Source organism: Enterobacter cloacae complex sp. P2B, from assembly GCF_014895985.1.
Classification (GTDB): domain Bacteria; phylum Pseudomonadota; class Gammaproteobacteria; order Enterobacterales; family Enterobacteriaceae; genus Enterobacter; species Enterobacter bugandensis.
Map to the genome: position 1 here is coordinate 57,133 of NZ_JADBQQ010000015.1, position 57,071 is coordinate 114,203.

At 56.2% G+C, this 57,071-nt stretch carries 55 protein-coding genes and 1 tRNA gene (2 of these 56 only partly in view); 20 read left to right on the forward strand and 36 right to left on the reverse strand.

Translation table 11 applies throughout. The features are described from left to right. A protein-coding gene (gene tamA / locus IM313_RS14120; protein WP_047366992.1) for an autotransporter assembly complex protein TamA crosses the window boundary here: on the reverse strand, nt 1-1,524 show its 5' portion. 210 nt of this gene lie to the left of the window's left edge; only the first 1,524 of its 1,734 coding nucleotides appear in the window; it begins with the start codon at nt 1,522-1,524; its stop codon lies off the left edge, out of view. A gap of 223 nt (nt 1,525-1,747) precedes the next feature. Here tamA and msrA point away from each other — a divergent pair, with 223 nt between their 5' ends. Both msrA and IM313_RS14130 read left to right on the forward strand, forming a co-directional pair. Further along, complete coding sequence (gene msrA / locus IM313_RS14125; protein ID WP_028015284.1) at nt 1,748-2,389, forward strand: peptide-methionine (S)-S-oxide reductase MsrA; 642 nt, start codon at nt 1,748-1,750, stop codon at nt 2,387-2,389. Nucleotides 2,390-2,600: 211 nt separating this feature from the next. Continuing rightward, nucleotides 2,601-3,938 carry a hemolysin family protein gene (locus tag IM313_RS14130; protein WP_028015283.1) on the forward strand — a complete coding sequence of 446 codons (1,338 nt, stop codon included), beginning with the start codon at nt 2,601-2,603 and terminating at the stop codon, nt 3,936-3,938. A 75-nt stretch (nt 3,939-4,013) separates the two neighbouring features. Here IM313_RS14130 and IM313_RS14135 read toward each other — a convergent pair whose 3' ends face one another. Next, nucleotides 4,014-4,220 carry a DUF1107 domain-containing protein gene (locus IM313_RS14135; protein WP_008501430.1) on the reverse strand — a complete coding sequence of 69 codons (207 nt, stop codon included), beginning with the start codon at nt 4,218-4,220 and terminating at the stop codon, nt 4,014-4,016. A gap of 324 nt (nt 4,221-4,544) precedes the next feature. Here IM313_RS14135 and IM313_RS14140 point away from each other — a divergent pair, with 324 nt between their 5' ends. Then, nucleotides 4,545-5,102, forward strand: a complete 558-nt coding sequence (locus IM313_RS14140; protein ID WP_063154911.1) for a YtfJ family protein — start codon at nt 4,545-4,547, stop codon at nt 5,100-5,102. Here the strand turns inward: IM313_RS14140 and cysQ are convergent. Then, the gene (gene cysQ / locus IM313_RS14145) at nt 5,096-5,836 is read right to left on the reverse strand and encodes a 3'(2'),5'-bisphosphate nucleotidase CysQ (RefSeq protein WP_028015281.1); all 741 of its coding nucleotides are present in this window, start codon (nt 5,834-5,836) and stop codon (nt 5,096-5,098) included. The genes IM313_RS14140 and cysQ overlap by 7 nt on opposite strands. Nucleotides 5,837-6,026: 190 nt before the next feature. Here cysQ and IM313_RS14150 point away from each other — a divergent pair, with 190 nt between their 5' ends. Continuing rightward, entirely contained in the window at nt 6,027-7,970 is a 1,944-nt protein-coding gene (locus IM313_RS14150) for a bifunctional 2',3'-cyclic-nucleotide 2'-phosphodiesterase/3'-nucleotidase (RefSeq protein WP_192972018.1), read from the forward strand. A 40-nt stretch (nt 7,971-8,010) separates the two neighbouring features. Here the strand turns inward: IM313_RS14150 and IM313_RS14155 are convergent, their stop codons facing one another. After that, a complete protein-coding gene (locus IM313_RS14155; protein ID WP_028015279.1) occupies nt 8,011-8,397 on the reverse strand; it encodes a helix-turn-helix domain-containing protein in 387 nt (128 codons plus the stop codon). Nucleotides 8,398-8,481: 84 nt separating this feature from the next. On the opposite strand from IM313_RS14155, the gene IM313_RS14160 reads away from it, so the two are divergent. The 3 genes from IM313_RS14160 (at nt 8,482) to IM313_RS14170 (ending at nt 11,277) form a co-directional block, all read left to right on the forward strand. Further along, complete coding sequence (locus IM313_RS14160) at nt 8,482-9,330, forward strand: SDR family oxidoreductase (RefSeq protein ID WP_192972017.1); 849 nt, start codon at nt 8,482-8,484, stop codon at nt 9,328-9,330. Nucleotides 9,331-9,411: 81 nt separating this feature from the next. Further along, a complete protein-coding gene (locus IM313_RS14165) occupies nt 9,412-10,236 on the forward strand; it encodes an AraC family transcriptional regulator (protein WP_028015277.1) in 825 nt (274 codons plus the stop codon). 75 nt (nt 10,237-10,311) lie between these two features. Beyond that, nucleotides 10,312-11,277, forward strand: coding sequence for a DMT family transporter (locus IM313_RS14170; RefSeq protein ID WP_041911471.1), 966 nt, complete (start codon nt 10,312-10,314; stop codon nt 11,275-11,277). A gap of 38 nt (nt 11,278-11,315) precedes the next feature. Here the strand turns inward: IM313_RS14170 and IM313_RS14175 are convergent, their stop codons facing one another. Beyond that, a complete protein-coding gene (locus IM313_RS14175) occupies nt 11,316-12,965 on the reverse strand; it encodes a methyl-accepting chemotaxis protein (RefSeq protein WP_047366986.1) in 1,650 nt (549 codons plus the stop codon). Nucleotides 12,966-13,220: 255 nt separating this feature from the next. Between IM313_RS14175 and ytfE the strand changes: the two genes are divergently transcribed. Beyond that, nucleotides 13,221-13,883, forward strand: a complete 663-nt coding sequence (ytfE, locus tag IM313_RS14180) for an iron-sulfur cluster repair protein YtfE (protein ID WP_045631260.1) — start codon at nt 13,221-13,223, stop codon at nt 13,881-13,883. 86 nt (nt 13,884-13,969) lie between these two features. Here ytfE and cycA read toward each other — a convergent pair whose 3' ends face one another. Together cycA and fklB are read right to left on the reverse strand one after the other, a co-directional pair. Continuing rightward, a complete protein-coding gene (cycA, locus tag IM313_RS14185) occupies nt 13,970-15,379 on the reverse strand; it encodes a D-serine/D-alanine/glycine transporter (protein ID WP_041911474.1) in 1,410 nt (469 codons plus the stop codon). Between the two features lie 312 nt (nt 15,380-15,691). Beyond that, nucleotides 15,692-16,312, reverse strand: a complete 621-nt coding sequence (fklB, locus tag IM313_RS14190; RefSeq protein WP_008502892.1) for an FKBP-type peptidyl-prolyl cis-trans isomerase — start codon at nt 16,310-16,312, stop codon at nt 15,692-15,694. A 233-nt stretch (nt 16,313-16,545) separates the two neighbouring features. Here fklB and IM313_RS14195 point away from each other — a divergent pair, with 233 nt between their 5' ends. Further along, on the forward strand, nt 16,546-17,184 hold the full coding sequence (locus IM313_RS14195) for an OapA family protein (RefSeq protein WP_192972016.1): 639 nt from the start codon (nt 16,546-16,548) through the stop codon (nt 17,182-17,184). A 46-nt stretch (nt 17,185-17,230) separates the two neighbouring features. Here the strand turns inward: IM313_RS14195 and IM313_RS14200 are convergent, their stop codons facing one another. The 5 genes from IM313_RS14200 to rpsF form a co-directional block, all read right to left on the reverse strand. Continuing rightward, complete coding sequence (locus tag IM313_RS14200) at nt 17,231-18,160, reverse strand: DMT family transporter (RefSeq protein ID WP_192972015.1); 930 nt, start codon at nt 18,158-18,160, stop codon at nt 17,231-17,233. A gap of 152 nt (nt 18,161-18,312) precedes the next feature. Continuing rightward, nucleotides 18,313-18,762: a 50S ribosomal protein L9 gene (rplI, locus tag IM313_RS14205; protein ID WP_006810372.1), complete on the reverse strand. Its 450-nt coding sequence runs from the start codon at nt 18,760-18,762 to the stop codon at nt 18,313-18,315. Between the two features lie 41 nt (nt 18,763-18,803). Further along, nucleotides 18,804-19,031, reverse strand: a complete 228-nt coding sequence (rpsR, locus tag IM313_RS14210; protein ID WP_000135199.1) for a 30S ribosomal protein S18 — start codon at nt 19,029-19,031, stop codon at nt 18,804-18,806. A gap of 4 nt (nt 19,032-19,035) precedes the next feature. Beyond that, nucleotides 19,036-19,350: a primosomal replication protein N gene (gene priB, locus IM313_RS14215; protein ID WP_028015270.1), complete on the reverse strand. Its 315-nt coding sequence runs from the start codon at nt 19,348-19,350 to the stop codon at nt 19,036-19,038. Nucleotides 19,351-19,356: 6 nt separating this feature from the next. After that, entirely contained in the window at nt 19,357-19,752 is a 396-nt protein-coding gene (rpsF, locus tag IM313_RS14220) for a 30S ribosomal protein S6 (RefSeq protein ID WP_192972014.1), read from the reverse strand. Between the two features lie 339 nt (nt 19,753-20,091). On the opposite strand from rpsF, the gene yjfY reads away from it, so the two are divergent. Next, on the forward strand, nt 20,092-20,367 hold the full coding sequence (gene yjfY / locus IM313_RS14225) for a DUF1471 family protein YjfY (protein WP_028015269.1): 276 nt from the start codon (nt 20,092-20,094) through the stop codon (nt 20,365-20,367). Nucleotides 20,368-20,506: 139 nt separating this feature from the next. Here yjfY and IM313_RS14230 read toward each other — a convergent pair whose 3' ends face one another. Genes IM313_RS14230 through ulaA form a run of 6 tightly spaced genes read right to left on the reverse strand, consistent with a single transcriptional unit; the run spans nt 20,507 to nt 24,914 of the window. After that, complete coding sequence (locus tag IM313_RS14230; protein ID WP_192972013.1) at nt 20,507-21,193, reverse strand: L-ribulose-5-phosphate 4-epimerase; 687 nt, start codon at nt 21,191-21,193, stop codon at nt 20,507-20,509. Next, a complete protein-coding gene (locus IM313_RS14235; RefSeq protein ID WP_192972012.1) occupies nt 21,186-22,046 on the reverse strand; it encodes an L-ribulose-5-phosphate 3-epimerase in 861 nt (286 codons plus the stop codon). Before IM313_RS14235 ends, IM313_RS14230 begins: the two co-directional genes overlap by 8 nt. Before the next feature lie 9 nt (nt 22,047-22,055). After that, nucleotides 22,056-22,706 (reverse strand): 3-keto-L-gulonate-6-phosphate decarboxylase UlaD, encoded by a 651-nt coding sequence (ulaD, locus tag IM313_RS14240; protein WP_023334265.1) that lies wholly within the window; start codon nt 22,704-22,706, stop codon nt 22,056-22,058. A 12-nt stretch (nt 22,707-22,718) separates the two neighbouring features. After that, nucleotides 22,719-23,186, reverse strand: a complete 468-nt coding sequence (ulaC, locus tag IM313_RS14245) for a PTS ascorbate transporter subunit IIA (RefSeq protein WP_045259633.1) — start codon at nt 23,184-23,186, stop codon at nt 22,719-22,721. Between the two features lie 9 nt (nt 23,187-23,195). Then, entirely contained in the window at nt 23,196-23,501 is a 306-nt protein-coding gene (ulaB, locus tag IM313_RS14250; RefSeq protein WP_003856022.1) for a PTS ascorbate transporter subunit IIB, read from the reverse strand. A 12-nt stretch (nt 23,502-23,513) separates the two neighbouring features. After that, entirely contained in the window at nt 23,514-24,914 is a 1,401-nt protein-coding gene (gene ulaA, locus IM313_RS14255) for a PTS ascorbate transporter subunit IIC (RefSeq protein ID WP_028015265.1), read from the reverse strand. A gap of 358 nt (nt 24,915-25,272) precedes the next feature. Between ulaA and ulaG the strand changes: the two genes are divergently transcribed. Then, the gene (ulaG, locus tag IM313_RS14260) at nt 25,273-26,337 is read left to right on the forward strand and encodes an L-ascorbate 6-phosphate lactonase (RefSeq protein ID WP_006810379.1); all 1,065 of its coding nucleotides are present in this window, start codon (nt 25,273-25,275) and stop codon (nt 26,335-26,337) included. Between the two features lie 110 nt (nt 26,338-26,447). Then, a complete protein-coding gene (gene ulaR / locus IM313_RS14265; RefSeq protein WP_024907324.1) occupies nt 26,448-27,203 on the forward strand; it encodes an HTH-type transcriptional regulator UlaR in 756 nt (251 codons plus the stop codon). On the opposite strand, the gene yjfP is transcribed toward ulaR, so the two are convergent. Continuing rightward, nucleotides 27,200-27,922, reverse strand: coding sequence for an esterase (gene yjfP, locus IM313_RS14270; protein ID WP_041911482.1), 723 nt, complete (start codon nt 27,920-27,922; stop codon nt 27,200-27,202). The genes ulaR and yjfP overlap by 4 nt on opposite strands. Nucleotides 27,923-28,059: 137 nt before the next feature. On the opposite strand from yjfP, the gene bsmA reads away from it, so the two are divergent. The 3 genes from bsmA to IM313_RS14285 all read left to right on the forward strand — a co-directional run bounded on the left by bsmA (nt 28,060) and on the right by IM313_RS14285 (nt 30,916). Continuing rightward, nucleotides 28,060-28,389, forward strand: coding sequence for a biofilm peroxide resistance protein BsmA (gene bsmA, locus IM313_RS14275; RefSeq protein ID WP_028015263.1), 330 nt, complete (start codon nt 28,060-28,062; stop codon nt 28,387-28,389). 136 nt (nt 28,390-28,525) lie between these two features. Then, a complete protein-coding gene (yjfN, locus tag IM313_RS14280; protein ID WP_032644956.1) occupies nt 28,526-28,813 on the forward strand; it encodes a DUF1471 family protease activator YjfN in 288 nt (95 codons plus the stop codon). A 171-nt stretch (nt 28,814-28,984) separates the two neighbouring features. Next, complete coding sequence (locus IM313_RS14285; protein WP_126300231.1) at nt 28,985-30,916, forward strand: methyl-accepting chemotaxis protein; 1,932 nt, start codon at nt 28,985-28,987, stop codon at nt 30,914-30,916. Here the strand turns inward: IM313_RS14285 and IM313_RS14290 are convergent. Beyond that, entirely contained in the window at nt 30,913-32,535 is a 1,623-nt protein-coding gene (locus IM313_RS14290; RefSeq protein ID WP_047366978.1) for an isovaleryl-CoA dehydrogenase, read from the reverse strand. The genes IM313_RS14285 and IM313_RS14290 overlap by 4 nt on opposite strands. Before the next feature lie 194 nt (nt 32,536-32,729). On the opposite strand from IM313_RS14290, the gene IM313_RS14295 reads away from it, so the two are divergent. Further along, the gene (locus IM313_RS14295) at nt 32,730-34,004 is read left to right on the forward strand and encodes an MFS transporter (RefSeq protein WP_063154919.1); all 1,275 of its coding nucleotides are present in this window, start codon (nt 32,730-32,732) and stop codon (nt 34,002-34,004) included. Between the two features lie 90 nt (nt 34,005-34,094). Here IM313_RS14295 and rlmB read toward each other — a convergent pair whose 3' ends face one another. The 14 genes from rlmB to nnr form a co-directional block, all read right to left on the reverse strand. Continuing rightward, nucleotides 34,095-34,829, reverse strand: coding sequence for a 23S rRNA (guanosine(2251)-2'-O)-methyltransferase RlmB (rlmB, locus tag IM313_RS14300; RefSeq protein ID WP_041911487.1), 735 nt, complete (start codon nt 34,827-34,829; stop codon nt 34,095-34,097). A gap of 65 nt (nt 34,830-34,894) precedes the next feature. Continuing rightward, entirely contained in the window at nt 34,895-37,336 is a 2,442-nt protein-coding gene (rnr, locus tag IM313_RS14305; RefSeq protein WP_028015257.1) for a ribonuclease R, read from the reverse strand. Nucleotides 37,337-37,374: 38 nt separating this feature from the next. Continuing rightward, nucleotides 37,375-37,800 (reverse strand): nitric oxide-sensing transcriptional repressor NsrR, encoded by a 426-nt coding sequence (gene nsrR, locus IM313_RS14310; protein WP_028015256.1) that lies wholly within the window; start codon nt 37,798-37,800, stop codon nt 37,375-37,377. A 192-nt stretch (nt 37,801-37,992) separates the two neighbouring features. Then, on the reverse strand, nt 37,993-39,291 hold the full coding sequence (locus tag IM313_RS14315; protein ID WP_006178975.1) for an adenylosuccinate synthase: 1,299 nt from the start codon (nt 39,289-39,291) through the stop codon (nt 37,993-37,995). A gap of 104 nt (nt 39,292-39,395) precedes the next feature. Next, nucleotides 39,396-39,593, reverse strand: coding sequence for a DUF2065 domain-containing protein (locus IM313_RS14320; RefSeq protein WP_003855996.1), 198 nt, complete (start codon nt 39,591-39,593; stop codon nt 39,396-39,398). Nucleotides 39,594-39,664: 71 nt separating this feature from the next. Further along, nucleotides 39,665-40,669, reverse strand: a complete 1,005-nt coding sequence (hflC, locus tag IM313_RS14325) for a protease modulator HflC (protein WP_028015255.1) — start codon at nt 40,667-40,669, stop codon at nt 39,665-39,667. 2 nt (nt 40,670-40,671) lie between these two features. Next, nucleotides 40,672-41,931 carry an FtsH protease activity modulator HflK gene (hflK, locus tag IM313_RS14330; protein ID WP_028015254.1) on the reverse strand — a complete coding sequence of 420 codons (1,260 nt, stop codon included), beginning with the start codon at nt 41,929-41,931 and terminating at the stop codon, nt 40,672-40,674. Between the two features lie 56 nt (nt 41,932-41,987). Further along, entirely contained in the window at nt 41,988-43,268 is a 1,281-nt protein-coding gene (gene hflX, locus IM313_RS14335) for a ribosome rescue GTPase HflX (protein ID WP_023331851.1), read from the reverse strand. 73 nt (nt 43,269-43,341) lie between these two features. Then, on the reverse strand, nt 43,342-43,653 hold the full coding sequence (hfq, locus tag IM313_RS14340; RefSeq protein ID WP_013095287.1) for an RNA chaperone Hfq: 312 nt from the start codon (nt 43,651-43,653) through the stop codon (nt 43,342-43,344). A gap of 85 nt (nt 43,654-43,738) precedes the next feature. Next, nucleotides 43,739-44,689: a tRNA (adenosine(37)-N6)-dimethylallyltransferase MiaA gene (gene miaA / locus IM313_RS14345; protein WP_028015253.1), complete on the reverse strand. Its 951-nt coding sequence runs from the start codon at nt 44,687-44,689 to the stop codon at nt 43,739-43,741. After that, nucleotides 44,682-46,526: a DNA mismatch repair endonuclease MutL gene (mutL, locus tag IM313_RS14350; RefSeq protein ID WP_048998719.1), complete on the reverse strand. Its 1,845-nt coding sequence runs from the start codon at nt 46,524-46,526 to the stop codon at nt 44,682-44,684. The genes miaA and mutL overlap by 8 nt, the downstream gene beginning before the upstream one ends. A 9-nt stretch (nt 46,527-46,535) precedes the next feature. Beyond that, nucleotides 46,536-47,870 carry an N-acetylmuramoyl-L-alanine amidase AmiB gene (amiB, locus tag IM313_RS14355; protein ID WP_048960999.1) on the reverse strand — a complete coding sequence of 445 codons (1,335 nt, stop codon included), beginning with the start codon at nt 47,868-47,870 and terminating at the stop codon, nt 46,536-46,538. 16 nt (nt 47,871-47,886) lie between these two features. Next, nucleotides 47,887-48,348, reverse strand: a complete 462-nt coding sequence (gene tsaE / locus IM313_RS14360) for a tRNA (adenosine(37)-N6)-threonylcarbamoyltransferase complex ATPase subunit type 1 TsaE (RefSeq protein WP_028015250.1) — start codon at nt 48,346-48,348, stop codon at nt 47,887-47,889. Then, nucleotides 48,341-49,864 carry a bifunctional ADP-dependent NAD(P)H-hydrate dehydratase/NAD(P)H-hydrate epimerase gene (nnr, locus tag IM313_RS14365; protein ID WP_192972011.1) on the reverse strand — a complete coding sequence of 508 codons (1,524 nt, stop codon included), beginning with the start codon at nt 49,862-49,864 and terminating at the stop codon, nt 48,341-48,343. Before nnr ends, tsaE begins: the two co-directional genes overlap by 8 nt. On the opposite strand from nnr, the gene queG reads away from it, so the two are divergent. After that, nucleotides 49,863-51,002, forward strand: coding sequence for a tRNA epoxyqueuosine(34) reductase QueG (gene queG / locus IM313_RS14370; protein ID WP_028015248.1), 1,140 nt, complete (start codon nt 49,863-49,865; stop codon nt 51,000-51,002). The genes nnr and queG overlap by 2 nt on opposite strands. Nucleotides 51,003-51,272: 270 nt before the next feature. Here queG and IM313_RS14375 read toward each other — a convergent pair. Together IM313_RS14375 and orn are read right to left on the reverse strand one after the other, a co-directional pair. Further along, nucleotides 51,273-51,348 (reverse strand) — tRNA-Gly (locus tag IM313_RS14375). A gap of 196 nt (nt 51,349-51,544) precedes the next feature. Further along, nucleotides 51,545-52,090 (reverse strand): oligoribonuclease, encoded by a 546-nt coding sequence (gene orn, locus IM313_RS14380; RefSeq protein ID WP_028015247.1) that lies wholly within the window; start codon nt 52,088-52,090, stop codon nt 51,545-51,547. Between the two features lie 107 nt (nt 52,091-52,197). Between orn and rsgA the strand changes: the two genes are divergently transcribed. The 3 genes from rsgA to mscM all read left to right on the forward strand — a co-directional run. After that, nucleotides 52,198-53,250, forward strand: a complete 1,053-nt coding sequence (gene rsgA / locus IM313_RS14385) for a small ribosomal subunit biogenesis GTPase RsgA (RefSeq protein ID WP_032644955.1) — start codon at nt 52,198-52,200, stop codon at nt 53,248-53,250. Between the two features lie 97 nt (nt 53,251-53,347). Further along, nucleotides 53,348-54,316 (forward strand): archaetidylserine decarboxylase, encoded by a 969-nt coding sequence (gene asd, locus IM313_RS14390; RefSeq protein ID WP_028015245.1) that lies wholly within the window; start codon nt 53,348-53,350, stop codon nt 54,314-54,316. A 19-nt stretch (nt 54,317-54,335) separates the two neighbouring features. Further along, nucleotides 54,336-57,071, forward strand: the 5' portion of a protein-coding gene (mscM, locus tag IM313_RS14395; RefSeq protein ID WP_192972010.1) for a miniconductance mechanosensitive channel MscM. It continues 588 nt past the right edge of the window; the window shows 2,736 of its 3,324 coding nt (coding positions 1-2,736); its start codon is at nt 54,336-54,338; the stop codon falls past the right edge of the window.

A 57,071-nucleotide genomic window follows, 5' to 3' on the forward strand; every position in this document is an offset into this window, starting at 1 on the left:
GTACTGATACTCCAGCGATCCGGTCGCCAGTTTGGATGCCCCGGTCAGCTGGCCTTTTTCGTTTTCAGGTGAGATCGATTTGTACTTATACCCGCGAATGCTGCGGTCGCCCCCGGCGAAGAAGCGCAGGTCCGGCGGAACGCGCTCGAAATCACCCGTCTCAATCCAGCCGAGATTGCCGCGCATCACAAAGCGGTGTTTGTCATACAGCGTGCGGATCCAGACGTTTTGCGCCTGCACCACCGTGAAGTCGACGTCAGAGCCCCACATCGTATTGGAGTAGTCGATAGAGTAACGCTGTGAATCACCCCAGGTTGGCATCAGGCCGCCGCGCGAACGGGTGCGGCTGATCATCACGCCCGGATAAAGCAGCATAGTAGTGTTGGTGACGTTTGCCTGGGTAAAGTGATCAAGGCTCCAGCGCAGGTTAATGGCGCGCTGCCAGCCGCTGGAGAGATCCCAGAAGCGTGAAACCGCAAGCGTTGTCGAGTCCTGCTCGGTATCGTTCAAATCGGTACGCTTAAAGCCGCCCTGCACCAGGTAATATTGCTCAAGCGGGTTTTTCAGCAGCGGAATTTTATAGCTGAAATCAAGCTGCTGTTCCGGTGCGGAAATGCTGGCGCTGGTGGTCAGGCTGTGGCCGTAGGAGTTCATCCACGGCTTTTTCCAGGAGGTCTTCACGCGCGGACCGACGTCTGTCGAGTAGCCAACACCGGTCTCAATGGTGTTCTCGGTGCGCGGCGAGACAACGCCATGCAGCGGCAACACCTTGGTTTTGCGAGACTTATCAAATTCCGGTGCGACAACCACGGAGTTAAACCAGCCGGTAGCGGAGAGGCGACGGTTCAGCTCCGCCAGATCGCTCGACTGGTAGTAATCGCCTTTTTTAAACGGCACGAGGTTTTGCAGATACTCTTCACGAATTTGCGAACCTTCAAACGTTACATCGCCAAAGCGGTAGCGTTCGCCGCTGTCGTAGTCAATATCCCAGAAGGCCTGACGTCGCTCCAGCGCGATGCCCAGCTGGCTTTTATTGAACTGGCTGTCGAAGTAGCCCTTGCGCAGGGAGACACTCGTCAGCTCTTTTTTGAAGTGGTCGTAGTCACCGTGGTTGAGCACGGTGCCGATTTTCGGCCGCGTGCTGAGCAGGTCCAGGTAGTCGCGGTCGGTACGCGCGCCGCCGCGCAGGATGACGTTCGTGCCGCCAATCAGCACCGGCTCGCCCGGCGAGACGCGGGCAATAAGCACCTGACGCCCCTTCTTTGGCGGCGGGCGGAGATCGAAATCAATGGTGGGTTCGTAATACCCCAGCGCTTTTAGCCCTTCACGGATCGCGTCATCCACGCGCGCGCGAAAACGCCGGTCCGGCGTCACCTCATCGCTCTGGATGGTCGACAGCTGCGCACGCACGTTTTTTTCCAGCGTCCCGGATAACCCCTCAACCTGCAAACGGACATTCGCCGCGCTGGCAACCCCGCTTGTCAGCAATACACTGACTAAACATAACTGGCGGATTTTTGTCACGTTTTCTCCTGAATATCCCTTTTCCACCCTGGAAGCAAATGAAGTGCCGCCGTGCGGCAAAATACGGCCCGGAAGCCAAAAACCCAAATCGTGGGTTGAAAACGGGTGTAACACCCAAATATTTCTTATGATTAAATCTAGTCTCATTCAGCGCATTTATTGTGTTCAATTAAACGCTTCGTGACAACCTTAACCGAAACATCGCACCCCGGGAGGCCCCATCGTGAGTTTATTCGACAAGAAGCATCTGGTTTCACAAGCTGATGCATTACCGGGACGCAACACCCCTATGCCTGTGGCGACCTTACACGCCGTCAATAACCATTCAATGACCAACGTTCCTGATGGAATGGAAATCGCCCTGTTCGCCATGGGCTGCTTCTGGGGCGTTGAGCGCCTCTTCTGGCAGTTGCCCGGCGTTTACAGCACCGCGGCCGGCTACACGGGCGGTTATACGCCGAATCCAACCTACCGCGAAGTCTGCTCCGGCGAAACCGGTCATGCGGAAGCGGTCCGCGTGGTATATGACCCGACGGTCATCAGCTACGAACAGCTCCTGCAGGTCTTCTGGGAGAATCATGACCCGGCGCAGGGCATGCGTCAGGGCAACGACCACGGCACACAGTATCGCTCGGCCATTTATCCGCTCACGCCTGAGCAGGACGCCGCCGCGCGCGCCAGCCTTGAGCGTTTCCAGCAGGCCATGCGTGAAGCAGGCGATACGCGCGAGGTGACCACGGAAATCGCCACCGCGAAGCCGTTTTACTATGCCGAGGACGATCATCAGCAGTATCTGCACAAAAACCCGTACGGCTACTGCGGCATCGGGGGCATCGGCGTCTGCCTGCCGCCACAGCTGGCCTGATTATTAACCGTTAAATCGTCACCCGTACCGGACAGCGCACGCTGTCCGGTCTGTTTTATGCCAAAAATGTGACCTCTGGCAGATTTACATCTCTTTACGCTATACTACCGCTGAAATAATCGGCTCAACGCTACGAGCTGACGTTCTACGTGTTTTCACACAAATGGTATCAACTCCCCTTCTGAGGATCTGGCGAGAAGCCGGATAAACTATGTTAAACAGTATTTTAGTAATACTTTGTCTTATTGCCGTCAGTGCATTTTTCTCGATATCTGAGATCTCGCTGGCCGCGTCCCGTAAAATCAAACTGAAGCTGCTTGCCGACGAGGGCAACATCAATGCCACCCGCATCCTGAAAATGCAGGAAAACCCCGGCATGTTCTTCACCGTGGTGCAGATTGGCCTTAACGCGGTCGCCATTCTCGGCGGTATCGTGGGCGATGCGGCCTTTTCTCCAGCGTTTTATAGCCTCTTTGTCAAATACATGTCCGCTGAGCTTGCCGAACAGCTGAGCTTTATTCTCTCCTTCTCGCTGGTAACCGGCCTGTTCATCCTCTTTGCAGACCTGACCCCGAAACGCATCGGTATGATTGCGCCAGAAGCTGTAGCTTTGCGTATCATCAACCCGATGCGCTTCTGTCTGTACGTGTTTCGTCCGCTGGTGTGGTTCTTCAACGGCCTGGCGAACGTGATTTTCCGCATCTTTAAGCTGCCAATGGTGCGTAAAGACGACATCACCTCTGATGACATTTATGCGGTGGTGGAAGCCGGCGCGCTGGCCGGGGTGCTGCGTAAGCAGGAACACGAGCTGATTGAGAACGTATTTGAACTGGAATCCCGTACCGTGCCCTCTTCCATGACGGGCCGTGAAAACATTATCTGGTTCGATTTACATGAAGATGAGCAGAGCCTGAAGAACAAAGTGGCGCAGCATCCTCACTCCAAGTTCCTGGTCTGTAATGAAGATATCGACCACATCATCGGTTACGTCGACTCCAAAGACCTGCTGAACCGCGTGCTGGCAAACCAGAGCCTGGCGCTCAACAGCGGCGTGCAGATCCGCAATACCCTGATTGTGCCGGACACCCTGACGCTCTCCGAAGCGCTGGAAAGTTTCAAAACCGCCGGGGAAGACTTCGCGGTGATCATGAATGAATACGCGCTGGTGGTGGGTATCATCACGCTGAACGACGTGATGACCACGCTGATGGGAGACCTGGTTGGCCAGGGACTGGAAGAGCAGATTGTTCAGCGTGACGATAATTCATGGCTGATCGACGGCGGTACGCCGATTGAAGACGTCATGCGCGTGCTGGATATCGACGAGTTCCCGCAGTCCGGTAACTACGAAACCATCGGCGGCTTTATGATGTTTATGCTGCGTAAAATCCCGAAACGCACCGACTCGGTGAAGTTCTCCGGCTACAAGTTTGAGGTGGTGGATATTGATAACTACCGCATCGACCAGCTGCTGGTGACGCGTATTGACAACAAGCCGACCGTACTGGTGCCGAAGCTGCCGGACGCGGAAGAGAAGGTGTCGGCGTAACGTTCCTGCCCCCACAAACATCAACGGCTCCCATCGGGAGCCGTCTTTTTAACTACCTACTGCATAGCACGTTGGTTAAGCCATCTCAGTTTGCAGACGCATAACCTGACGGTTGACTTCGGACATCACAGACAGGTGCTGTTTGTCCTTCACTTTTGGGACAAGGATCTTGCCCTTATCAAACTCAAAAGCGCCAACATCCTTGATGTACAACCGTCCACGGAACAGGATCTTCACGTACTTCGCCACCTGAAGCGGGTTGTAGCGTTGGAAAATTTTCATTCTTGTATCTCCTGCGAATCATACGCTCTTGCGGTGCCACAATCGGCCCGACTGTCCTGAGCGCAAATTTTGATGCCCAATGACTATAGACCAGAACTACGGTGTTACCCAGTGTGCATAAGTTTATTTACCGTTTGATTACAATTATTCAGAATAATCTTTGCAAAGCGTGATAGAGAGCAGTATAAGCCGTCGTTTTTTCATGGATATGTGCGTTCACCCGCAAACTGGCACTGGGATTGCGGGAAAACCACATTGATCGCACTTATGATTAAAAGCGTATGACCAAGTGGTCGGATCACCTGCAAACAATAAGGAAACGCCATGACCCTACGTAACATCCTTGCGGCAGCCTGCCTGCTGCTGCCCCTGTGGGCTTCCGCTCACAGCATTGAAAAAGGACAACGTGTACCGCCAGTCGGCATTGCTGACCGGGGAGAATTGATTCTCGACAATGATAAGTTTAGCTATAAAGCCTGGAATAGCGCGCAGCTCGCGGGCAAAGTGAGAGTTGTACAACATATTGCCGGTCGTACATCCGCAAAAGAGAAGAATGCCAACCTCGTGGAGGCGATCAAGGCCGCAAAATTCCCTCATGACCGCTACCAGACCACCACGATTGTGAACACCGATGATGCCATTCCTGGCTCCGGGATGTTTGTGCGCTCAAGCCTTGAGAGCAATAAAAAGCTCTACCCGTGGTCGCAGTTTATCGTCGACAGCAACGGCGTGACGCGTAAGGCCTGGCAGCTTGAGGAAGAGAGCTCCGCGATTGTCGTGCTGGATAAGGACGGCCGCGTGCAGTGGGTGAAAGACGGCGCGTTAACTCAGGAAGAGGTGCAGCAGGTTGTCGCCCTGCTGCACAAACTGCTGGCTCAGTAAAGAGAGACGCGGAAGCCGGGGTTGAGGAATGATTCGCGCGGGGTATAGTCCAGCGGCTTGCCCTGCCAGTCATGGACATGCGCCCCGGCGGCCGCGGCAACGGCATGGCCTGCCGCGGTATCCCAGACGTTGGTTGGCCCAAAGCGCGGATACAGCTGCGCCTGACCTTCCGCTACCAGGCAGAATTTCAGCGACGAGCCAATCGAGGTGGTCTGGTGTTCACCCAGCTGTTGCAGGTATTCCTCCAGCTCGCTGTCGCTGTGCGAGCGGCTAATCACCACCAGCGGTGGACGGGCATCGCGCACCTGGATCTGCTTGCGTACGCCGCACTCCTCCTTCCAGGCCTTCCCTTCTGCGGCGCTGTACATCACCTTCATTACCGGCGCGTAGACCACGCCGAGCACCGCTTTACCCTTCTCAATCAGGGCAATATTGACGGTGAACTCACCGTTGCGCTTGATGAACTCTTTTGTCCCGTCCAGCGGATCGACCAGCCAGTAGCGCTGCCAGTGCTGGCGCTCGTCCCAGCTTTGCGGCGCTTCTTCAGACAGAACGGGGATATCCGGCGTTAAGGCCTGCAGACCTTGCAGGATCACCTTATGCGCCGCGATATCGGCCGCCGTGACCGGGGAGTCGTCCGCCTTGCTGACGACCTCCATCGGTTTTACACCGTCATACACCTGCATGATGGCATCTCCCGCATCCCGTGCGAGCTGACAAATCTTATCTAGCATTTTCCACCTCTTTGTTAACGCAGTGAGGTTAACTCTTTGTTTTAGTTATATCGTAATGTGAACAATTCCGCTATCTGTGAAGCAATTCCGGTTTCAGGTCGCTTTTTTCTGTCAGGATTCACATTTCTGTAAGCAACAAACGATAGATACATACTCTTTTGTGGAACGGATCGAAAAAAGGACTCCTCTGATGATTAAGTTTAGTGCAACGCTTCTGGCGACGCTGATTGCAGCGAGCGTGCAGGCGGCGACGGTAGATCTGCGTATTCTGGAAACGACCGATCTGCACAGCAATATGATGGACTTCGATTACTACAAAGATACCCCTACGGAAAAATTCGGACTGGTACGTACAGCAAGTTTGATCAACGCCGCGCGGGGTGAAGTCAAAAATAGCGTGCTGGTGGACAACGGCGATCTCATTCAGGGCAGCCCGCTCGGCGACTACATGGCGGCAAAAGGTCTGAAGAAAGGCGAGATCCATCCCGTTTATAAAGCGATGAACACGCTGGACTATGCCGTCGGCAACCTGGGCAACCACGAATTCAATTACGGCCTGAAATACCTGCACGATGCGCTGGCCGGCGCGAAGTTCCCGTACGTTAACGCCAATATCATCGACGTTAAGACGCAAAAGCCGCTCTTTACCCCTTACCTGATTAAAGAGAGTGAAGTTGTCGATCGGGACGGTAAAAAGCAGACGCTGAAAATCGGCTATATCGGCTTCGTACCGCCGCAGATCATGACCTGGGATAAAGCCAACCTCGACGGCAAAGTGACCGTTAATGACATTACCGAAACCGCGCGCAAGTACGTGCCGGAAATGCGTGCGAAAGGTGCGGATGTCGTTATCGTGGTGGCTCACTCAGGCCTGTCAGCCGACCCGTACCAGGCCATGGCTGAAAACTCCGTTTATTATCTGAGCGAAGTCCCGGGCGTTGACGCGATCCTGTTCGGCCACGCTCACGCTGTTTTCCCGGGCAAAGATTTTGCCAGCATTAAAGGGGCGGATATCGAGAAAGGGACGCTCAACGGCGTGCCGTCGGTGATGCCGGGCATGTGGGGCGACCACCTTGGCGTGGTGGATCTGGTGCTAAATAACGACAGCGGCAGCTGGAAGGTGACGCAGTCAAAAGCCGAAGCGCGCCCAATTTACGACGCAGCCGCTAAAAAATCCCTGGCTGGTGAAGATAAAAAGCTGGTCGACGTGCTGAAGCACGACCACGACGCCACCCGCGAATTCGTCAGCAAGCCGATCGGCAAATCCGCCGACAACATGTATAGCTTCCTGGCACTGGTGCAGGATGACCCGACCGTTCAGGTGGTCAACATGGCCCAGAAAGCCTATGCCGAACACTTTGTTCAGGGCGATCCGGATCTGGCAAAACTGCCGGTGCTGTCTGCCGCTGCACCATTCAAAGTGGGCGGACGCAAGAACGACCCGGCAAGCTATGTTGAGGTCGAAAAAGGCCAACTGACCTTCCGTAACGCCGCCGATCTCTATCTATACCCGAATACCCTGGTGGTGGTTAAAGCCACGGGGAAAGAGGTGAAGGAGTGGCTGGAGTGCTCCGCCGGGCAGTTTAACCAGATCGATCCGAAGAGCAGTAAACCACAGCCGCTGATTAACTGGGACGGCTTCCGTACCTACAACTTCGACGTGATCGACGGCGTAAATTACCAGATTGACGTCACCCAGCCGGCGAAATATGACGGCGAGTGCCAGGCAATTAACCCGCAGGCCGAACGCATCAAAAACCTGACGTTCAACGGCAAGGCGATCGATCCGGATGCCACCTTCCTGGTGGTAACCAATAACTACCGTGCCTACGGCGGTAAGTTTGCCGGTACGGGCGATAGCCACATCGCTTTTGCATCACCGGACGAAAACCGCTCGGTGCTGGCGGCGTGGATCGGCGCGGAGTCGAAGAAGGCGGGCGAAATTCACCCGGCGGTGGATAACAACTGGCGTCTTGCGCCAATCCACAGCGATGCGAAACTGGATATCCGCTTTGAAACATCACCGTCCGATAAGGCCGCCGCGTTTATCAAGGATAAGGCACAGTATCCGATGAAGAAGGTAGCAACGGATGATATCGGGTTCGCGATTTATCAGGTGGATTTGAGCAGGTAGCGGTGATTGTGCCGGGTAAGGCGAAACCGCCACCCGGCTTTTACGCCGCACGCTCATCCCGATTCGCCATCACCTTCGGCGTATTGACTTCAATCCAGTCCGCCAGCGCGGCGACTTTCTCGCTCACCTCGATGCCCATCGGTGTCAGGCTATACTCGACGTGCGGCGGCACGACCGGATACGACACGCGATCGACAAACCCGTCCTGCTCCAGCGCCTGAAGCGACTGGGACAGCATCTTTTCGCTCACCCCGCCCATTTTATGGCGCAGCTCGCTAAAACGGTGCGTTCCTCCGCGCAGAGCCAGCAGGATCAGCACGCCCCAGCGGCTGGTAACGTGTTTAAGCACCTCCCGTGAAGGGCACTGTTCCGCGAAGAGATTGCCATCGCGCATTTGCTCGCTAAGCGTTGGGATCGTCTTTTTCATACTTACCTTTTTGTACGTACTTACTAAAAGTTAGCTATGGTGATAGTGTGCCACAACACCAGACAAACACGAAGGAGATTTATCATGATCGCGATTACCGGCGCTACCGGCCAGCTTGGCCAGCACGTTATTGAAGAACTGCTGAAAACCGTTCCAGCAAACCAGATTGTTGCCATTGTTCGTAACCCGGCGAAAGCTGAAGCGTTAAGCAAACAGGGTATTGTGGTTCGTCAGGCGGATTACACCGATGAGGCCGCCTTTACTGCCGCGCTGAGCGGCGTGGAAAAGCTGCTGCTCATCTCCTCCAGCGAAGTGGGCCAGCGCGCGACCCAGCACCAGAACGTTATCAACGCCGCCAAATCGGCAGGCGTGAAATTTATCGCCTACACCAGCCTGCTGCACGCGGATAAATCACCGTTGGGTCTGCACGTTGAACATGTCGCCACTGAAAAAGCGCTGGCGGCGTCCGGCATTCCTTATGCCCTCCTGCGCAACGGCTGGTACACCGAAAACTACCTGGCGAGCGCGCCGCCTGCGCTGGAACACGGCGTATTCCTTGGTGCCGCAGGCGAAGGCAAAATTGCCTCTGCCACCCGCGCAGACTATGCCGCGGCGGCAGCCAAAGTGATCGCTGAAGAGGGTCATGCGGGCAAGGTATACGAACTGGCAGGCGACCACGGCTGGACATTGAGCGAGCTGGCGGCGGAACTGAGCAAGCAGAGCGGTAAACCTGTGGCGTATCAAAACCTGAGCGAAGCGGACTTTGCAGCCGCATTGAAGAGCGTGGGTTTACCCGCCGGGCTGGCGGATATGCTGGCGGACTCCGACGTGGGCGCGTCCAAAGGCGGCCTGTTTGACGACAGCCGTACCCTGAGCAAGCTGATCGGCCGCCCGACCACACCGCTGGCGGAGAGCGTCAAAGCCATTCTGTAATTGTTACGGATTGGTTATTTTTTGTGGCATCCCCTCGGGTCATCTCTGATAATGTAGTGATGACCCATGAGGAGGCTCATCGTGCAAGGCGTACCGGAACAGTTTACTGACGAGAGAGACAGCGCGCGCTTTCGCCATCTGGCGCAGCTGCCGGGCCTTGAACTCTATCACGCGCATATCTCTGACTACGCCTTTGAGCCCCACACCCATGAAGCCTTCGGCATCGGCACCATCGAAACCGGCGCCGAACGCTTTCGCTATCGCGGCACCCAGCATCTCGCACCTGAAAAATCCGTTGTTACCATGAACCCGGACGAGATCCATACCGGGGAGTCCGCGACCGAAGACGGCTGGCGCTACCGGATGGTCTACATCGAACCCGATCTTCTGGAAGAGGTAACCGGCCTGCGCCACTGGTGGTTCAGCGACGTAACCCGTTACGACCCGCAGCGCTCTCAGCAGATCGGCAGGCTAATTTACGGCCTGTGGCATACGGACGATCCGCTGGCGCAAAAAGGCTTATTGCTGGATCTGATCGAGACCTTTCAGCCGCTAGCCCATCACGCGCCGGTGGTTCAGGAAGGCGCACACCGTTTCGAGCGCGTGCGCGAGTATTTGCACGACAACTATATGCACGCCCTGACGCTGGACGAACTGGCGAACGTTGTCTCGCTCAGCCCGTACCATTTCCAGCGCCAGTTCAAAGCCCATTTTCACGTTACGCCGCACCAGATGTTAATGGCCATCCGCCTGTGGCGCGCCAAGGCGTTTCTCACCCACGGTATGCCCGCCGCCGAAGTCGCCGCCGCAACGGGGCTGACCGACCAGTCGCATTTAACCCGCGCCTTCACCCGCCGCTACGGCATTACGCCCGTGCGCTACCAGAAACAGGTCGCCCGGCGCTAATGCGCAATCTCATACAATACGCGCGCGTTTCCCCCTTCTAGACTGAGTGCAGAGTAAATCAATGTGGATGGAAAAATGATTAGCGGCGTGTTGTATGCCCTGCTTGCAGGTCTGATGTGGGGGCTGATCTTTGTCGGCCCTCTGATCGTGCCGGAATACCCGGCGATATTGCAGTCTACCGGACGTTATCTGGCGCTCGGGCTGATTGCCCTTCCTCTGGCATGGCTGGGGCGTACGCGCTTGCGACAGCTCAGCCGTCAGGACTGGGGCACCGCGCTGGCGCTGACCATGATGGGCAATCTCATCTATTACGTCTGCCTGGCAAGCGCCATTCAGCGAACCGGAGCGCCGGTGTCGACCATGATTATCGGCACGCTGCCGGTGGTCATCCCCATCTTCGCGAATCTGCTCTATAGTCATCGGGACGGCAAGCTGGCGTGGTCGAAAATGATACCCGCCCTGGCCTGCACCGCCGTGGGGCTGGTGTGCGTCAATATCGCCGAGCTGCGCCACGGCCTGGCAGACTTCAGCTTATGGCGTTACGGTTCGGGGATCGTTTTAGCGTTCATCTCGGTCGCGTGCTGGGCCTGGTACGCCCTGCGCAATGCGCGCTGGCTGCGGGAGAACCCGGATAAACACCCGATGATGTGGGCAACGGCGCAGGCGCTGGTCACGCTCCCCGTCTCGTTAGTGGGGTATGCCGGCGCATGCCTCTGGCTGGGTCATCAGCAGCCGGAATTTGCCCAGCCCTTCGGGCCAAGACCCTGGGTCTTTATTGGCTTAATGGTTGCGATTGCGGTGCTGTGCTCCTGGGTGGGCGCGCTGTGCTGGAACATTGCCAGCCAGAAGCTGCCGACGGTGATCTTAGGGCCGCTGATTGTGTTCGAAACCCTGGCCGGGCTGCTGTACACCTTCCTGATGCGCCAGAGCGTGCCGCCGCTGTTAACGGCCTGCGGGATCGCGCTGCTGGTGGTGGGGGTGGTGATGGCGGTAAGAGCGAAGCCGGAAAAACCGAGGGTCGTTCCGGCTTCGGAGATGTGATTTTGCCGGGTGGCGGCTACGCCTTACCCGGCATGATGTTAAAACGTTTCCCAGTTCGCTTCAGACGCCGTCGCTGCTGGCTGCGTTTTTGGCACATAGGTTTTCACCGGTGCCGCTTTGACCGCCTGATTACGCGTTATTTTGAACACCGCTACCGCTTCGTTCAGGCGTGCGGCCTGATCTTCCAGCGCCGCCGCTGCCGCCGCAGACTCCTCCACCAGCGAGGCGTTCTGCTGGGTCACGCGGTCCATCTCGGCTACCGCCTGACCAACCTGGTCGATACCGCGGCTCTGCTCGTCAGAGGCAGAGGCAATTTCGCCCATGATGTCGGTCACGCGGGTAACCGCGTTAACGATTTCCGCCATCGTCGCGCCCGCTTCGTTCACCAGCTGAGAACCCGCGTTCACGCGCTCGCCGGAATCATCGATCAGCGCCTTAATCTCTTTCGCCGCCTGGGCGCTGCGCTGGGCAAGCGTGCGTACTTCTCCTGCAACCACCGCAAAGCCACGGCCCTGCTCACCCGCACGCGCCGCTTCCACCGCCGCGTTCAGCGCCAGAATGTTGGTCTGGAAGGCAATCCCGTCGATAACGTTAGTAATTTGCGCGATTTTGCTGGAGCTGGTGGCGATCTCGTCCATGGTGCGCACCACGCCTTCCACCACGTTACCGCCCTTCTTCGCGGTTGAGGAGGCATCCAGCGCCAGACGAGACGCCTGACGCGCGTTATCCGCGTTCTGCTTCACGGTGGCGGTCAGCTGTTCCATGCTGGCTGCCGTCTCTTCCAGAGACGCGGCCTGCTGCTCGGTACGAGAAGAAAGGTCGTTGCTGCCCGCCGAGATTTCACCCGCACCGGTATAGATGGTGTCTGCGCCTTCACGCACCACGCCCACGGTGTTCGCCAGCGAGGTTTGCATCTCCTGCACGTTGCGCGCCAGGATAGCCATTTCGTTTTTGCCTTCAGCCTGAATCGGCTGGGTTAAATCCCCTGCCGCGATGGCGCGGATATGGTTGATCACCTCTTCCAGCGGCAGCAGCAGCACCCGGCGCATGGCGATCCAACTGGAGATAATCACCGCAATGACGAGGATCATGACGGCAGAAAGGATCCACAGGATGCGCTTGTAGTCGCTTTCGTTATCCTGAATGCCTTTACTGGTGAGCGCAGCCTGCGCCTCGCGCCACTCGCGATAGACCTTTTGCATTGCCGTCTGCTTCTGTTCGGCATTCTGTTTGAACATATCTTCCAGGTTGCCCTGGCCCAGCAGAACGTTCATTTGCGTCAACGTGGCGGAGTAGATGCGGTACTGCTCTTCCAGCCGATCGGCCAGGTTCTCATCCAGACCCGGGGTATTCGGCAGGGCGTAGTATTTGTCGTAATGGACCTGTGCATTGGCCAGCAGATTTTTCGCGGTGTTAACAAGCTCGTTCAGCTGTCCGCCGTTAATCTGAGAGGCCATGCTGCTTTGCAGACGCAGCATCCCGCGGTTTAGCGTGACGCGCGCCTGGTTCAGGCTGATCCAGGCGTCGGTAAATTCCGCCACGTTCTGGCTGGAAAGCTGCGACACGGTGAAGTTGTCTTTATCGTTATTCAGCGCGTTGATAAAGATACCCGCGGAAATCACTTGCATGATGCCGAGCACAAGCAGCACCGAAATAAGAAGAGTAATGACTTTTATACGTTTAAACATGCGTTGCCTTTGTTATATGCAGGTTTGTCTGACGTGTATCTATCGGCACGCGCGGCGGGTTGTTTACTGTTTCTCCACCTTTAAAAACTTTCTAAACCACTTTCCTAAATCCATTCAGAGAGTTAAACGGGACATTTTTTTGTGATCCGCATCGCACTTTACCCCTTCCCTCTAAAGGGTTATAGCGCCGCCTTAAAGATGCATTTAAGATGCATTTAATATGCATCTTATATTCTTGATGACGAGGTAACTGATATGGCCTTTCGCGACCAACCCCTCGGCGAGCTGGCGCTCTCCATCCCTCGCGCTTCCGCGCTGTTCCGTAAATACGATATGGATTACTGCTGCGGCGGTAAGCAAACGCTGGCGCGAGCGGCCTCGCGCAAGGAACTGGACGTGGAGGCTATCGAAGCGGAGCTGGCGCTGCTGGCTGAACAGCCTGTTGAAAAAGACTGGCGCACCGCCCCGCTCACGGAAATCATCGACCATATCATCGTGCGTTACCACGACCGCCACCGTGAACAGCTGCCTGAGCTGATCCTGCAGGCAACGAAAGTTGAGCGCGTACATGCCGACAAGCCTTCCGTGCCGCGCGGTCTGGCAAAATACCTGACCATGCTGCATGAAGAGCTTTCCAGCCACATGATGAAAGAAGAGCAGATCCTCTTCCCGATGATTAAACAGGGAATGGGAAGCCAGGCGATGGGACCTATCAGCGTAATGGAAAGCGAGCACGATGACGCGGGCGAACTGCTGGACGTGATCAAACACACCACTAACAACGTCACACCGCCGCCGGAAGCGTGCACCACCTGGAAAGCGATGTACAACGGCATTAACGAGATGATTGACGACCTGATGGAGCACATCAGCCTTGAGAATAACGTGCTGTTCCCGCGGGCATTGGCGGGGGAATAAAAAAGCCCGGTGGCGCTAGCGCTTACCGGGCCTACAACGTCCTCGAACATAGGCCGGGTAAGCGTCAGCGCCACCCGGCAACATGCTTAACGCATGCCTGCCATCCGTTTCTTACCGATAAACAGCCAGCCCAGCCCCAGCGCGATAAACCACAGCGGCGTGACGATCAGCGCCTGACGGGTGTCATCTTCGAGCGTCAGCAGCACCAGCACGAACACGAAGAACGCCATGCACACCCAGCACATCAGCTTGCCCAGCGGCATCTTGTAGATCGACTTCTCATGCAGGTGCGGACGCTGTTTGCGGTACACGAGGTACGAGCACAGGATAATGGTCCAGACGAACATGAACAGGATCGCCGACACGGTGGTGATCATGGTAAACGCGCCAATTACGCTTGGGTTCACATAGAGCATCACCACACCACCCAGCAGGCACATGCAGGAGAAGGTCAGCCCTTTTGCCGGTACGGCACGCTTAGAGAGCTTGGCGAACGCGCTCGGCGCTACGCCCTCCTGCGCCAGACCAAACAGCATACGGCTGGTTGAGAACACGCCGCTGTTCGCAGACGATGCCGCAGAGGTCAGCACCACGAAGTTAATCAGGCTCGCCGCAGCAGGCAGCCCTACCAGCACGAACAGCTCAACGAACGGGCTCTTGCTGGGCACCACGGAGCTCCACGGCGTCACGGACATAATGATGATCAGCGCGAAGACGTAGAACATGATGATACGCACCGGTATGGAGTTGATGGCGCGCGGCAGGGACTTCTCCGGATCTTTGGTTTCCGCAGCGGTCGTTCCGACAAGCTCAATCCCCACAAACGCGAACACCGCAATCTGGAAGCCCGCAAAGAAGCCGCTGATGCCTTTCGGGAACCAGCCGCCGTCGTTCCACAGATGGGTGAAGGACGCCTGAACGCCCGTTGGCGACTGGAAGTGCGTCAGGACCATCACCAGGCCCACCACAATCAGCCCCACGATAGCGACAATCTTGATCATCGCGAACCAGAACTCCATCTCACCGAACATTTTCACGGTGGCGAGGTTGAGGCTCAGCAGCAGAATAATCACCGCCAGCGAGGCGACCCAGTCCGACAGCCCCGGGAACCAGAACTGCGCGTAAGCGGTAATCGCCACGACGTCCGCCATGCCGGTGACCACCCAGCAGAACCAGTAGGTCCAGCCGGTAAAGTAGCCCGCCCACGGGCCGAGCAGGTCCGACGCGAAGTCGCTGAAGGATTTGTATTCGAGGTTCGAGAGCAGCAATTCACCCATTGCGCGCATCACGAAGAAGAGCATAAAACCGATGATCATATAAACGAAGATGATCGACGGCCCGGCAAGACTGATGGTTTTGCCGGACCCCATAAACAGCCCGGTGCCGATGGCACCGCCGATGGCGATAAGCTGTATATGACGGTTTGTGAGATTGCGCCGTAGCGACTGTTCAGACGTCGCCTCTTCTGCAGCGGCGACTTTGACCTGATCTACCATGTAATTTTTCCTGTTTATGCCTGTCTGTGTTGTTAAGGCTCTTCTGGCCTTTAAAAACGTCAAATAAATGACGGTCCCTTCGTAAGGGTTTATCGATATTAGGTAAGAATCGGCGGGATGAATACTATGATTTAGATATTATGTTAATAATATGTTGAAAGTGAGTGTCATATCACTCATACAGCGCGAAACAGCTCACAAAAATACACGCAACAGTTTCGTTTGCAAGATAAAATGTTGATTCCGTCGTAACTATGGGTTTTATCACTATTTTCCTCTCCCCGGGCGGAGAGAGGAAATAAGAAAAGTCGATTACAGGATTTCCAGCAGCTCGACTTCAAATACCAGGGTGCTGAATGGCGGGATGGACGCGCCAGCGCCACGCTCGCCGTAAGCCAGGTTGTGCGGGATGGTCAGTTCCCATTTGGAACCCACTGGCATCAGGGTCAGGGCTTCGATCCAGCCCGCGATTACGCCGTTGACCGGGAACTCAGCCGGTTCGCCGCGCGCCACGGAGCTGTCGAACACGGTTCCGTCGATCAGCTTACCGGTATAGTGCACGCGAACGTGGTCGGTACGCGCCGGGATAGCGCCGTCGCCCTGGTTGATCACGCGGAACTGCAGGCCGGATTCGGTGCTGTTCACGCCTTCGCGCTCGCGGTTCTCTTCCAGATATTTCACGCCTTCGGCTGCCATCTCTTCGAAGCGCGCGCGACGCACAGCGTCAGCACGTTCGTGGATTTCACGCAGCGCACGATGCACAACGTCAACCGGAACGGCAGGCTGTTTGCCTTCCAGCGCATCAGCGATACCCGCCACCAGCGCTTCAGGTAACAGACCTTCCAGGCCGGATTCGCTCAGCTGCTGTCCTACCTGCAAGCCGATACCGTAACTTGCCTGCGCTTCGATAGTGTCAAAAGTCGGGGTGGTCATGGGTTTTCCTTCCATCACATTTAAAGTAGCGGGCAGCATATCAGCCATGCCCTTATGGGTAAAACTTTGTCTGAAGTTAAGGTGACAAACCGCGACGAAACAGAAACAATAGAGACAACCAGGATTAATCCCGAACTGATGTCACGGATGTCCGGTTTGCTACGTCGTTCAGGCAGTTAGCGAACTATACTTCGAAGCACAGGATATAAAAGACGCGGAGCAGGAGGAGAGCCATGCCCGGGCGATTTGAACTGAAACCTACCCTGGCGAAAATCTGGCAGGCGCCGGACAATTTTCGCATTATGGACCCGCTGCCTCCTCTGCACCGCAGGGGGATCATCATTGGTGCGCTGATGGTGATCGTGGGCTTCCTGCTTCCTTCCGGCGGTGATGATGTTGATACCGCGCCGGTCACCCGCAATGCGCAGCTGGATCTTCAGTCGCAAACGCGGCCGCAGTCTGACGCGCAGCCGATGCAGACGCAGCTGGTAACCCCGTCTAACGATCCAGGTCAGGTCGCGCCTGTTGAACCCGAACCCGTTCAGGATGAACAGGAGCAGGCCGCAGCGCCGTCTGAGCCGCAAACCCAGCAGCCGACCGGCATTGAGCAGCAGTGGCGTTCCTATCGCGTGGAGCCGGGCAAAACCCTGGCACAGCTTTTCCGCGACCACAACCTGCCGCCGACCGACGTGTATGCCATGGCAAAAGTGGAAGGCGCAGGTAAACCGCTGAGCAACTTACAGAACGGCCAGATGGTGCAGATTCGCCAGAACGCCAGCGGGGTGGTCACCGGTCTGACCATTGATACCGGAAATGGGCAGCAGGTGCTGTTTACCCGCCAGCCGGACGGCAGTTTCATCAGAGCACGTTAATGGCGTATGCCGGGTAAGGCGAAGCCGCCACCCGGCACTTTTGTTCTCAGGCACTCCGTTTATTCACCCACCAGATCCCCGTGCAGACCAGCACCAGCGCAATCGCGTATTTGATATCCAGAATGTTTTCGCCGAGGAAAATGGCGGAAAGCACCGTCCCTGCAACAGGAATGACAAAGTTGAACGGAGCAATCATGCTTACCCGGTTCACTTTCAGCAGCGCGCTCCACAGGGCGAACGCCACCGATGAGAGCAGCGTCAGATACCCCAGCACCGCAACGGCCTTCATGCTGTGCACTTCCAGCGTTCCGCCCGTGGCATAACCTCCCGCAACCAGCGCAGCCCCGCCTATCGCCAGTTGCCAGCCGGTCATCACCGTTGGGTCGACGGTCTGGGAAATACGTTTCCCGTAAAGCGTGGCGGCAGAGAGAATAAAAGCCGCCAGCACCACAAAACCGTCGCCTTTCCAGATAAACTGGAAATCGCTTAACCCACTGTGAAAGTTCACCAGCATCACCCCGGCAAACCCAAGAATACAGCCCAGCGTTTTGTTATAGCTGAGTTTGTCATTGTGGTAGATAAAGTGCGCCAGCAGTACGCTGAAGAAAGTCCCGGTGGCGTTCATGATTGAGCCGTTTACCCCCGTCGTGTAGGCCAGTCCTATATAGAAGAAAGTGTACTGACTGGTGGTCTGGGTCAGCCCGAGGATCGTGAGCTGGCCAAACTGCGCGGGCGTGAGCCTGCCAATCGGTTTGCGCTGGGCCAGCGCAAACAGCAGCAGCAAGGCACCGGCAAACAGAAAACGGTATCCGGCAAAAACGACTTTGGACGGAATATCATCGGTCGCGATCTGAAAGAGTTCGTAGCCATTTTTAATGGCCGGGTACGAGCTCCCCCAAAGCAGGCAGCAGAGCGTGGCGCAGGCGTAGGCCACATGTCGACGGGCAAAGACGGGCGTGGGCAGAGCGGTATCCATGACAAATCTCATAAATAAAATTGCGTTTCAATTTATTATCAGAGAATGCGTCAGGAATAGCTACCATACGAGATAAAAAGAGAATTTCCGGTAGCTTTAAATAGCAAAACGCCGGCACAAGGCCGGCGCTTCGACGCGAGCAGAGTAAAAAATTACTCAGCTACAACGTTAACAACCAGTTTAGCGAACACTTCGCTGTGAACCTGGAAGTCAACTTCGTGCTCACCAGTGGTACGCAGAACGCCGTTCGGCATGCGAACTTCGCTCTTAGCCACTTTAACGCCTGCTGCAGTAACTGCATCAGCGATATCGCGGGTACCGATGGAACCGAACAGTTTACCTTCGTCGCCAGCTTTGGAAGCGATGGTAACAGTGCCCAGTGCGTTGATTGCTTCAGCGCGAGCGTTAGCAGCCGCCAGAACGTCAGCCAGTTTGGCTTCCAGTTCAGCGCGACGTGCTTCGAAAAACTCTACGTTTTTCTTAGTAGCTGGAACAGCTTTACCCTGTGGAACCAGGAAGTTACGAGCGTAGCCCGCTTTAACGTTAACCTGATCACCCAGGCTGCCCAGGTTTGCTACTTTATCAAGCAGAATAACTTGCATTACCTTATCCTCTTAAAGTCGTATTAATGGACCGTGCCCGATTACTGATGACGATCAGTGTACGGCAGCAGGGACAGGTAGCGAGCGCGTTTGATAGCGCGAGCCAGCTGACGCTGATATTTTGCACGAGTACCGGTGATACGGCTTGGGACAATCTTACCGCTTTCGGTGATGTAGTTTTTCAGCGTTGCGATATCTTTATAGTCGATCTCTTGAACGCCTTCCGCGGTGAAACGGCAGAACTTGCGACGACGGAAATAACGTGCCATATGGCTAGTCTCCAGTATCTATCAAATCAATCTGCTCGGCATGCAGAACCATTTTGCTCAGGCCGTTCTTTGCCTTGTGGCAAGAGATGAACCCCTGAACGATTACTGCGCTACCGACCGTTAAACTGTGAGTAATGGCCTGGTTTTCGTGTCCGCTAATAATAACGGGCATTTGGCACCACGCCTGCCGGTGAAACCCGGCTTCCTCTTGCACAGAACGATGCTCAAGCACGAACTGGCAATGCGGAATTCCTGATGGACTGACCTTTCGAAGGGGAGCCCTGCATACGATGCCGGACAACGCCAGACGGTTGGTCATCAGAAATTACTCTTCAGAATCCCCAGCATCAGAATCATCTGCGGTTTCGTTTGCGAAATCATCGCGACGCTCACGGCGCTCGTCTTTCGCTTTAACCATCGGAGATGCTTCGGTAACTGCGTTTTTGGTACGCATAACCATGCTGCGGATAACGGCATCGTTGAAGCGGAAGGTAGTTTCCAGCTCATCGATCACTTCCTGCGGCGCTTCAACGTTCATCAGAACGTAGTGTGCTTTGTGCAGTTTGTTGATCGGGTAAGCCAGCTGACGGCGGCCCCAGTCTTCCAGACGGTGGATCGTACCATCTGCACCAGTGATGGCAGCAGAGTAACGCTCGATCATACCCGGAACCTGTTCGCTCTGGTCAGGATGGACCATAAAAACGATTTCGTAATGACGCATCGAATTGCTCCTTACGGATTATTCAGCCTCCTGTCTGGGTCAGCCGAGGCCCGGGGAGGCAAGGAACGTGTTAAAGGTCGGCTGAAAAATTGACGCGTCATAATACTTGCCCCCCCCAGGAAACTCAAGCTGATTGCACAAATAATTCGCACAAAGCGTAAAGCTGGTCTAAGTGGGTGATTTAAAATTAATCGCATCAGGAAGCGTTGTTTTTTTGAACAACTGCATCAGAAATGGTCACGCATCCCCGCCGGAGGAATGATTACACTTTAATCAGAGATCAACTGAATTAAAGAAGGAGTATTTCCCTCACACAGCACGCAGTCGTGGAGCGCAATCATGAAAAAAATCGCAGTAGCCATAATGGCGGTGCTTTTGCTCAGTGCAAACGCGATGGCAGCCATCAAAATAGACGGCCGGCAGGCCAGAAACATGGATGATGTGCACAGCTTGGGCGTAATCTATATCAATCATAATTTCGCCACTGAAAGCGAAGCAGATCGGGCACTAAATGAAGAGACCGATGCCCAGGGCGCAACCTATTACCACGTGATGTTAACCCGTGAGCCCGGCAGCAACGGCAATATGCACGCCAGTGCAGATATCTACCGGTAACCCTTAACGCTAGCACCAGGAAAGCCAACAACGAGAACATAGCCATAGTTGACGTTGCCCCCTGTCCGGGGGCTTTTTTTGTGAATGGCTCCGGAATACCACCGGTTACAACTGTTTTTCGGTATTCCAGAGCACTTATTCACTTCTGCCCGTAGTAGGCATTCGGGCCGTGCTTGCGCATGAAATGCTTGTTCATCAGGTAATCGTCAATGCCCTGAAGCTGTGGGTTGATGCCGCGGGCAATCCACGCCATGCGCGCCACTTCCTCCATGACAACCGCATTATGAACGGCGTCGTGGGCATCTTTACCCCAGGAGAACGGACCGTGCTGATACACCACAATCCCCGGCGTATGCAGCGGTTCAGTTTCACCCAGCGTTTCGATGATGACCTTCCCGGTGTTGAGCTCGTATTCGCCTTCCACTTCAGCCTGCGTTAATGCGCGCGTGCAGGGGATGTCGCCAAAGAAGTAGTCCGCATGCGTTGTTCCCAGCGCCGGAATCGCCAACCCCGCCTGTGCCCAGGCGGTGGCGTGCGTGGAGTGGGTATGCACAACGCCACCCAGCGATGGATAACGCTGGTACAGCGCCAGATGGGTCGCCGTATCAGAAGAAGGACGCCATTTGCCCTCAACGACGTTTCCTTCGAGGTCGACCACAACCATATCGTCCGCTTTCATGGTTTCATACGCCACGCCGCTCGGCTTGATCACAACCAGACCTTGTTCTCGGTCGATGGCGCTCACGTTGCCCCAGGTGAACGTTACCAGGCCATAGCGCGGCAGATCCATATTGGCCTCAAAGACCTGCTGTTTCAGCTTAAGCATGTTCAGCCTCCAGTAACCCCGCGCGCGCCATACGCTCGCGCACCCAGTCCCGCGCTTTTGCCACTTCCGCAGCCGGATCGTCTGACGTTTCGCTCCACATCTCAATCAGATAAGGCCCGCAATACCCTGTCTGTTTGAGCGTCTCGAAGCACCGTTCGAAATCCACCACCCCGGTGCCGAACGGTACGTTTTTAAACACGCCAGGGCGGGTATCTTTGACGTGCACCGCCACGATATGCCCGATGCCCGCCCGCAGCTCCATCTGCACGTCGTTATCCCAGGCCGACAGATTGCCGATATCCGGATAAAGCTGGAACCAGGGGTTATTCAGATAGTGCGCATAGCCCAGCGCCTTGCTGATGGAGTTCATCAACGGGTAGTCCATGATCTCCATCGCCAGCGTGACCTGCGCGCGGCTTGCCATCTCAACGCTCTCTTTCAGGCCGTCACGGAAACGACGGCGCGTTTCGTCGTTGGCTTCCTGATAGTAGACGTCGTAACCCGCCAGCTGGATCACGCGGATGCCGACATCCTGCGCAAAACGAATGGCTTTGCGCATGATCTCCAGCCCTTCAGCGCGCACGGCATCGTCTTCACTGCCGAGCGGAAAACGGCGGTGGGCGCTCAGACACATGGACGGCACGCGCACGCCGGTTTCGGCAATGGCGCCCACCAGCGCCAGGCGCTGCTCGCGACTCCAGTCCAGGCGAGAAAGGCGCACATCCGTCTCATCCACGGACATTTCGACAAAATCGAAACCCAGCTGTTTTGCCAGCCGTAACCGCTCCAGCCAGCACTCCCCTGCAGGGAGTGCCTTTTCATAGATGCCAAGCGGGACCTGTTTTGACAACATACCCGCTCCTTAACCCCAAAGCTGAGCGATTGAGCGTTTGAACTGACGCGCCGCTTCCACCGGAGATGCCGCGTCGCGAATGCTGCGGCCAGCGATAAAGACGTGAATAGGGATGCCCTGGAACAGCGGCAGATCTTCCAGCGCCAGGCCACCGGTGACGGTGACTTTGAAGCCCATATCCGCCAGACGCTTAATCGCGCTGATATCCGCTTCACCCCACGCCACGCCTGCGGCTTGCGCATCGCGGCTGCGGTGATAAACCACCTGCTGGATGCCCGCATCGCGCCACTCCTGCGCCTGCTCCCAGGTCCAGAAGCCGGTCAGTTCAATCTGCACGTCGCCGTTAAACTCTTTTGCCACGTCCAGCGCGCCTTTGGCGGTGTTGATATCCGCACAGCAGATCACGGTGACCCAGTCGGCGTTGGCTTCAAAGCACATGCGGGAAAGGATTTTGCCTGCGTCAGCAATCTTGGCATCCGCCAGCACGATTTTGTGCGGATAGAGCGCTTTCAGGTCACGAACGGCGCGCACGCCTTCGCCCACGCACAGAATGGTCCCCACTTCGATGATATCCACCTCTTCCGCAATCAGGCGGGTGGTTTCGTAAGCGTGAGACAGCGTCTGGTTATCCAGCGCAACTTGCAACATTGGTAATGACATGTTCAATTCCTCTTAAACGGCCGCCGCAGTGGCGTTATCAATTAAATCCAGCACTTCCTGCGCGGTGCGGCAGGCGCGTAAACGGTCAAAATTGGCTTCGTCATCAAACAGGTTGACGATCTGCATGATGCCCACCTCCTGGTGGGTGTTGGCATCAACGGCCGCCATGGTGATGAGAATGTCGACCGGGTCGTTATCTTCGTGGTTGAACACCAGCGGCGTTTTCAGCGTCACCAGTGCAAAACCGGTTTTCTTGACGCCCTCTTCCGGGCGGCCGTGCGGCATGGCCAGGCCCGGCGCAATCACGAAATAGGGGCCGTGCTGCGCCACGCCATCCAGAATGGCCTGGTAATAGCGCGGCTCGACAACGTCCGCCTTAACCAGCAGATCCACACTCAGCTTCACCGCTTCCTGCCAGGTGCTGGCGTCGGCCTGTAAAAGGATGGCGTTATTCTCTGCCAGCGAATCACGTAGTTTCATGTGGCGTCCTTACTTCACGTCTTGTGGGAAGTGTTCTTTGATCACTTCCAGCAGTTTTGGCCCGAAATCCGCAGGCGACAGCATGTTGCGCACGCCTACCACATATTTGTTGCCCGACACGCTAATCTCACCGGCAATATGAGTTGAAGCGATGATGATGTCCGCGCCGTTCAGTTCACTTTTGTATTCACCCACTGCGCAGCTGTTCACCGTGTGGTCGATGTTTGACTGGGTCAAAAACTGGTCCACTTTCATCTTCATGATCATGGAGCTACCTTGCCCATTGCCACACACAGCCAGGATACGTACGGTCATAATCGAAACTCCTTAATGAGCAGACACTTCTGCTGTTTGTTTTTCCGCATCTTCTTCAGCTCGCAGCGAACGGCCAGCGAAGAACATATAAGCCAGAGCAATCAGGATGATGACGGCCATAAAGGCCAGACCGACGGAGGCAAAGCCCTGCATCATCGGCGGTGCCAGAATTGACCAGTCCGCCATGCCCATCCAGGCGCTCATACCGGTGAGCTTGACCGCCCACACGCAACCGAAGATTTCCACCATGCCCATCACCAGGCAGATCTTGAGCGCCGCGCGCCAGCCGCCGAAGTGGTTCGCAAACACGCCAATGGTGGCGTTGGAGAAGAACATCGGGATAAAGCCAGGAATGATCAGGATTGAGGAGCCGCAGCCCACCAGGATGCCCACCGCAATCAACTGGCCGATGGTGCCCCACATAAAGCCCCAGACGACGGCGTTTGGCGCAAAGCTATAGATAGCCGCACAGTCAATCGCCAGTACCGCACCAGGGATCAGGCGCTGAGAGATGCCGTTAAAGGCTTCCGACAGCTCGGCGACGAACATACGCACGCCCTGAGTGATGATGAAAATCGCTACCGCGAAGGAGAAACCGGTCTGCAGGATATAGACCGTCCAGTGGGTTTTACCCGCCATCGCCTGCACGACGTCAATGCCGAAAGAGAGCAGAATGGCGCCGAAAAAGAGGGTCATCACAATCGCGGTGGAGACGATGTTGTCGTGGAAGATATTCAACCAGCCAGGCAGTTTGAGGTCTTCGACACTCTCCTCTTTTTTGCCCAGGTACGGCGCAACTTTATAGGCAATCCAGGCGGCAAACTGCTGCTGGTGACCGATGGAGAAACCACAGCCGTCGGTCACGATCTGCGTTGGCTTGTACATCATGTTGGAGGTGATACCCCAGTAGAGCGAGACCAGCACCGCGGTGCAGATAATCGTGGTCCACATTGGGTAACCGAAGATATAGAGAGAAACCGCGATCAGCCCCGCCTGCTGGAACATGATGTGCCCGGTGAGCATGATGGTGCGAATGCCGGTAATGCGGCGCAGGAGCACGTATATGATGTTCAGCGCCAGCGCGAGCAGCACCGCATACCCCACCCAGCTATAAGCATCACCCATGCGATCGATGGTCGCCATCATTGAGGCGTAGGTATCAGAGATAGCGCCGTTGATGCCATACACTTCCGACATTTTGGCGACGACCGGCTTAAACGTGCTGGTCAGAATGCCTGACCCCGCCTGCAACAGCATGAAACCGATAATGGTTTTGATGGTGCCTTTAATAATCACGCTGACGCTTTTGCGCAGCAGGATGTACCCCAGGCACGTCACGATACCCAGCAACAGCGGGGCGTTGGTCATTACCTGATTAAAGAAAACGGTAAAGACGTTGTAGAGGATCTCCATAACTCTCTCCAGAAATGAGAACACAAGGGGCAATCCCTGTGCGGTTGGTGCCATCACTCTATTAATCACAAATAATCATCACAAGATTGCATTTGATTATTTGTGACGCATCACGCAATTTATTTCCATGCTGTTAGTAATGATTTTCACTACCGCACCACAAAAATAAATTAATCCTTATAATTCATCAAATTAATGTTTAATGCAGGATAATCTAACAAGTAAAGAGTGGAGAGTCCGTGAAGTTGCGCAGATAAAATTCCGCATTTTCACCATTGCAAAGCACGTCAAATAGTGCCAGCATTAATCATAGCGAATCACTATGTGATTACTTTTGATTAAACCAGGAGTCAAAACGATGAGTAAAGTGAAAACCATTACCCGTGAATCATGGATTCTGAGCACCTTTCCGGAGTGGGGTAGCTGGCTGAACGAAGAGATCGAGCAGGAACAGGTTGCTCCTGGCACGTTTGCAATGTGGTGGCTGGGCTGCACCGGTATCTGGCTGAAATCTGAAGGCGGCGCCAATATCTGCGTCGATTTCTGGTGCGGCACCGGCAAACAGAGCCACGGCAACCCGCTGATGAAAAAAGGCCACCAGATGCAGCGTATGGCCGGCGTGGAAAAGCTCCAGCCGAACCTGCGCACCACGCCGTTTGTGCTTGATCCTTTTGCCATTCGCCAGATCGATGCCGTGCTTTCTACTCACGATCACAACGACCATATCGACGTGAACGTGGCGGCAGCGGTGATGCAAAACTGCGCGGACGACGTACCGTTTATCGGGCCGCAAACCTGCGTAGATCTCTGGATTGGCTGGGGCGTGCCGAAAGAGCGCTGCATCGTGATGAAGCCTGGCGACGTGGTGAAAATTAAAGACATTGAAATCCACGCGTTGGATGCCTTTGACCGTACCGCGCTGATTACCCTGCCGGCCGACCAGAAGGCTGCTGGGGTACTGCCAGACGGCATGGACGAGCGTGCGGTGAATTACCTGTTCAAGACGCCGGGCGGCTCCCTGTATCACAGCGGTGATTCCCACTACTCTAACTATTACGCGAAGCACGGCAACGAACATCAGATTGACGTGGCGCTGGGCTCGTACGGGGAAAACCCGCGCGGTATTACGGACAAAATGACCAGCGCCGATATGCTGCGCATGGCGGAAGCGCTCAACACCAAAGTAGTGATCCCGTTCCACCACGATATCTGGTCAAACTTCCAGGCCGACCCGCAAGAGATCCGCGTGCTGTGGGAGATGAAAAAAGACCGCCTGAAGTACGGCTTCAAGCCCTTTATCTGGCAGGTAGGCGGTAAGTTCACCTGGCCGCTGGACAAAGACAATCTCGAGTATCACTACCCGCGCGGCTTCGATGATTGCTTCACCATTGAGCCGGATCTCCCGTTCAAATCCTTCCTCTGATTGTGAGGCCACATCGCCAGACCCTGTGTCTGGCGATTTCATATTTATTTTAGTAATTTCACGCTATTTCAAATATCATCTTTTCAAATCAATTCTTATCGGAATAGCTCATGACGGAAGCGCAACGGCATCAAATTTTACTGGAACTCCTGGCGCAAACAGGGTTTATCACCGTCGAGAAAGTGATCGAACGTTTAGGGATCTCCCCCGCCACCGCGCGGCGAGACATCAACAAGCTGGATGAGAGCGGCAAGTTGAAAAAAGTCCGCAACGGCGCAGAAGCCATCAGCCAGCAGCGTCCACGCTGGTCGCCGATGAATATTCATCAGGCGCAGAATCACGATGAAAAAGTACGGATTGCCAGAGCGGCGTCGCAGCTGGTGAACCCCGGTGAGAGCGTCGTCATCAACTGCGGCTCCACGGCGTTTTTGCTGGGCCGTGAAATGTGCGGCAAGCCGGTGCAAATCATTACCAACTATTTGCCGCTGGCTAACTACCTGATCGATCAGGAACATGAAAGCGTGGTGATCATGGGCGGCCAGTACAACAAAAGCCAGTCCATCACGCTCAGCCCGCAAGACAGCGAAAACAGTCTCTACGCCGGGCACTGGATGTTTACCAGCGGCAAAGGCCTGACCGCTGACGGCCTGTATAAAACCGATATGCTGACCGCGATGGCGGAACAAAACATGCTCAACGTGGTGGGCAAGCTCGTTGTGCTGGTCGACAGCAGCAAAGTCGGTGAACGCGCAGGCATGCTGTTCAGCCGCGCAGAACAGATCGACATGGTGATCACCGGCAAAGGGGCGAACCCCGAGATCCTCCAGAAGCTGGAAGATCAAGGGGTGAAAGTCCTGCGCGTTTAAAGATGCTTGCGGAAAAACGCCACCGTGGCGTCCAGCGCCGCTGGCGTGATGCGGTGGCGGACGCCTGACTCCCACAAACAGGTCAGATTAGCGTCCAGTCCTTCATTCTTTAACGCCTGCTGCAGGCGGAAGGTTCCATCGGGCGGGACAACATCGTCCGCATCACCATGCCATAGCAGCAGCGGGCGATCGGCCAGACGCGGCAATGCCCGGGTCACTTCCCACTCTGCCAGCATCGGCGTAATTTCCGTTAAATCCTGAGGGGGGAAAAGCGTCTTCGCCAGCGAGGTAAAATAGCCCGAGCCCATCAGACAGGCGACAGACCGCACGTCAGGATGATGCGTCATAATCCCCAGCGCCGTCATGCCGCCCATCGACGCCCCGGCCACCGCCAGCCGATTATCGGCCACCAGCCCTGCCTCATAGAGCGCATCGCGCAACCCGGCAAACTCGGTCAGGCTGCCGTGCAGAATGTGCCAGAACTGCCCCAGTCGCGCCCGCTCATTGCCCGTAAAGCGCGCGCCGTGGTCAGGCGCATCCGGCATTACCACGCGAAAACCCGCCTGAGCCAGCGCCACTGCAAAATAACTGTAAACCAGTTTCGATGAGGTAAACCCATGATAAAAAACCACAACAGGCAGCGATTTATCACGTTTCCCTGCCGGCACAGCGTGTAAAATTTCATGGTCGCCGAGATGGCGTATTTCAATTTCAATCATTGTCGACCCTGTACGAATGAATGATTCATAATGTTGAGAACTGGATTACGGTTTGACGCTATTTTCATTCGAAAATTACGTTCCAGATAACACTTCGGGAACATTCCCCCAAAACTAAATTCGCAGACAACTACACTATGGCTAACAGGAAACGAGATATGGTTATGCACAGGTTTGCTGCTTTATTGCTGGTGTTTCTGCTCAGCGGCTGTAGCGCACTGCAGGGTACACCGCAACCCGCTCCCCCGGTTGCCGATCATCCGCAGGAGATTCGTCGTAATCAGACGGAAGGATTACAGCGAATGGGCACCGTCTCCGCGCTCGTTCGCGGTTCGCCGGATGATGCAGAAGACGCAATAAAGGCACAAGCCGTCGCTGCCAAAGCAGATTATTACGTCATTATTATGATCGACGAAACCATCATAACGGGACAGTGGTATTCACAAGCCATTTTGTACCGGAAATAATGGTTTACCTTTGAACGACATTTACACTGCTTTGCGTCCATAGACATTTTCCTGTCCACAATAAACTCCATGCCAGCGACAAGGAATGGGAGTTTATTCGCGAAGGATTGCCCGGCGGATACCGGAAATATGTGAAATGGAGCTGACGATGAAACGAACTCTTGCTTTGACCTCTCTGTTGCTCTCTGCAGGCCTGGTGAGCACCACCGCGCAGTCAGCAGAATTCGCCAGTGCGGATTGCGTAACAGGTCTGAATGAAATAGGCCAGATCTCCGTCAATAACATTCCGGGGAGCCCGCAAGACGTTGAACGTATCGTGGCATTAAAGGCCGATGAACAGGGCGCGTCATGGTATCGCATCATCCAGATGCAGGAAGATAACCATATCGACCAGTGGCGGGTACAGGCCATTCTCTACGTATAAATCCTTCCTGATAAAAGCCACTTATTTTTAGTGGCTTTTCGTTTTTGCAAATTTTTTATCTAATTTAAAACCACTCTAAAACAATAATATAACATTTTGTTACATTAATTCAGTAAACGTAATCTCCGCTCTGCCGTTGAAGAACCATACCTTTTCAATGATGAGCAATTTATGATCAATGTTTTCCGCCGTGCGGGCCTTGGAACAAAGCTGTCGCTGCTGACGGGCGTCAGTGTCGCCACGCTGTTTCTGCTTTTCACTTTCCTGCTCAGCCAAAAAGCCAGCCAGCAGCTTGAAGCCCTCGCGGTAGAAGATCTGCATAATCAGTCCACCGGTATGGTCGACATGGTGCAGATGTTTAATACCAGCCTGAGCGAAGAAGTCGAAAGCTACACCAGACTGTTTACGACATTTCTGCCTCAGCCGTTTAGCGTCGATACTCAGCAGACCCGGACCATAAACGGGCTCGCCGTTCCCCTGCTGAAAGGGGGCGACGCTGAACTCCATGAAAATACAACGTTTTCTGATGATTTTCTGAGCCGTACGGGAGCGATCTCAACGCTGTTTGTTCGCAGTGGTAACGACTTCATTCGCGTTGCCACCTCCCTGCGCAAAGAGAATGGCGATCGCGCTATGGGGACGGTTCTGGACACGAGCAGCCCGGCGTTTGCCTCCGTCACGAAAGGCGAGGTGTACCGCGGCCTGGCGCTCCTGTTTGGCAAGCGCTACATAACCCAGTACCAGCCCGTGAAGAACAGTGAAGGTCAGGTTATCGGGATCATCTTCGTTGGGGTGGATATCACTCACTCCTGGAATGTCATGCGCGAGAAAATCCTCAACCGCCGCCTGGGCGAGAGCGGGCACTTCTTCGTGCTGGACCGCAGCAACGGCAAAACGCGCGGTCAGTATCTGTTCCACGCCAGCGAAGAGGGAAAACTGCCGAAGTGGGATAGCGCCACCCAACAGCAGCTGTTGAGCGATTCCTCAGGCTCGCTGGAACGCGTAAGCGACGACGGTCGCACGCTGAAAATGGCCTATACGCCGCTGCCCGGCTGGAACTGGACCATCGTCGGTGAAGTGGATAAATCAGTCCTGCTCTCAAGCGTTAACGCTATGCGCGACCGTTTCCTGCTGGCCGGCGTAGCGTTGTCTGTCCTCTTCGCGGGCCTGTTTGTGATACTTATTCGCCGGATGCTGACCCGTCCGCTGCGTAACGTGATTGACCTTGCCCGCCAGTATGCCGCGGGCGATCTACGCTCCAGCCTGCCCGTGACCCGCCAGGACGAGGTTGGCCAGCTGATTGAAGCCATTAACGGTATCGGCGATGGGCTACAAAAAATTGTCCTGCAGGTCCGCGAGGCCGCGGGCGAGATCCATCTGGGCACCAATGCGCTGGCCTCCGATACCGGAGACATCTCCGAGCAGATCAACAAGCAGGCCAGCAGCGTTGAGGAGACCTCCGCCAGCATGGAGCAACTGGCCGCGACCGTGCAGCAAAATGCCGCCAACATGGAGCAAACGCAGCAGCTGGTAGGTGAAACCTCGCGCGCGGTTCATCAGGGTGGTGAAACGGTGACCCATGCGGTTGCCACCATGGACGACATTCGCGAAGCGTCAAAACGTATCGAAGACATCACCCGCGTGATCGAGTCCATCGCGTTCCAGACTAATATTCTGGCGCTGAATGCGGCGGTAGAAGCGGCACGCGCAGGCGAGCATGGAAAAGGTTTTGCTGTGGTCGCGCAGGAAGTTCGCGCCCTGGCAGGTCGAAGCGCCAACGCGGTGAAGGAGATTGAACATCTGATTGGCGATACCCTGCGAAAAGTGGGCGAAGGCCACGCGCTGTCTGAACAGACGCGTCTGGCGATGGATTCCATCATCGTTCATATCGACAACATCAGCCAACTGGTCACGGAGATTAACCACGCGTCACGCGAGCAGTCCGCGGGGATCGGCCAGGTCAATCTTGCCATGACCCACATTGGCGAAGCGTCGCATATCAATGCCGATCGCATCTCACGCAGCGAGCAAACCGCACGCACGCTGCGCGAGAAAGGGTCACACCTTACCCAGCTGGTCAGCCTGTTCCAGCTTAAACGCTAGCCAACCCTGCCCGTGGCGCGCAGCAGCAGATCGCTTTGCACCTGCACATTCATGAGCGTACCGCCACGGGTATCCAGCATCATGCGGCACCACGCCTGCGCCACGGGCGGCGATGCGTGCCGCAGCATCTGGCTGCCGGCCCCCAGCAAAAAGAGCTGCTGAGCGATCTCCCTCCCCTGCGCCTCCTGCGGTTTACGCAGCTTTTGCTGAAGCTGCCGCCAGCTGCGGTCAAAGTGTCTGTCCTGTCCTTTGACCTGGGCAAACTCGTCGGCAAGCAGGTCGTGGATACCTGACTGCTTTGCCAGCACCCGCAGCACGTCCAGGCACATGATATTGCCCGATCCTTCCCAGATGCTATTCACCGGCATCTCGCGATACAGGCGTGGAAGTTCATTCTCCTCGCAGTACCCGACGCCGCCGAGTGCCTCCATCGCCTCCGCCACGAACGGAATGCCCGCTTTGCACACGCTGAATTTTGCGGCCGGGGTAAAAAGCCGCGCCCAGGCGGCCTCCTGCGGGTCGGTGCGGTTATCCCACGCCCGGGCCAGACGGAACAGCAGCGCCGTGTGCCCCTCCAGCACCAGCGCCATACGGCTTAGCACTTCACGCATTAGCGGCTGATCGATAAGATTTTTGCCGAAAGTCTGACGCTGATGGGCGTGGTACAGCGCCACGGAAAGCGCCCGGCGCATTAGCCCGTGGCTGCCCAGCGCACAGTCGAAGCGCGTCAGCCCGCCCATCTTCAGGATTTGCCGCACGCCTTCTCCCTCTTCACCCAGCAGCCAACCGGAGGCATCGAGGAACTCCGCCTCGCTGCTAGCGTTCGAGCGGTTGCCGAGCTTGTCTTTCAGACGTTCCAGCCGTACGGCGTTGCGCTGTCCGTCGGGTAAGAAACGCGGGACAAAGAAGCATGACAAACCGCCTTTCGCCTGCGCCAGCACCAGATGCGCATCGCTCTGCGGCACGGAGAAAAACCACTTGTGGCCCACCAGACGGTAGCTGCCGTCGCTGCATTTTTCCGCTCTGGTGGTGTTGCTGAGCACGTCCGAGCCGCCCTGCTTTTCCGTCATTCCCATGCCGATCAGCAGGCCGCGCTTTTGCCCACCCGGCGCGAGATGGGGATCGTAACGGTCGCTCATCAGCGGCGTTAACCATTCATGAAACGGTTTGGGCAGCGACTGCTGCAACAGCGGCGTGGCGGCGAAGGTCATGGTCACCGGGCATAACGTCCCCGCTTCTACCTGAGCATGGAGCACGAAGCGCGCGGCCCTGGCGACGAAAGAACCTTTTCGTGCCTCTTCCTCCCATGCCAGATTATGTACCCGGTTAGCGCAGAGCCCCTGCATCAGCAGGTGCCATGCCGGATGAAAGCGGACGTCATCCAGCCGCTCTCCCGTGGGGTCGTAGCGTAATAGCTCCGGCGGATTCACGTTCGCCAGCCTGCCCAGCTCCAGCGACTCCGCCGTGCCTAACTGTTGTCCAATGCTGGCAAGAAGATCCATATCCCACTCGGCACCCTCGCGCGCAACCGCGTCGCGCAGGGCGCAGTCAGAGAGGAAAAGGTTGCTGTTAGAGAGTGGGGCTGGTTGATTAAAAACGGTATGGGTCTGCCAGTGCATGCTGTCTCCCTCCTTCAGTGGCAATGAAGGTAAGTATGGACAGACCGTATGAACGCTGCATGGGAGTGAGGTCACACGATGGCGATCCCGCTGATATCATTCGTGAAATAGCTCACAGAACATAAGAATAAACTATTTCATTACTTCTCTTATGTTGAATAATTTATTCTTAACCCGTCTTTGTGAGGATCGTTATGCAACAGGATGCGCACAAGCGAGCATTAATTGCAGGCTCCATTGGTAACTTTATCGAATGGTATGAGTTTGCGGTCTACGGTTTTCTGGCGACCGTGATTGCGAAGAACTTCTTCCAGCTTGAGGGAGAGGCGGGACTGACCAGTCTGATCCTCACCTGGGCCTCGTTTGCCATTGCCTTCTTCTTCCGTCCGCTGGGGGCGGTGGTATTTGGCCGCATTGGTGACAGGATAGGCCGAAAACCGACGCTGATTATTGTGCTGGTGCTAATGACGCTCGCCACCACGGCCATCGGCATCGTGCCCGTCTACGCCAGCATCGGCATTGCTGCACCGCTGATCGTTACGCTGCTGCGCATCCTGCAGGGCCTGTTCGCGGGCGGCGAGTACGGCGGTGCGGTCTCACTGATGACGGAATTCGCCCCGCGCGGCAAGCGCGGTCTGTACGGCGCGTGGCAGTCCTTTACCGTGGCGCTCGGGCTGCTAGCAGGCGCAGGTATTGTCGCGCTGCTCTCCGTCCTCCTCACGCCTGAAGCCCTGCACGACTGGGGCTGGCGCATTCCTTTCTTCCTGGCGCTGCCGATGGGCGTGGTCGCGCTGTGGCTGCGGGTGAGCATGGAAGAGACGCCGAGCTTTGTGCAGCAGAAGGAAAAAGCGGTCATTGCTCAGGCCAGTACTTCCGCCACGCTCAAAACCATCCTGATGGGCATTGGCCGCGTGATGGTCTGGTCCGCGGCGGGGTATACCTACCTCGTGATCATGCCGACCTATCTGCAGTCGGCGCTGCACACCGGGTTTAATCAGGCGCTGCTGATAGCGGTGATTTCTAACATTGGGTTTGCGCTCACCATCATTCCGTCGGGAATGCTGAGCGACAGGATCGGGCGGCGAACGGTGATGATTATCGCCACCGTGCTCCTGCTGATCCTCGCCCTGCCGCTGTTGAAAATTTTGCAGGCGGAATCCAGTACGCTGGCGGTCAAAGCGATTGTGGTGCTGATTGCGGGCGGTCTGGTGGGCATGCTGGCGGGGCCGGGGCCGGCGATGCTGTCTGAGATGTTCCCGACGCGCGTGCGCTATACGGGACTGGGGCTGGCCTATTCGTTATCGAACGCGATTTTTTCGGGCTGTGCGGGGTTAATCATTACCGGGCTGATTAAGCAGACGGGCAACCTGGACATTCCGGCCTATTACGTGATGGCAACGGCGGTGGTGAGTATTTTCGCGCTGATGACGCTCAGGAAGGATGACCATTTACGGTCGTTAGAGGAGTGAGATTGTCACCGTCTGGTGCCCTCACCCCGGCCCTCTCCCACGGGGAGAGGGAGAAAACACTAAAGGCCGTCCTTTGGACGGCCTTGCTGTTTATTCTCCGCGCTGGCGCACCGCTTCAAACAGGCAGATACCCGTTGCAACGGAAACGTTCAGAGACGACACGCTGCCCGCCATCGGGATACTGATCAGCTCGTCGCAGTGCTCGCGCGTCAGACGACGCATGCCTTCACCTTCCGCCCCCATCACCAGCGCAAGACGGCCGGTCATTTTGCTCTGATACAGAGTATGATCCGCTTCGCCCGCGGTACCGACGATCCAGATATTCTCTTCCTGCAGCAGACGCATGGTGCGCGCCAGGTTGGTCACGCGGATCAGCGGAACGTTTTCCGCCGCGCCGCAGGCCACTTTCTTGGCCGTCGCGTTCAGTTGCGCGGAGCGATCTTTCGGTACGATCACCGCGTGCACGCCCGCCGCATCCGCGCTGCGCAGGCACGCGCCGAGGTTGTGCGGATCGGTTACGCCATCCAGAATCAGGAAGAACGGGTTTTCCAGCGCGGCAATCAGATCCGGCAGGTCGTTTTCCTGATACTGACGGCCCGGCTTCACGCGGGCAATGATCCCCTGGTGCACCGCGCCTTCGCTTTTCTCATCCAGGAACTGGCGGTTCGCCAGCTGGATCACCACGCCCTGCGCTTCCAGCGCGTGGATCAGCGGCATCAGACGTTTGTCTTCACGCCCTTTCAGAATAAACACTTCCTGAAAACGCTCCGGTGCGCGCTCGAGAAGGGCCTGCACCGCGTGGATGCCGTAAATCATTTCACTCATTGATGGTTCTCGTAATAAGTATTTCCCCTCTCCCGGTTGGGGAGAGGGTCAGGGTGAGGGGAGAATTACTCCGCCTGCTTTTTCTTGGCTGCGCGCTTTGCTTTTGTCGCGGCAGCGATTTTCTGCGTCTTCGCGGAAGGCTTTTTCGCTGAGCGAGCCTCTTTCTTCGCCGCCTTTGGCTTCTGTTTCTTCTCGCCGCGGAATGCGCTGTCCGGCTCGAAGTTTACCTTTTTGCCCGCCTGGCGACGTTTACCGCTCGCTTTGCCGTTTCCGCCTTTTTTCGCCCTTTCACGCTCGGTTTTACCGACGTTACGCGGCGCGCGCTCGCTGGAGATCAGGCTGAAGTCGATTTTACGGTCATCCATATTCACGGCTTCGACCTTCACTTCCACGCGATCGCCGAGACGGTAGGTCTGGCCGCCTGATTCGCCAATCAGACGCTGGCCGACCTGGTCGAAGCGGTAGTAGTCGTTATCCAGGCTGGAGACGTGCACCAGACCGTCGATAAACAGCTCATCCAGACGAACGAAGAAACCAAAGCCGGTCACGCTGGCAATCACGCCCTTAAAGACGTTGCCCACCTGATCCAGCATAAAGTCACACTTCAGCCAGTCCGCCACGTCGCGCGTCGCTTCATCCGCACGGCGCTCGGTCATGGAACAGTGCTGACCCAGTTGCAGCACTTCGTCCATGGAGTAGTGATAGCCGCCGGTTTCGGTCGTGTTGCCTTTATGGCCCTGCTCATGCGCCAGCAGATACTTGATCGCGCGGTGCAGTGACAGATCCGGATAGCGACGGATCGGCGAGGTAAAGTGCGCGTAAGACTGCAGCGCCAGGCCGAAGTGCCCCCGGTTTTCCGGATCGTAAATCGCCTGCTTCATGGAGCGCAGCAGCATCGTCTGCAGCATTTCCGCGTCAGGACGATCGCTGATGGATTCCAGCAGTTCGGCGTAATCGCGCGGCTCAGGCTTATTACCGCCAGGCAGCTCCAGGCCGAGCTCAGCCAGCACGGAGCGGAACGACGTAATGGCTTCCGTGGTCGGCTTATCGTGAATACGGAACAGCGCAGGCTCTTTGGCTTTCTCAACGAAGCGTGCCGCCGAGATATTCGCCAGAATCATACACTCTTCGATCAGCTTGTGCGCATCGTTACGCTGGGTCTGTTCGATACGCTCAATGCGGCGCTCGGCGTTGAAGATAAACTTCGCTTCTTCGCTCTCAAAGGAGATCCCGCCGCGCTCTTCGCGCGCCTGCTCCAGCGTTTTGTAGAGGTTATGCAGCTCTTCAATGTGTTTAACCAGCGGCGCGTACTGCTCGCGAAGGTCCTGGTCGCCCTGCAGCATATGCCAGACCTTGGTATAGGTCAGACGCGCGTGCGAGCTCATTACCGCTTCGTAGAATTTGTAGCCCGTTAAGCGCCCTTTGGTGGAGATGGTCATCTCACATACCATACAGAGACGGTCAACCTGCGGGTTCAGGGAGCACAGGCCGTTGGAGAGCACTTCCGGCAGCATCGGTACCACCTGCGACGGGAAGTAGACCGAGGTACCACGGCTGCGCGCTTCGTTATCCAGCGGCGTGTGCGGACGAACGTAGTAGCTTACGTCAGCAATGGCCACCCACAGACGCCAGCCGCCGCCGCGTTTTTTCTCGCAGTAGACCGCGTCATCGAAGTCGCGAGCGTCTTCACCGTCAATGGTGACCAGCGGCAGACTGCGGAGATCCACACGGCCCGCTTTAGACTCTTCCGGTACTTCTTCGCGCAGGTTTTCGATCTGCTCTTCGACCGCTTTCGGCCAGACGTACGGAATTTCATGGGTACGCAGCGCCATATCGACGGCCATGCCAGTGCCCATGTTATCGCCCAGCACTTCGACGATTTTACCGACCGCTTTGGTGCGACGGGTCGGACGCTGGGTGAGTTCAACCACCACCACAAAGCCCATACGCGCGCCCATCACCTCTTCAGGTGGGATCAGAATATCGAAGCTCAGACGGCTGTCGTCCGGCACCACGAAGCCTACGCCCGCATCGGTAAAGTAGCGGCCCACAATCTGGCTGGTTTTTGGCACCAGCACGCGAACCACGCGTGCTTCGCGGCGGCCTTTACGGTCTGCACCCAGCGGCTGCGCCAGGATCTGGTCGCCGTGGATGCACATTTTCATCTGTTCGGATGAGAGGTAAAGGTCGTCCTTACGGCCTTCCACGCGCAGGAAGCCAAAGCCATCGCGGTGACCAATGACGGTCCCTTTCAGCAGATCGAGGCGTTCCGGCAGCGCGTAGCACTGGCGGCGGGTAAAGACCAGTTGCCCGTCACGCTCCATCGCGCGCAGGCGGCGGCGAAGGGCTTCAATTTGCTCTTCACCTTCAATATTTAATTCAACGGCAAGTTCTTCACGATTGGCGGGTTTTTCGCGTTTTGTTAAGTGTTCAATGATGAACTCGCGGCTGGGGATAGGATTCGCGTATTTTTCGGCTTCGCGTTCCTGGAAAGGATCTTGTGACATGTCGGTTCCTCCGTTGTCAGCTCCGGTGGAAATTTTCTTCATTCCACCAGCAATAATTTATAAAGCGGTTGATTCTCTTCAACCAAATCGGCCAGCGTGTAGTTATCCAGTTCCTTGAGAAAACTTTGCACGGCCTTAGAAAGCGCCTGTTTCAGGCGGCAAGCGGGCGTAATGTGGCAGAACGCGCTGCTGCAGTTCACCAGAGACAAGGGCTCCAGCTCGCGTACCACATCCCCGATACGAATACTCTGTGCCGGTTTACCAAGACGGATCCCTCCATTCTTCCCGCGGACGGCAGCAACGTATCCGGCACGGCTAAGTTGATTGATTATTTTGACCATATGATTACGGGATACACCGTATACCTCTGTCACTTCAGAGATACTGGTCATCTTCCCTTCGGGTAACGACGCCATGTAAATCAGCGCGCGTAAGCCGTAATCGGTGAAACTTGTTAACTGCACATCAACCTCAGGAAAAAGGGAAAACGCGGTTAAACCGCAGAGATATTCATTAATGATGATAAACCAGCCAGATAGTTAGCGGCTAATTTATTTGACAGACGGGGCGAAAAAGCGGAGATCCAGGAGCGGTCGCCGGTTGGCGCTACGCTTATCCGGCCTACGGGTCTCCCCGCAGGCCAGCAGTCACGAAGATTATGCGTCGAACGGGTCGCGCAGGATCATCGTTTCAGTACGATCCGGGCCGGTAGAAATAATATCGATCGGCACTTCGGTCAGTTCTTCAATGCGCTTGATGTAATCCAGCGCCGCCTGCGGCAGGCCGCTACGCTCTTTCACACCGAAAGTGGTCTCAGACCAGCCCGGCATAGTTTCGTAGATTGGCTCAATGCCTTCCCAGTCGTCAGCAGCCAGCGGAGTGGTGGTCACTTCGCGGCCATCTGGCATACGGTAGCCTACGCAGATTTTCACTTCTTTCAGGCCGTCCAGTACGTCCAGCTTGGTCAGGCAGAAGCCAGACAGGGAGTTGATCTGCACTGCGCGACGCACGGCAACCGCATCCAGCCAGCCGGTACGACGACGACGACCGGTGGTCGCGCCAAACTCGTTACCCTGCTTGCACAGGAACTCGCCGGTTTCATCAAACAGTTCGGTCGGGAATGGACCCGCACCTACGCGAGTGGAGTACGCTTTGATGATGCCCAGAACGTAATCCACATAACGTGGACCCAGGCCAGAGCCGGTCGCCACGCCACCCGCGGTGGTGTTAGAAGAAGTAACGTACGGATAGGTACCGTGGTCGATGTCCAGCAGCGTACCCTGCGCACCTTCGAACATGACGAAATCGCCACGCTTGCGCGCCTGGTCCAGCAGATCGGATACATCAACAACCATACCGGTCAGAATGTCTGCAATCGCCATGACGTCATCCAGCACTTTCTGGTAGTCAACAGCGTCAGCTTTGTAGAAGTTCACCAGCTGGAAGTTGTGATATTCCATCACTTCTTTCAGTTTTTCAGCGAAGGTCGCTTTGTCGAAGAGGTCACCGACGCGCAGACCGCGACGTGCAACTTTATCTTCGTAAGCCGGGCCGATACCACGACCGGTGGTGCCGATCGCTTTCGCGCCACGCGCTTTTTCACGCGCCACGTCCAGCGCCACGTGATAGTCCAGGATCAGCGGGCAGGCTTCGGAGAGCAGCAGACGCTCACGAACAGGGATACCACGGTCTTCCAGACCTTTCATCTCTTTCATCAGCGCAGCAGGAGACAGCACAACGCCGTTACCGATGATGCTGGTGACGTTTTCGCGAAGAATGCCTGATGGAATAAGATGGAGGACGGTTTTTTCACCGTTGATTACGAGAGTATGGCCTGCGTTGTGACCGCCCTGGTAGCGTACAACATATTTAGCCCGTTCAGTCAGAAGATCGACAATCTTCCCTTTACCTTCGTCACCCCATTGGGTGCCCAGTACGACGACGTTGTTACCCATTTTTTTCAAAATCACCGTTTGCTTAAAAATGGATTCTACCATCGCTTTTTCAGATATACAGCACTTTTTGACCTTAAAATACGCCAATTGCGGCTAGTTTTTGATCAGCCAATCGTTTTCCTCAACATGTAGTAGATAACGATACCGGCAACCACAAGACCACCGCCGAAACGACGCAAAATATTATCCGGCAGCTGGCTCATGGTCGCGATCATACGACGCCACGCGCGCGGATAGAGCATCGGGCCGAGACCTTCCAGCACCAGAACCAGGGCCAGCGCGAGCCAGATCGTTGAATTCATTTTTCATCCTTATAAAAGAAAACCACCGCTCCGTTGGGAGCGGTGGTTTGAATACTCAAACGAGCCTGAGTTTATCGCGTTGCGTTGGTCGGCGTCTTCATATAACGGAAGAAATCGCTGTCCGGGCTGAGCACCATCACATCCTGGTTGCTCTTAAAGCTATTCTCGTAAGCGCGCAGGCTACGGATAAAGGCGTAGAAGTCTGGATCCTGGCTGAATGCATCGGCAAACAGCTTCGCCGCTTCCGCATCGCCTTCACCGCGCAGGATACGGCCCTGACGTTCAGATTCCGCCAGCGTCTTGGTCACTTCATAGTCCGCTGCCGCACGCAGTTTTTCAGCCTCTTCCTGACCCTGTGAACGATGACGACGGGCAACCGCTTCACGCTCGGCGCGCATACGGTTGTAGATCGCCTCGGACACTTCCGCTGGCAGGTTGATCTGCTTGATACGCACGTCAACCACTTCGATACCCAGCGCCGCCATACTGTTCGGGTTGATCACCGGCACTTTACCGTTGGTTTCAGCCTGAACGCGTTCGGCCGCTTTAGCAATCGCGTCATCCGCTGCTGGCGTTGCCACTTCGTCTTCGGTGCCCGCTGTACCGGAGTTCAGCGCATCGCGCACTTCCAGGGTCAGACGACCGCGGGAGTCGGTCACGATGTCTTTCACATCAAGACGACCAATCTCGGAGCGCAGACGGTCAGAGAACTTACGTTTCAGCAGCACTTCTGCCTGAGAAACGTCACCGCCGCCCGTTGCCAGGAAGTAGCGGCTAAAATCGCTGATGCGCCATTTGATGTAAGAATCAACGATCAGGTCTTTCTTCTCTTTGGTCACGAAACGGTCGGCCTGGTTATCCATGGTCTGGATACGCGCATCGAGCGTTTTCACAGACTGAATGAACGGCACCTTGAAGTGCAGGCCCGGCTCGTAAATCACCGGACGTTTGTCGCCATCACGCACGACGCTGCTGAACTGGAACTTGATCCCACGCTCGCCCTCTTTCACCACAAAGATCGAGGTATACAGCACGACCAGTACGATGACGATGATCGCAATAACTGACTTACGCATCCTTATTCCCCCTGACGCTGGTAGTCGTTACGCTGCGCGTTAGCACGGCGTTGGTCCATAATGTCACCATCGTTCGAAGAAGGCGTTGTGTTCGCGCTGGAGCTGCCTGATGAGGCTGGCGGCAGACGCAGCAGGTTGTTCGCTCCGCTGGTGTCTTTCGCTGCCGGTGCAGAACCGCCTTTCAGCATCTGATCCAGCGGCAGAACCATCAGGTTTCCGCCTTTGCTGTCGTTAACCAGCACTTTGCGGGTGTGGCTCAGCACTTTTTCCATAGTCTCGATATACAGACGCTCACGGGTAATTTCCGGGGCGGCTTTGTATTCCGGCAGGATGCGCGCAAAGCGAGCCACTTCACCCTGAGCTTCCAGGATGGTCTGGGTCTTATACGCACGCGCCTCTTCCAGAATACGCTGCGCCTGACCGTTAGCACGCGGCTGAACTTCGTTGGTGTACGCTTCTGCTTCGCGGATGTACTGCTGTTCGTTTTCACGGGCAGCAATCGCATCGTCAAACGCGGCCTTCACCTCTTCCGGCGGACGTGCAGCCTGGAAGTTGACGTCCAGCAGGGTGATACCCATGTTGTACGGACGAATCGTCTCTTCCAGCTCGCGCTGGGTATCGCTACGAATAACGGTACGACCTTCGGTCAGGATGCGGTCCATGGTGTATTTGCCGATCACACCACGCAGGGCACTGTCGGTCGCCTGACGCAGGCTGTCATCGGCGCTGGTCACGCTAAACAGATAACGCTCAGGATCCGTCACGCGGTACTGCACGTTCATCTCGACGCGCACCACGTTCTCGTCCGAGGTCAGCATCACGCCAGAAGCGGCCAGTTCACGGACGGATTCCACGTTTACCGCAGTCACGTCGTCAATGAAGGTCGGCTTCCAGTTCAGGCCCGGCTCAACCAGATGGCTGAACTTACCGAAACGGGTGACCACGCCGCGTTCTGCTTCTTTAATGGTGTAGAACCCGCTGGCTGCCCAGACGATCACCAGCCCGGCAGCAACGATGCCCACCAGGCGGCCACCTAATTGCGGGCGCGGTCCCTGGCTGGAACTGCCACCCGAGCCAGAACCTTTTCCTCCGCCAAGGCCACCAAGCTTTTTGCTCAGCTTGCGGAAGATATCATCCAGATCCGGCGGCCCCTGCTCGCGACCACCTTTGTTGCCATTTCCCCCAGAGTTGCCGCCTTGATTATTGCTGCTTCCCCACGGGTCGCGGTCTTGTCCGTTATTACCGGGCTGATTCCACGCCATGTATATGCTCCATATTTGTTATGCAAGGGCGAATTTTTCAGGCTTCCCCTTTCTGATCAGACGATATAGTCCGCCAGCGCAGGTTCTTGTTTACAGAGGCGACGCCAGTCAACGATCGGCATACGCACCTGCATCCCCACGCTGCCGTCATCCTCCATCCACTCTTTTTCTATCGCCTGAAGCTGATAAAACCGGCTGCGCAGCCTGCCTTCCTGTGGCGGCAGTCGCAGCGTGTGCTGAGCTACCTCACCGGAAAGACGTTCTGTCAAAGCCTGGAAAAGCAGTGGCACACCGATTCCGGCCTGAGCAGAAAGCCAGACCCGAATCGGTTTGTTCTCTTCATCACGGTCGATACGCGGTTCGAAATCCTCCAGCATATCGATCTTATTCATCACCAACAGGGTGGGAATTTCGTGGGCGTCAATTTCTTCCAGCACCACGTTCACCGCGTCGATGTTCTCCTGCACGCGTACGTCAGCCGCATCAATCACGTGCAGCAGCAGGGTCGCCTGACGCGTCTCCTGCAACGTCGCCTTAAACGCCGCCACCAGATCGTGCGGCAGATGGCGGATAAACCCTACGGTATCCGCCAGCACTGTTTCACCCACGTCTGCAACGTCAATGCGGCGCAGCGTCGGGTCCAGGGTCGCAAACAGCTGGTCTGCGGCATACACCTGGGCCTCGGTTATCTGGTTAAACAGGGTGGATTTACCGGCGTTGGTATAGCCCACCAGCGACACCGTGGGGATGTCGGCTTTGGTTCGCGCCCGACGCCCCTGTTCACGCTGTTTCTCGACACGTTCCAGACGTGAGAGGATCTGGGTAATACGGCCACGCAGCAAACGGCGGTCGGTTTCGAGCTGGGTTTCACCCGGACCGCGCAAACCAATCCCGCCTTTTTGTCTTTCAAGGTGGGTCCAGCCACGCACCAGACGCGTCGCCAGATGGCGCAACTGCGCCAGCTCAACCTGCAGTTTCCCCTCGTGGGTACGGGCACGCTGAGCAAAAATGTCTAAAATCAATCCCGTGCGATCGATAACACGGCATTCGCAGAGAGCTTCCAGGTTGCGCTCCTGGGCTGGAGACAGCGCATGATCAAACAACACGACTGACGCGCCGGTTGCTTTTACGGCATCCGCAATTTCTACTGCTTTACCTTCACCAACAAAATACTTTGGGTGCGGCGCTTTACGGCTACCGGTAATCACCTGCATTGCTTCGACACCGGCGGAAGAGACCAGAGATTCAAACTCCTGGAGGTCTTCCATATCTTTGTCTTGCGAAAAATAGATGTGTACCAGCACCGCCTGCTCACCGGCATCATAACGGTCAAACAAGCGTAAACCTCTCTAAAAAGATCAGCGGGGAACGCAGGATCCCTGGCTCCCCGTGTGGATAACAGCTAAAACCTTATTCGGTCTCGTCGCTGTCCTGCGCAGGAGCAGAAGAACCCTGCGCGTTGCTGCCATGATGGTAGTTACTGCCTGTGCCGCCGCCAGCGTTATTGCTGTGATGAGAGACCGGACGGGACGGAACAACAGTAGAGATAGCGTGCTTGTAGACCATCTGGCTGACCGTGTTTTTCAACAGGATCACGAACTGATCGAAAGACTCAATCTGACCTTGCAGCTTAATACCATTCACCAAATAAATAGAAACTGGAACACGTTCCCGACGCAATGCGTTCAGGAACGGATCTTGTAAAGATTGCCCCTTAGCCATTCTATCTTTTCCTTATATGCTTGTTTTGTACTTAGAACCTTGCGATTCTGAAAAATTGCGCACGATACGTCTCAATTGTACACATTCAGTGGGCGATATCACCAACAACCTCAATCACATCGTTTAACGCCTGTTGCGGTTTTTCACTGTCTAACCAGTGAACCCCCTCCCAACCGCGCAACCAGGTGATCTGGCGCTTCGCTAACTGTCTCGTGGCGCAAACACCTCGATAAACCATTTCATCGTATGAAATCTCACCTTCAAGATACGACCACATCTGGCGGTATCCCACACAACGAACGGAAGGCATATCCGTATGCAAATCTCCACGGGCAAATAGCGCCCGCACTTCTGCTTCAAAATCTGAAGCCAACATCTGATGAAAACGCTGCTCAATTCGTTGATGGAGCAGTTCACGGCTCGCCGGGGCGATGGCGAACTGATGCACCTGATACGGCAGAGCGTCTCCTGACGTTTGCGTCAGTTCCGTTAAAGTTTTACCCGAAATGAAAAAAACTTCCAGTGCCCGGGAAAGCCTTTGCGGATCGTTTGGATGGATTCGCGCCGCCGCAACCGGGTCAATCTCTGCCAGTTGCTTATGCAATGCGTCCCACCCCTGCTCTGCCGCCTGCTGCTCAATCTTTGCTCTGATTTCAGGATCTGCAGAAGGTAAGGGTGACAAACCTTCGAGCAGCGCCTTGAAGTAGAGCATGGTTCCGCCAACCAACAGCGGTATACGCCCCGCCGCCGTTATCTCGGCCATCTCAGCTAAGGCATCCCGGCGGAAATCCGCTGCGGAGTAAGCCTCTGCCGGGTCGAGAATATCCAGCAAACGGTGCGGTGCCGCACGCAGTTCGTCTGCGCCGGGCTTCGCCGTGCCGATGTCCATCCCTCGATAGATGAGGGCGGAATCAACGCTAATCAACTCTACAGGCAAAACTTTACGTAACTCAATGGCTAACGCTGTTTTGCCAGAGGCCGTTGGGCCCATTAAAAAAATTGCCTTTGGCAGGCTCGCCTTGCTTACGTCAGTCATGTTTCAGGGCGGTCATCGCCGTTTTTAAATCAACAGGTTGTAATAACCCACCCGGCGGCGCTTTCACCAGCTGTGGGCAGAGGCGTTCCACCTCCGCCAGCACGGTAATCGCCTGCGCCATACTCCACGGTGAATGTTCGCTGGCCAGATGGCGGGCGATCCACTGCGCGGTGTTGGCAGCCTCCAACGATGTTTGCTGCGCCAGGTAGCCTATCAGTTCAGGAATCAAGTTTTGTAAATTTTGTTGGCGTAAGGGTAAAGGCACTGCGCGAATTGTCACATGTTGTGGTTCGAGCACAATTTCAATGCCCATTTGCGCCAGCTGGGCCTCTGCACGCTGCAATACCCTTGTTTCTTCAGCGGATATTTTCAGGCGAACCGGGATCAATAACGGCTGCGCACAGGCCGCATGTTCCCCCGGCGTCAGTTGCGCCTGCTTGAGCCAGCGTTCGGCAACCGGCAGCGCCAGAAGCAGCAGTTTGCCGTCGCGCTCAAGCAAGGCCATATCCGGTGCGATTATCGTCAGCACCCGGCCAAAACTCTGGCTATGGCCTTCAAGGGAAGGTGTCGCCACCGAAACGTGCTCTTTGCGCTCGACTGCGGGCGTTTCCAGCAGTTTACGGTACAGCGCCCCCTGCTGCTTCTGATAGCCGGGCTGAGCGTTAGGGTAGTTCACGCCCGTCGGACGCGGCGCGACTCCTGCAGAGGAGAAACGCGGGGCGTCTGGTTCACGCGCGACGGCAGGCTCCGCAAAATGGTTGCGGCCCGCAGCAACACGGTTTTCCGGAATGGGGCGCGGTGCGGAGTCTTCTTTTTCCAGTGGCAGCGTGGGTTCAAGCTGCTGTTGCAGCACGCTCAGCACGCCCTGGTAGATAAAATCATGCACCAGACGCGACTGATGGAACCGTACTTCATGCTTGGCAGGATGGACGTTGACATCCACCTGATGCGGGTCGATCTCCAGATAAAGCACAAAGGCCGGTTGCTGATCGGCCCCGAGCTTGTCTTCGCAGGCCTGGCGAATGGCGTGGTTAATGAGGCGGTCGCGCATCATGCGGCCGTTCACGTAGCAATACTGAATTTCAGAATACGCCGCGCTACTGGCGTTCGGATCGGCCACCCAGCCGCGTAAAGCCAGATCGCCGTGCTGCCACTCGATAGCCAACGCCTGCTCCAGGAACGGCGTCCCGCAGATAGCACCTAACCGTCGCTCTTTCTGACCACCTTCAGCCACCGCGCGGTACTGGCGCATCACCTTGCCGTTATGGCTGAGGTTGATGGTGACGTCGAAACGGGCGAGCGCAATTCGGCGGATGATCTCGTCGATATGGCCGAACTCGGTTTTTTCGGTACGCATAAACTTGCGGCGGGCGGGAGTATTGTAGAACAGGTCCAGAACTTCCAGCGTAGTACCGACAGGGTGCGCCGCGGGTTTGACCGTGACGTCCATATCTCGCCCTTCAGCGTAGGCCTGCCAGGCTTCCTGCTGTTCAGCGGTGCGGGAGGTCAGCGTTAAACGAGAAACCGAGCTGATACTGGCCAGCGCTTCTCCGCGAAAACCGAGGCTGATAATCGCTTCCAGGTCATCCAGAGAGGCAATTTTACTGGTGGCATGACGCGCCAGCGCCAGCGCCAGCTCCTCTTTTTTGATGCCGCAGCCGTTGTCGCGAATGCGGATAAGCTTTGCGCCGCCGCGCTCGATATCAATATCAATACGGGTGGCGCCCGCATCGAGGCTATTTTCAACCAGCTCCTTCACCACCGACGCAGGGCGTTCCACCACCTCACCGGCGGCGATTTGGTTCGCGAGCTGCGGCGGCAGAACCTGAATCGGCATGAAATCTCCTTAATTTGTGGCGGTCAACCCACCCGGCTGCGCGGCGCTGGCCGTCTGGGCTGCTCCGCCCTGCGGCGCGGACTGCAGAGGATGCGCCTCAAAATATTTACGTAAACCGTTATAAATCGCTTCGGCAATTTGCTGCTGATAGCTGTCGCTGCCCAGCAGGCGCTCTTCACTGTTATTGCTGATAAAGCCCGTCTCTACCAGAATTGACGGAATATCCGGCGAGCGCAGAACGCCCAGGCTCGCATGTTCAGGGCGGCGCTTATGCAATGCCCCGATGCCCTGCAACTGGTTCAATACGTTAGTGGCGACATCATACCCGACGCGCTGAGAATGACCGAACTGTAAATCCAGCACCGCCTGGCTGAGGTATGGGTCAGACTGGCTGTTTGCCAGCACATCACCCGCGCCGCCTAACAGTTCAGACTGTTTCTCATGCTCTTCCAGCCAGTTGGCCATTTCGCTGTTTGCCCGGCGGTTCGACAGGACCCATACCGAGGCGCCCGTCGCGTTACGGTTCGGTGCGGCATCCGCGTGAATGGAGACCAGGAAATTGGCGTTTTGCTTACGCGCCACGTCTGAGCGGCCCATCACAGAGATAAAATAGTCGCCGTCGCGGGTTAGTACGCCTTTAAACATCGGATCATCGTTTAACAGCGTCCGCAGCTTGCGGGCCACCGCAATAGTGACATTTTTCTCTCGCGTGCCGCCCGGGCCAATCGCTCCAGGATCCTGTCCACCGTGCCCGGCATCAATGGCGATAATCACTTTGTCACCGCTGACCGTACGCCGTGCGCTGACCGCCGGACGCGTTACCGTGTTACTGCTGGTTGCCGCGGTGATGCGATCGTTCTGCGATTTAAACGGATTACGCGCAGGTTCCGATGGACGAGGCGTATACACCGGCTCTTCCACGCGTTTCGCGACAACCGGTGGCGGCGGAGGCGGCGGAACGTCGGCATTGATGGTGAAGACCACCGTATAGTTCGCCCCGTTTTGCTGCTTCACCGCCCTCGTTTTGCCCTTTTCGGTCAGATCGACCACCAGGCGCAGCGACTGGCTGTCCTGAGGGGTACCCGAGCGGATACTTTTCACCAGGTTGTTACCGCTGAACCGCAGCGGTAGCCCCTGGATCACGCCTGTCTGTTTGATATCCAGCGCCACGCTGTGGCTGTCTGGCTGTGAAAACGCGTATTCAGGGTCGCCCATAAAGCTGAACGTAATCCGCGCCTGGCTTTCGCCGTTTGACACCTGAATATCCGAAAGGCTTGCCGCCCCGGCCTGCGCGCACAGCAGCACCGTCGCAGCCAACACCCAACCTTTAACGCGACTAATCATCCCGTCATCCCTACTCTTAACCGGCGAGACGCGCCAGTAAGGAACACCCTGATGAGGAAACCGCACTGATGCGAGCCTCACGCCCTTGAGCCTGGTAATCTAAGTGAATTTCGACATCCGGGTCAGGCAGCACACCCGCACCTTGTTGCGGCCACTCCACCAGGCAGATGGCGTCGTTGGCAAAATAATCACGGATCCCCATAAATTCCAGCTCCTCAGGATCCGCAAGGCGGTATAAATCAAAGTGGTACACCATAAGATTGTCGAGGGTGTACGGCTCGACCAGCGTGTAGGTAGGGCTTTTCACGTTCCCGTTATGCCCTAACGCCTGCAAAAAACCCCGGCTGAAGGTGGTTTTACCCGCACCTAAATCGCCATACAGATAAATGACGGTTGCCCCCTGACAGGCCTGCGCCACGCGCTTGCCGAGATCTAAAGTGGCTTGTTCATCAGGTAAAGGAATCGCTCGATTAGTCATTTTCTACGTCAATCACATCCGGGTTAACAACACGCCGCAGCGTGCAAAAGAGATCGGTGGCCAGCATACCGCGTGTCCCCTCCCGCGCAGCAAGCCTGTCAGCTGCCGCGCCGTGGGCCACGCAGCCCGCACAGGCTGCATCATAAAGGGGAAGTTTCTGTCCAAGCAATGCGCCGATGATGCCTGAAAGCACATCGCCCATACCGCCGCTCGCCATGCCCGCATTTCCGGCATCAATAATGCCCTGCGTCTCGTCACTGGCGACAACGGTGCCTGCCCCTTTCAAAACGGCAACACCTCCGTAACGTTTTACCAGACGCTGAGCAGAAAGTAAGCGATCGCTTTCAATTTCTGCCACGCTGCAGTTAAGCAGGCGCGCGGCTTCGCCGGGGTGTGGCGTCAGAATGCGATTGTGACGCTTATCCGGATTTATTGCCAGAAGGTTAAGCGCGTCGGCATCCCACAGCATCGGTTTACGAAAATTCTCGACCTTTTGCAGGGCCTGTTTACCCCATGTCTGTTGTCCAAGCCCGGGACCAATAACCACCACATCCGCCCATTCGAGGCTTTCTTCCAGCGTCTGGGGCGTAAGCTCATGGACCATCAGTTCCGGTCGGGCTGTGATGATTGGCGCAATATTTTCAATGCGAGTGAGTACTCGCACTAACCCGGCACCGCTGCGAAGTGCCGCCTCACCGGTCATGCGAACCGCTCCTGCCGTACCGCGATCGCCACCAATAATCACCAGCCTGCCGCTGTCGCCCTTGTGAGACGTTGGGCGGCGCGGCGGAAGCCACTCTTTTAGCTGCGAGGAATCAAAGCGCGACAGGAGCGTTTCCTGTCCAACGAGCCAGCTCTCCAGCCCCAGCGCGTTATGGTGCAATACGCCGACCACATCCCGCGCTTTTCCGGTTAACAAGCCCGGCTTCAGGGCGATAAAGGTCACGGTGTGCGCAGCCTGAATAACGGCGCCAGGCGTCGCGCCGGTCTGTGCGATGAGGCCCGACGGAATATCCAGCGCGACGACCGGCGCAGAGTACCCGTTAGCGTGTTCAATAAGCGCGGCAATGTTTTCGCGAGGCGCGCTGCGTAGCCCGGTCCCCAGCAGACCATCAACAATCAGATCAACATCTTCCGGCCAGACGATATCAGGAGCATGAATCACGCCGCCTGCGTTCAGCCATGCCTCCTGCGCCGCGCAGGCCTCTTCCGGCAGGGGCTTATCACTCTCCAGCGCCAGCAGGGTAACGCGGAGACCGGCTGCAACGGCAAGACGCGCAACGACGTAACCGTCGCCGCCGTTATTGCCGTGCCCGCACAAAATCAGCCAGTGAGTGGACTGCGGGTACGCGCTGCAGGCAACGTTAAACGCCGCCTCTCCCGCGCGCTGCATCAGTTCATAAAGGGTAATGCCGAGACTGTCTGCGGCCTCTTTTTCGGCGCGCCGGAGGTCGTCCGCATGCCAGATGGAATGTGGTATACTTGCGGGGTTTTTCTTCACCGTATGGTCCGTCATGTCACAGCCCCTCGATCTCAATGAATTAGCGCAAAAAATAAAACAGTGGGGTGCTGAGCTTGGCTTCCAGAAGGTAGGCATTACCGATACCGACCTCTCTGCCAGCGAGCCAAAACTGCAGGCCTGGCTGGACAAACAATACCACGGCGAAATGGAGTGGATGGCGCGTCACGGCATGATGCGCGCCCGTCCACATGAACTTTTACCGGGTACACTACGCGTCATCAGCGTGCGCATGAACTACCTGCCTGCCAATGCGGCCTTTGCGCGCACGCTAAAAAATCCCTCCCTGGGTTACGTCAGCCGGTACGCTCTGGGACGTGATTACCATAAGCTTCTGCGTAACCGCTTAAAAAAACTCGGGGAAACCATTCAGCAGCACTGTGATTCGCTGAATTTTAGACCCTTTGTCGATTCCGCGCCTGTTCTTGAGCGCCCGATCGCCGAAAAAGCCGGACTTGGCTGGACAGGTAAGCACTCACTTATCCTGAGCCGCGACGCCGGATCGTTCTTCTTCCTCGGTGAGCTGCTGATAGATTTACCCCTGCCGGTAGATGGCCCGGTGGAGGAAGGCTGTGGCCGCTGCGTGGCCTGCATGACCATCTGCCCGACGGGCGCCATCGTTGAGCCTTACACCGTTGATGCCCGCCGCTGCATCTCCTATCTCACGATAGAGCTTGAAGGGGCGATCCCGGAAGAGTTCCGACCGCTTATCGGCAACCGCATCTACGGCTGCGACGACTGCCAGCTGATTTGCCCGTGGAACCGCTATTCACAGCTGACGGACGAAGAGGACTTCAGCCCGCGTAAAGCGCTGCATGCGCCACAGCTTATTGAGCTGTTCGCCTGGACCGAAGCCTGGTTCCTGAAGGTGACGGAAGGTTCCGCTATTCGGCGTATCGGCCACCTGCGCTGGCTGCGAAACGTGGCCGTCGCGCTGGGCAATGCCCCGTGGGATGAAGCGAATATTCAGGCGCTCGAAAGCCGTAGAGGTGAGCACCCACTTCTTGATGAACACATAGAATGGGCGATTGCGCAGCAAATCGAGAAGCGAAATGCCTGCGTGGTCGAGGTGCAGCTTCCTAAGAAACAGCGGCTGGTTAGGGTGATTGAAAAAGGGCTTACGCGGGATGCGTGATATATTCACAGCCTGTGAATAAAAATAAAAACTCAAGCGCCATCTGGACTTGAGAAAAGGTCAAGTGATCTCAATAACATTTTGAAATGAAATTTTATCCACTTAATACAGTGACTTGGGAAGATATTATTCACCCTGCTAACTTTCTGTACGGTTTGGGTAAAGCGCGAATTCTGTGGATAACTCTGTTTACAAGAGTATTTCAGATGCAATAGAAAACGTCCCCAGCGCGTCTTTTCGCTGTGGATATTTTAGAGATGAAGAAGAATTTGGAGCGGGAAACGAGACTCGAACTCGCGACCCCGACCTTGGCAAGGTCGTGCTCTACCAACTGAGCTATTCCCGCAAATCTGTACTGCTTTTGTTGCTGTCGTAACGTGTAATTCTCTGTCGTTACGGGAGGCGCATTATACGAGAAATCCTTTTAGCTGCAACCCCCCTTAAAGTGATTTTTTCGAAATTCAGTTCAAGTGCTTATTTAATCGGCAAGCTGAACAATTTAACGACAAAAACCCGGCCACGCAAGGTGCCGGATCTCAAAATCACAGCTTAATAAAGTTTTCGCGGTAGTACGCGAGTTCCGCCACGGACTCGCGGATATCGTCCATCGCCTGGTGCGTACCCTGTTTTTTAAAGCCGTCCAGAATTTCAGGCTTCCAGCGGCGCGCCAGCTCTTTCAGGGTGCTCACGTCCAGATAGCGGTAATGGAAGTAAGACTCCAGCTCCGGCATGTACTTGAAGAGGAAACGGCGATCCTGACCGATGCTGTTCCCGCAGATCGGCGATTTACCCGCTGGTACCCACTGCTTCAGAAATTCGAGCGTCGCCAGTTCCGCCTCGCGATCGCCCAGCGTGCTCGCCTTCACGCGCTCGACAAGACCGCTGCCGGTGTGGGTACGCACGTTCCACTCATCCATCAGCGCAAGCTGGTCGTCGGACTGATGCACCGCAATCGTTGGCCCTTCGGCAAGGATATTCAGGTTGGCATCGGTCACCAGGGTTGCAATCTCAATAATGCGATCGCGCTCGGGATCCAGCCCGGTCATTTCGAGATCGATCCAAATCAGGTTGTTTTCATCCGCGCTCATGTTATTTTCCACCCTTCTCGCATAACCGGCAGTAGCAGGTTAACTAGTATTAATTAGAGTGTATCATAGAGGTTTTGCCCCTTACGGGCGACCAGGAGCCAGTGCGATTGAGTAAAAATAAACTCTCCAAAGGGCAGCAGCGCCGCGTGAATGCCAATCATCAGCGCCGTCTTAAAACCACTTCGGAGAAGGTCGATTACGACGACAACCTGTTTGGCGAACCAACGGAAGGCGTAGTCATCAGCCGTTTCGGTATGCACGCCGACGTGGAATCCGCTGATGGCGAAATCCACCGCTGTAACATTCGCCGGACCATTCGTTCTCTGGTGACCGGCGACCGCGTCGTCTGGCGACCGGGTAAAGAGGCGGCAGAGGGCGTTACGGTAAAAGGTATAGTTGAAGCGGTCCATGAGCGTACGTCCGTGTTAACCCGTCCCGATTTTTACGACGGGGTGAAGCCGATTGCCGCCAACATTAACCAGATTGTTATCGTATCGGCGATTTTGCCCGAACTTTCGCTCAATATTATCGACCGATACCTTGTCGCCTGTGAAACGCTGCAGGTTGAACCGATTATCGTGCTGAACAAAATCGATCTGCTGGATGACGAAGGCATGGCTTTCGTTAATGAGCAGATGGATATCTACCGCAAGATTGGCTACCGCGTTCTGATGGTGTCCAGCTACACCAAAGACGGACTGAAACCGCTGGAAGAGGCGCTTACCGATCGCATCAGCATCTTTGCGGGTCAGTCCGGCGTGGGGAAATCGAGCCTGCTAAACAACCTTCTCGGCCTCCAGCAGGAGATCCTCACTAACGATGTGTCTGACGTCTCGGGTCTGGGCCAGCACACCACCACCGCCTCACGTCTCTATCATTTCCCTCACGGCGGCGATGTGATCGACTCACCGGGCGTGCGTGAATTCGGTTTATGGCATCTTGAGCCGGAACAAATCTTTAATGGATTTGTCGAATTCCATGATTATTTAGGCGCTTGCAAATACCGCGACTGCAAACACGATAACGATCCAGGCTGCGCTATCCGCGAAGCGGTTGAGAAAGGTGAAATCGCGGAGACCCGCTTCGAGAATTACCACCGCATTCTTGAGAGCATGGATCAGGTAAAAACGCGTAAAAACTTTTCTGATTCTGATAACTGACAACTAAGCTAAGCATCGCTAAAATCGTCCCCTTTTTTCAGGTTCCGGCGGCTTACTGCCGGATCAGGAACGACAAAACAATGGCCTGGAGGCTACCTTGTTAAACGCATTTAAACTTTCGCTTCAATACATTCTGCCAAAACTGTGGCTCACTCGCCTGGCGGGCTGGGGCGCAAGCAAACGCGCGGGCTGGCTGACCAAACTGGTCATCGACCTTTTCGTTAAGTATTACAAGGTCGACATGAAAGAAGCGCAGAAGCCGGACACCGCCAGCTACCGCACGTTCAACGAGTTTTTCGTGCGCCCGCTCCGCGACGAAGTGCGCCCGCTGAACACCGACCCTAACGTCCTGGTGATGCCAGCAGACGGCGTGATCAGCCAGTTGGGTAACATCGAAGACGACAAAATCCTGCAGGCGAAGGGCCACAACTACAGCCTGGAAGCGCTGCTGGCGGGCAATTACCTGATGGCGGACCTGTTCCGCAACGGCACCTTTGCCACCACCTATCTGTCACCGCGCGACTACCACCGCGTACACATGCCGTGTAACGGTATCCTGCGTGAGATGATCTACGTGCCGGGCGATCTGTTCTCCGTGAACCACCTGACCGCGCAAAACGTACCGAACCTGTTTGCCCGTAACGAACGTGTCATCTGCCTGTTCGATACTGAATTCGGCCCTATGGCGCAGATTCTGGTTGGCGCGACCATTGTCGGCAGCATCGAAACCGTCTGGGCTGGCACCATTACCCCGCCGCGTGAAGGCGTGATCAAGCGCTGGACGTGGCCTGCCGGTGAAGAAGAAGGTTCTGTCGCCCTGCTGAAAGGCCAGGAAATGGGTCGCTTCAAGCTGGGCTCTACCGTCATCAACCTGTTTGCGCCGGGCAAAGTGAAGCTGGCTGAGCAGCTCGAAAGCCTGTCGGTCACCAAACTGGGTCAGCCGCTGGCGGTCTCTACCGAAACCTTCGTGACGCCGGATGCAGAACCTGCTCCGCTGCCGCAAGAAGAGATCGACGCCGAGCACGACGCCAGCCCGCTGGTTGACGACAAAAAAGACGAAGGCTAACAAAAGAAGGATCGCTGACGTGCGCCCGATTATCGTTCTACTGATGGCCTGGTGCCTCAGCATGGGGGCGTACGCAGCGACAGCCCCCGACGCCAAACAGATAGCCCAGGAGCTGGAGCAGGCGAAAGCGGCTAAACCCGCTCAGCCAGAGACCGTTGAGTCACTCCAGTCCGCACTGAACGCGCTTGAAGAGCGGAAAGGCTCGCTTGAGCGCGCTCAGCAGTATCAGCAGGTTATCGACAACTTCCCTAAACTCTCGCAAACGCTGCGCGCGCAACTCGCTAATCTGCGCGATGAGCCGCGCGAAGTGCCGGAAGGCATGACCACCGACGCCCTGAACCAGGAAATCCTGCAGGTCAGCAGCCAGCTCCTGGAAAAGAGCCGCCAGGCTCAGCAGGAGCAGGAGCGAGCGCGTGAAATTGCCGACTCCCTCAGCCAGCTTCCGCAGCAGCAAACCGACGCCCGCCGCCAGCTTAACGACGTTGAGCGCCGCGTGGGTACGCAAAGCGGCAACACGCCGCAGGCTCAGGCGCAAAATCTGGGTCTGCAGGCGGAATCTGCCCGTCTGAAGGCCCTTGTGGATGAGCTGGAGCTGGCGCAGCTTTCCGCCAACAACCGCCAGGAGCTGGCGCGGATGCGCTCTGAACTCGCTCAGAAGCAGAGCGAGCAGCTGGATGCGTACCTTCAGGCCCTGCGTAATTTGCTCAACAGCCAGCGCCAGCGCGAAGCCGAGCGAGCGCTTGAAAGCACCGAGCTGCTGGCGGAAAACAGCGCCAATCTGCCGGAAGGTATCGTCGATCAGTTTAAGGTCAACCGCGAGCTTTCTGCCGCCCTGAATCAGCAGGCGCAGCGTATGGATCTGGTTGCCTCCCAGCAGCGTCAGGCGACGAATCAAACCCTGCAGGTGCGCCAGGCGCTCAACACCCTGCGCGAGCAGTCCCAGTGGCTCGGGTCATCAAACCTGCTGGGCGAAGCGCTACGCGCCCAGGTCGCGCGCCTGCCGGAAATGCCGAAACCGCAGCAGCTGGATACCGAGATGGCCCAGCTGCGCGTGCAGCGACTGCACTTTGAAGATCTTCTCAATAAGCAGCCGCAAATACGCCAGATCCGTCAGGCTGACGGACAACCTCTGACCAGCGAGCAAAACCGTATTCTGGAAGCCCAGCTGCGCACCCAGCGCGAACTGCTGAACTCCCTCCTGCAGGGCGGGGATACGCTGATTCTGGAACTGACTAAGCTCAAGGTCTCTAACAGCCAGCTGGAAGACGCGCTGAAAGAGGTGAACGAGGCTACGCACCGTTATCTCTTCTGGACATCCGACGTACGTCCAATGACCTTCTCGTGGCCAATTGAGATCGTTCAGGATCTGCGCCGCCTGATTTCGCTCGACACCTTTAGCCAGCTCGGACAGGCCAGCGTGATGATGCTGACCAGTAAAGAGACGATTTTCCCGCTGCTGGGCGCGTTGGTTCTGGTGGGCTTCAGCATTTATTCGCGCAGACATTTCACCCGCTTCCTGGAGCGTTCCAGCGCGCGGGTGGGGAAAGTCACTCAGGATCACTTCTGGCTGACGCTGCGCACCGTGTTCTGGTCGATTCTCGTCGCCTCTCCGCTACCGGTGCTGTGGATGACGCTTGGCTATGGCCTGCGGGAAGCCTGGCCCTATCCGCTCGCGGTCGCCATTGGCGATGGCGTCACCGCCACGGTACCGTTGCTGTGGGTGGTGATGATTTGCGCGACGTTCGCGCGGCCTAACGGCCTGTTCATCGCCCACTTTGGCTGGCCTCGTAACCGCGTGGCGCGCGCCATGCGCTATTACCTGATGAGCATCGGGCTGATTGTGCCGCTGATAATGGCGCTGATCATGTTTGATAATCTCAACGACCGGGAATTCTCAGGCTCGCTGGGGCGCCTCTGCTTTATGCTGATCTGCGGCGCGCTGGCCATCGTCACGCTCAGCCTGAAACGCGCGGGGATACCGCTCTATCTGGATAAATCCGGCAGCGGCGACAACATGTTCAACCGGCTGCTCTGGAACCTGCTGCTGAGCGCTCCTCTGATTGCGATGCTGGCAGCGGCGGTAGGTTACCTGGCAACCTCGCAGGCGCTGCTGGCGCGACTGGAAACGTCGGTGGCGATCTGGTTCCTGCTGCTGGTGGTGTATCACGTGATCCGGCGCGGGATGTTGATCCAGCGCCGCCGTCTGGCCTTTGACCGCGCCAAACACCGCCGGGCAGAGATCCTCGCTCAGCGTGCCCGTGGCGAGGAAGAGCCAACGCATGTCAACAGCACGGAAGGCACGATGGATGCGGACGAGGTCGAACTGGATCTGGATGCCATCAGTACCCAGTCTCTGCGCCTGGTGCGCTCCCTCCTGATGCTGATTGCCCTTTTGTCGGTGATCTTCCTGTGGTCGGAAATTCACTCCGCGTTTGGCTTCCTGGAGAACATCTCTCTGTGGGACGTGACGTCCACGGTGCAGGGCGTTGAAAGCCTGGAGCCGATCACCTTAGGCGCGGTGCTGATTGCCATACTAGTGCTGATCATCACCACCCAGCTGGTGCGTAACTTCCCGGCGTTGCTGGAGCTGGCGCTGCTGCAGCATCTGGATTTAACCCCCGGCACGGGATACGCCATTACGACCATTACGAAATACCTGATACTGCTGTTTGGCGGAATGGTCGGGTTCTCAATGATTGGTATTGAGTGGTCTAAACTGCAGTGGCTGGTGGCCGCGCTGACGTTTGGCCTTGGC

Bases quoted from the DNA above. Each gene is read 5' to 3' on its own strand.
- hfq (WP_013095287.1), bottom strand. From the start codon at position 43,653: ATGGCTAAGGGGCAATCTTTACAAGATCCGTTCCTGAACGCATTGCGT.
- IM313_RS14195 (WP_192972016.1), top strand. From the start codon at position 16,546: ATGCCCGGGCGATTTGAACTGAAACCTACCCTGGCGAAAATCTGGCAG.
- IM313_RS14235 (WP_192972012.1), bottom strand. From the start codon at position 22,046: ATGTTGTCAAAACAGGTCCCGCTTGGCATCTATGAAAAGGCACTCCCT.
- orn (WP_028015247.1), bottom strand. From the start codon at position 52,090: ATGAGCGCGGATGAAAACAACCTGATTTGGATCGATCTCGAAATGACC.
- IM313_RS14175 (WP_047366986.1), bottom strand. From the start codon at position 12,965: ATGTTTAAACGTATAAAAGTCATTACTCTTCTTATTTCGGTGCTGCTT.
- IM313_RS14230 (WP_192972013.1), bottom strand. From the start codon at position 21,193: ATGCTTAAGCTGAAACAGCAGGTCTTTGAGGCCAATATGGATCTGCCG.
- bsmA (WP_028015263.1), top strand. From the start codon at position 28,060: ATGGCTAACAGGAAACGAGATATGGTTATGCACAGGTTTGCTGCTTTA.
- cysQ (WP_028015281.1), bottom strand. From the start codon at position 5,836: ATGCTAGATAAGATTTGTCAGCTCGCACGGGATGCGGGAGATGCCATC.
- IM313_RS14135 (WP_008501430.1), bottom strand. From the start codon at position 4,220: ATGAAAATTTTCCAACGCTACAACCCGCTTCAGGTGGCGAAGTACGTG.
- IM313_RS14155 (WP_028015279.1), bottom strand. From the start codon at position 8,397: ATGAAAAAGACGATCCCAACGCTTAGCGAGCAAATGCGCGATGGCAAT.
- IM313_RS14295 (WP_063154919.1), top strand. From the start codon at position 32,730: ATGCAACAGGATGCGCACAAGCGAGCATTAATTGCAGGCTCCATTGGT.
- IM313_RS14160 (WP_192972017.1), top strand. From the start codon at position 8,482: ATGATCGCGATTACCGGCGCTACCGGCCAGCTTGGCCAGCACGTTATT.
- IM313_RS14320 (WP_003855996.1), bottom strand. From the start codon at position 39,593: ATGAATTCAACGATCTGGCTCGCGCTGGCCCTGGTTCTGGTGCTGGAA.
- fklB (WP_008502892.1), bottom strand. From the start codon at position 16,312: ATGACCACCCCGACTTTTGACACTATCGAAGCGCAGGCAAGTTACGGT.
- IM313_RS14130 (WP_028015283.1), top strand. From the start codon at position 2,601: ATGTTAAACAGTATTTTAGTAATACTTTGTCTTATTGCCGTCAGTGCA.
- ulaA (WP_028015265.1), bottom strand. From the start codon at position 24,914: ATGGAGATCCTCTACAACGTCTTTACCGTTTTCTTTAATCAGGTAATG.
- IM313_RS14285 (WP_126300231.1), top strand. From the start codon at position 28,985: ATGATCAATGTTTTCCGCCGTGCGGGCCTTGGAACAAAGCTGTCGCTG.
- hflK (WP_028015254.1), bottom strand. From the start codon at position 41,931: ATGGCGTGGAATCAGCCCGGTAATAACGGACAAGACCGCGACCCGTGG.
- ulaC (WP_045259633.1), bottom strand. From the start codon at position 23,186: ATGAAACTACGTGATTCGCTGGCAGAGAATAACGCCATCCTTTTACAG.
- IM313_RS14315 (WP_006178975.1), bottom strand. From the start codon at position 39,291: ATGGGTAACAACGTCGTCGTACTGGGCACCCAATGGGGTGACGAAGGT.
- miaA (WP_028015253.1), bottom strand. From the start codon at position 44,689: ATGACTGACGTAAGCAAGGCGAGCCTGCCAAAGGCAATTTTTTTAATG.
- rplI (WP_006810372.1), bottom strand. From the start codon at position 18,762: ATGCAAGTTATTCTGCTTGATAAAGTAGCAAACCTGGGCAGCCTGGGT.
- priB (WP_028015270.1), bottom strand. From the start codon at position 19,350: ATGACCAACCGTCTGGCGTTGTCCGGCATCGTATGCAGGGCTCCCCTT.
- ulaD (WP_023334265.1), bottom strand. From the start codon at position 22,706: ATGTCATTACCAATGTTGCAAGTTGCGCTGGATAACCAGACGCTGTCT.
- rlmB (WP_041911487.1), bottom strand. From the start codon at position 34,829: ATGAGTGAAATGATTTACGGCATCCACGCGGTGCAGGCCCTTCTCGAG.
- IM313_RS14140 (WP_063154911.1), top strand. From the start codon at position 4,545: ATGACCCTACGTAACATCCTTGCGGCAGCCTGCCTGCTGCTGCCCCTG.
- tsaE (WP_028015250.1), bottom strand. From the start codon at position 48,348: ATGACTAATCGAGCGATTCCTTTACCTGATGAACAAGCCACTTTAGAT.
- yjfN (WP_032644956.1), top strand. From the start codon at position 28,526: ATGGAGCTGACGATGAAACGAACTCTTGCTTTGACCTCTCTGTTGCTC.
- amiB (WP_048960999.1), bottom strand. From the start codon at position 47,870: ATGATTAGTCGCGTTAAAGGTTGGGTGTTGGCTGCGACGGTGCTGCTG.
- ulaG (WP_006810379.1), top strand. From the start codon at position 25,273: ATGAGTAAAGTGAAAACCATTACCCGTGAATCATGGATTCTGAGCACC.
- IM313_RS14150 (WP_192972018.1), top strand. From the start codon at position 6,027: ATGATTAAGTTTAGTGCAACGCTTCTGGCGACGCTGATTGCAGCGAGC.
- mutL (WP_048998719.1), bottom strand. From the start codon at position 46,526: ATGCCGATTCAGGTTCTGCCGCCGCAGCTCGCGAACCAAATCGCCGCC.
- rnr (WP_028015257.1), bottom strand. From the start codon at position 37,336: ATGTCACAAGATCCTTTCCAGGAACGCGAAGCCGAAAAATACGCGAAT.
- ytfE (WP_045631260.1), top strand. From the start codon at position 13,221: ATGGCCTTTCGCGACCAACCCCTCGGCGAGCTGGCGCTCTCCATCCCT.
- cycA (WP_041911474.1), bottom strand. From the start codon at position 15,379: ATGGTAGATCAGGTCAAAGTCGCCGCTGCAGAAGAGGCGACGTCTGAA.
- ulaB (WP_003856022.1), bottom strand. From the start codon at position 23,501: ATGACCGTACGTATCCTGGCTGTGTGTGGCAATGGGCAAGGTAGCTCC.
- hflC (WP_028015255.1), bottom strand. From the start codon at position 40,669: ATGCGTAAGTCAGTTATTGCGATCATCGTCATCGTACTGGTCGTGCTG.
- rpsF (WP_192972014.1), bottom strand. From the start codon at position 19,752: ATGCGTCATTACGAAATCGTTTTTATGGTCCATCCTGACCAGAGCGAA.
- yjfP (WP_041911482.1), bottom strand. From the start codon at position 27,922: ATGATTGAAATTGAAATACGCCATCTCGGCGACCATGAAATTTTACAC.
- ulaR (WP_024907324.1), top strand. From the start codon at position 26,448: ATGACGGAAGCGCAACGGCATCAAATTTTACTGGAACTCCTGGCGCAA.
- yjfY (WP_028015269.1), top strand. From the start codon at position 20,092: ATGAAAAAAATCGCAGTAGCCATAATGGCGGTGCTTTTGCTCAGTGCA.
- nnr (WP_192972011.1), bottom strand. From the start codon at position 49,864: ATGACGGACCATACGGTGAAGAAAAACCCCGCAAGTATACCACATTCC.
- IM313_RS14200 (WP_192972015.1), bottom strand. From the start codon at position 18,160: ATGGATACCGCTCTGCCCACGCCCGTCTTTGCCCGTCGACATGTGGCC.
- IM313_RS14290 (WP_047366978.1), bottom strand. From the start codon at position 32,535: ATGCACTGGCAGACCCATACCGTTTTTAATCAACCAGCCCCACTCTCT.
- queG (WP_028015248.1), top strand. From the start codon at position 49,863: ATGTCACAGCCCCTCGATCTCAATGAATTAGCGCAAAAAATAAAACAG.
- IM313_RS14170 (WP_041911471.1), top strand. From the start codon at position 10,312: ATGATTAGCGGCGTGTTGTATGCCCTGCTTGCAGGTCTGATGTGGGGG.
- rpsR (WP_000135199.1), bottom strand. From the start codon at position 19,031: ATGGCACGTTATTTCCGTCGTCGCAAGTTCTGCCGTTTCACCGCGGAA.